The following is a 55464-nucleotide window of genomic DNA, read 5'->3' as shown; positions in this document are numbered from 1 at the left end:
GGCCTGCTCGGGAAGGCCCTCATGCTCGCGGCGGCGGTCTTCGGCGCGCTCGGGAGCGTGACGATCCGCCGGGCGGACTCCTCGCTTTCGAGCACCGTCAGAACGGCCTGGGCGCTCCCGGTCGGGGCGCTGGTCTGTCACGGCCTCAGCCTCGCCGCCGGCGAGAGTTTCGCGGCGATCGAGTGGACCCTGCCCGGGATCGCGGCGCTCGGCTACGTCGGGGTTTTCTCGGGCGCGCTGGCGTTCATCGCCTACTTCGGCCTCCTCGACGAGGTCGGCGCGATCCAGGGCAACCTGATATTCTACCTCTCGCCCGTGGTGGCGACCCTCGGCGGCTGGGTGCTCCTCGGCGAGTCCGTCTCGGCCACGACGCTCGTCGGGTTCGTCGTCATCTTCTGCGGCTTCGCGGTGTTCGGCCGCGACTCGCTCGCCACCGAACTCGCTCGCCTCCGCCGGATGGTCCGCGACCGGACCGACGCCGACGCCCGGACCGTACGGGACGCGGTGCACGACTCCGCCTGGGGCGACCAAGACTGAGGAGAACTGTCCAAAATCGACCGGGATTCGACCCGTCCGATAATCCTCACGCTTCGTTCGCGGTGTTTCCTTCCCCGGATGGTTCGACATGTGAAACGAGCGGTTTCCCTCACTTCGTCATCGAACCCACTCTAGGCTGATGGCGATGGTCTCGAAGGCACAACGTAGGAAAAGGGCGACCGTGTAGATATGGACACACGATGGAGAGACGTGATTACGCGATCCTCACGGTGCTCGCGGTCCTCGCGGTCGCCGTCGGGGCGGTCACGACCCGGGAGCCCCTCGGCTCGTTTCTCGTCGGCGGGGCCGTCGAGACCGCGACGACGGCGGTCACGATGGGCTGGATAACGTGGTGGGCGCTGGTGGTCGGCTTCGCGATCGCCGGCGGCGTGGAGGCGTGGGTCCCGAGCGAGAAGGTCTCGGACCTCCTCGACGGCGACGGCCCGCGCGAACTCGCCTACGGCACCTTCTTCGGGTTCGTCTCGTCGAGCTGTTCGTACTCGGCGACCGCCACCGCGAAGAACTTCTTCAAGAAGGGCGCGTCGGCGGCCGCCGCGCTCGGCGCGTTCATGTTCGCCTCGACCAACCTCGTGATCGAGATCGGCGCGGTGATCTGGATCCTCCTGGGCTGGCAGTTCCTCGCCGCCGACTTCCTCGGCGGGCTGCTCCTGATCGGCCTGATGGCGCTCGGCTTCCGGTATCTCGTCCCCGACGACGTGATCGAGCGCGCCCGCGAGAACGCCACGTCCGACGACGAACCCACCGCGCGCGACCCGGTTTGCGGGATGGAGGTCGACCCGGAGGAGACGGAGTACTCCACCGAGCACGACGGCACGACCTACTACTTCTGCTCGGAAAGCTGCATGGAGAGCTTCGACCCCTCCGACGCGAACGACTCGATCCGCGAGCGCGCCACCTCGATCGACGGCTGGCGCGCGCTGGCCGACAAACAGTGGAAGGAGTGGGGGATGCTCTGGGAGGACATCCTCGTGGGATTCGTCTTCGCCGGCGTCCTCTCGGGGTTCGTGCCCGACTCGGTCTGGACCGGCCTGTTCGCCGGCGAGGTCCTCGGGCTGCCGGCGTTCGTGGTCTGGACTACGTTCCTCGGGGCGGTGATCGGTATCGTGACGTTCGTCTGTTCGGTCGGGAACGTCCCGTTCGCCACGATCCTCTGGACGGAGGGCCTCTCGTTCGGCGGCGTCCTGAGCTACATCTACGCCGACCTCATCATCCCGCCGTTGCTGGACGCCTACCGGGGCTACTACGGGACGCAGTTCGCGGCGGTCCTCTCTGGGATGATCTTCGTCTGTGCGGTCGTCACGGGACTGGTGGTCCACGCGGTCTTCGCCGGGTTCGGGCTCATCCCGGCGCGGGCGGGCACCCAGGTCGCCGAGACCTCGATACAGCTCGACTACAAGGCCGTCCTCAACGTGCTCGCCACCCTCCTGTTCGGCGCGCTCTACTACCTCCACCGCGACTCGTCGATGACGGACGACGCCCACGGCGGTGCGGGCTCGGCGGCGGACTGAGGCTCAGTCGAACGGGTCTTCGAGGTCCCCGGCGATCGCCTCGAACGCGTCGGTCGTCGTCACGAGCCCGACCACGCGGCTCTCTTCGCTCTTCCCGCCGGCTTCTCCGCCCTCGACGACCAGCGCGAGCTCCTGGCTCTCGGCCTGAAACCGGTCGATGAGTTCGCTGACCGGGAGGTCGTCGGGCACGGTCATCGGCGGGGTGGCGACGGCCTCCAGCGTGCGGCCCCCGTCGCGGAGCGCGTCGATGTTCGCGAGCACCACCGGCGCGTAGACGACCCCGACGAACTCGTCGAGCGAGTCGCCGACGAGTGGGAGTCGCGTGTGCTGGCGTTTTCGCATGACTTCGAGGTTGTCGACCGTCGGATCGCCCGTCGAGAGCGCCACCACCGCCTCGCGGGGGACCATCACGTCCGCGACGGGCGTCTCGCCGATCTCGAGCGCGTTGAGCACCTCCTCCTCGCGCTCGTCGGGGATCTCCCCACCCAGGATCGACCCCATCCGGCTCTTGATCTCGCCGCGCGAGGCCGGCCGGTCGTCGTCGTCCTCCTCCATCTCCTCGTCGGCCCACGACCGGGTGATCTCGATCCCGACGAGGCCGAGCAACCCCTTCGCCACCCAGTCGGCGAAACGGATCACCGGGCCGAGCAGCGTCGTCCACCAGTAGAGAACCGGCGCGCCGTAACGCGCCGCGAGCTTCGTGCGTTCGATCCCGAGGTAGGTCGGGGCCTGCTCGCCGACGATCACGTGGAGGAGGTTGACGCTGACGAGCGCGAGCCCCACCGCGAGCGCGGTGTGGCCCTCCGAGCCGCCGAGCACGCCGGCCAGACCCACCGCCCGGACCGCCGGGTCGAGCACCGCCACGAGCGCCGGTTCGGCCACGATCCCCAGCCCGACGCTCGATATCGTTATCCCGAGCTGACAGCCCGAGAGGTAGATCTCGAGCTCCTCGGTCATCTCCCAGGCGCGTTCGAGCCCGCTCCCGCCGCGGAACTCGCTCTCCGAGAACTGTCTGACCCGCGTCAGCGCGAACTCCGTGACGACGAAGAAGCCGTTCGAGAACAGCAGTGTGAGGCCGCCGAGCAACTGGACTCCCGTCGCGAACGTCGCCATTGCCCGTCCCTTTCCGGGCCGGAACCGTGAACGCGTTGACTCGCTCGCGGGCGGTCAGTCGTCGCGACCCAGCAGCGTCCGCGCCGCGCCGACCGCGACCGCGCCGACCGCCGCGAGCACGCCGAAGCCCGGACCCGAGCCCTCGGTGGTCCCCTCCGAACTCCCGTTCTCGGTCCCGCCGGCGGAGCCGCCCGTTCCGGCGGAGCCGCCCTCCGGCCCGGCCGCCGTGCCGGCGGTTCCCGCCGCGCTCGTTTCGGTCCCCGTCTGAGTACCGCTCGTTCCGGTTCCCGCTTGAGTGCCGCTCGTTCCGGTTCCGGACGGGGTCGAGCTTCCGTTCGCGGCCACCGTGGCGTTGCCGGCGGTCCCGGTGGACGCGTTCGTCGCGTTGCCGGTCGCCGTGGTCGCGTTGCCGGCCGTGGTCGATTCCTGGTTCTCGGGCGGTCGGATCCGTCGGACCCGCCCGGTCTCGTCGCCGCCGGTGTTGTCGGTCGTCAGGACGTAGAGCTCGCCGTCGTTGTCCCGTCCGAGGGCGAGGACGTAGCCGCCAACGTAGCCGTTCTCGGTGTTCTCGACCTGGAGGTCTTTGAGGTCCCAGAGACCGTCGCCGTCCGCGGGGGTGGCGGCGAACAGCGACCCCGTCGGGGTCTCGGTCTCCTGCGTCTTCCGGAAGTCCCCGAAGACGTACTTCCCCTGGAGGGCGGGGATCGCGTCGTTCTCGTAGATGTAGCCCCCGATCGACGCCGACCCGACGCCGATCCCCTCGTGGGTGTGGGGGTACTCGATGACCGGGTCGACGAGGGGCTCGCCGCCCCGGACGTCCTCGGGGGTGTGGGTCGGACACGACTCCGGCGGGTTCCGGCTCCCCTCGGGACCGGGTTCGAAACAGTGGGTCCCCTCGCGGACGTTCCAGCCGTAGTTGGTCCCCTTCTCGATCAGGTCGACCTCCTCGAACATGTTCTGGCCGACGTCCGAGGCGTAGAGATCCCCCTTGGAAAAGCCCATCCGCCACGGGTTACGGAGGCCCCACGCGTAGTACTCGTCGAGGCCTGCCTGACCCACGAGCGGGTTGTCGTCGGGGATGCCGTAGGCCTTCTCGCCGTCCCGGCTGTCGACGTCGATCCGGTGGATGCCCCCCAGCAGGTTCTCGGAGACGTTCTGGCCGTTGCCTCCCTCGTTCGCCTCGTACCAATCGGAGACGTGGCCGAGGTCGGTGTCGTGTGCCCCGCCGCCGTCGCCCATCCCCACGTAGAGGTAGCCGTCCTCGGGCCCGAAGACGATCGCGCCGGAGTTGTGCGTGGTGTACGGCGAGGGGATCTCCATGACCGTGCGCTCGGAGTCGGGGTCGGCGCTGGTGCCGTCGTCGTTCGCCGTGAACTCGGCGAGCACCTCGGTGTGGTCGAACTCCTCGGGCGTCCCCTCCCGGGTCGGAGCGCTGTAACGCAGGTAGAACTTTCTGTTCTCCTGGTACTCGGGGTGGAACGCGAGCCCCAGCAGCCCCATCTCGCCGGTGATCTCCACGAGCTTGTCGCTCACGTCGATGAACGGTTCGTCGCGGAGGCCGTCCGAATCCCGGAGGTAGACCTGGCCGAACCGGTCGACGATGTACATCCCCGGCCCGCCCGGCGGGGTCTCGAAGTCGAGCGGCGCGACGAGGCCACCGTCGGCGACGGTTTCGAGCCGTACCGACGCGCCCTCCGGAACGTACGGTTCCGCGCCCGTGTTCTCCGGCGTCGCGGTCTCCTCGCCGAACAGTATCTCCCCGCGCATCGAGACGGGATGGACGTCGCAGATGTAGGCCGCCATCTCCTCGGTCGCGGTGAACTCGTAGCTCTGGGTCGCGCCCTGTTCCGAGACGATCTCGCTGCGTTCGATCGTGTCGTCGTCGTCGTCGAGGAAGGCGACGTTGTGGGGCTGACCGTCGGTGTTCTCCCACTCGAACACGTAGGTCGTGCCGGCTTCGAGCCGGAGCGGGGGGTTGGTCTCGTCGGCGACCGAATCCGGCGAGCGCCCGATCCAGCCCCCGACCTCGCCACCGAAACTGAACGTCTCGGGGTCGGACTGTGCGCCGGCGAGCCCCCCGATACCGGCGAGCGCGCCGACCGCGGCCGCCGTCCGGAGGAATCGTCTGCGGGTCGTTCCGTTCGGTGCGAGCCGTTCCGTCGAGGTAGTATCGAAGTTCATTGTCAACTCTCACGCTCCGGCGAGTGGTCCCGTCCGTGTCGTCGTCCGGCCCGGACGGGCGATCCGGCGTCGGTCATTCGTCCCCGCCCCGGGACACCAGTCGGGCGGCGATGCCGACGAGGCCTGCCAGCCCCGCGAGCACGCCGAACCCGGGACCGCTCCCCGGGACGAACCGGCCGACCCCGCCGTCCTCGGTTTCGTTCGACGCGTTCGTGGTCGTCCCGGTGTCGGCCGTGGTCGGTGTCGGTTCCTCGGTCGCGGTGGCCGTCTCGGTCGCGGTCGGGGTGGGTTCGGCGGTCGCGGTCGCGGTCGGTGGTTGACCCGGCGTCTCGGTGTCGGCCGCCGTCGTCCCTTCGGTCGCGGGCGGCCGGAGGCGGTGGACGGCCCCGGTCTCGCCCGTCGGCCCGAGCTCGTCGGTCGTCAGCGCGTAGAGTTCGCCGTCGTTGTCGCGACCGACACACAGCAAGAATCCGTTCAGATGACCGTTGTCGGTGTCGGCGAGCGTTATCTCCTCGGTCGACCACTGGCCCTCGTCGGTCGGCGTGGCCGCGAACAGCGACCCCGTCGGTTCGGCCTTCCCCTTCGAGTAGTCGCCGAAGACGTACCGGCCTTCGAGCGCCGGGATGGTCGCGTTCTCGTAGAAGTAGCCGCCGATCACGGAGATGCCCGCGCCGGGGCCGTCCTCGACGTTCGGGTGGGGATACTCGACGACGGGGTCGATGAGCGGCTCGCCGCCGCGCACCGAGTCGGGGGTGCGGCTCGGACACGCTGCCCGCGTGTCGCCCGGGGTGCCGGTCGCGGCGAAACAGTGGGTGCCCTCCTTGACGTTCCAGCCGTAGTTGCCGCCCTTCTCGACGACGTCGACCTCCTCGTAGCGCGCCTGCCCGACGTCGGCGGCCATCAGCCGGCCGCCGGAAAAGCCCATCCGCCAGGGGTTGCGAAAGCCCCAGGCGTAGTGCTCGTCGAGGCCCGCGTCGTCGACCAGCGGGTTGTCGTCGGGGATGCCGTAGGCTTTCTCACCGTCTTGGGTATCGACGTCGATCCGGAGGATGCTCCCCAGGAGGTTGTGGCCGACGTCCTGGCCGTTGCCGCCCCGGTTCGGGGCGTACCAGTCGTCGACCTGCTTTTCGGACTTCAGCGCGCCGCCGCCGTTGCCGATGCTGACGTAGAGGTAGCCGTCGTCGGGGCCGAACGCGAGCGCGCCGCCGTTGTGGGTGTAGTACGGCGACGGCATTTCGAGCAGCGGGCGTTGGGTTCCGGGCAGCGCTCTCGTGCCCTCCTCGTTGGCCTCGTACTCCTCGACCACCTGGGTGTGGGTGTAGTTCGACGGCGTGCCCTCGCGCCGTGGGGCGCTGTAGGCCACGTAGAACTTGCGGTTCTCGGCGAAGTTCGGGTGGAACGCCAGCCCGAGCAAGCCACGCTCGTCGATCACCTTCTCGTTCGGGAGGCTCCCGAAGTCGATGAGCTGGTCGCCGAGGTCGAAGAAGGTCTCGCGCTCGCCGGAGCCGGTGTCGTAGACGTAGATCTGGCCCACCTGGTCCACGACGAAAAAGCGGCCGCGCTCGCCCGGCGGCATCGCGAGGTCCAGCGGTGCGGTGAGACCCTCGTCGGCGACCGTCTCGGTGCGGATGCTCGGCCCCATCTCGAAGTACGAGTCGTTCACCTCGACCCCGCTCGTCGTGGTCTCGGTCGCCGGCTCGAAACTGACGTCGCCGACCATCGTGGTCGGGTGGACCTCACAGAGGTAGGTCGCCATCTCCTCGGTCGCGGTGAACTCGAGGGTCTGGGTCTTCCCCTCCCCGGAGATGACCGCCGTCCGTTCGAGGACGGTGCCGTCGGTGTCGTGTATCTCGATGTTGTGTGGCGCGCCGTCGGTGTTCGTCCAGGTGATCCGGTAGTCGGTACCGGCTTCGAGGTGGAGGGTCGGGTTGGTCGCGCCGTCGATCCGGTCGGGAGACCGACCGACCCAGCCGGCGGTCGTGCCACCGAGTTCGATGGTTTCGGGCTGTGACTGGGCGGCGGCTCCCGTGAGCCCGCCGACGCCGGCGAGCGTGCCGGCCGCGGCCACAGTCAGAAACCGTCGGCGCGAGGGCAGACCGGACGAACCGGAGGACGCTCCCGTATCTGGTCCCTGTGTCATGTTCTTTGATGAAGACCGATCCCGGTGCCGGGAGTCGGTTTTAGCTATCTCGAAAGCGGTGCGGGATTCACTTAGCGGTTGTGATACCAGCATCACCGAGCGGTTCGTCGGAGAGAGCTTACTCGAACCCTGTGGGCCGCGGACCGGCCGGCTCAGTCGTGGCGGAAGGCGCGCTGACCGGTGTGGGCCATCGCGAGACCGAGGTCGTCGGCCGCCGCGACGACCTCGTCGTCCCGCATGGAGCCGCCGGGCTGGACCACCGCCTCGACGCCGGCCGTGGCCGCCGCCTCGATCCCGTCGGGGAACGGGAAGAACGCGTCCGACGCCAACACCGACCCTTCGGGATCCTTGCCCTCGGCGTGTTCGTCGGCCTTCATCGCCGCCAGCCGCACCGCGTCGACCCGCGAGACCTGCCCCATTCCGACCCCGACGGTCTCGGTGCCGTCGGCGAGCAGGATGGCGTTCGACTTGACGTGCTTGATGACCTGCCACGCGAAGCACATCGTCTCTAGTTGATCCTCGGTGGGCTCGCGCTCGGTGACGACTTCGAGGTCGTCCGGTGTGATGACCTGTGCGTCGCGCTCTTGAACCAGCCGACCACCCGCGAGTGGCTTCTCACGGAAGCGCGCCTGTTCCCCGAACGTGCCCACGTCGAGCACCCGGAGGTTCTCCTTCTCCCGGAAGGTCGAGAGCGCGTCGTCGGTGTAGCCCGGCGCGACCACGACCTCCTTGTAGGAGTCGACGACCTGCTCTGCGGTCGCGGCGTCACACTCACGGTTGAGCGCGACGATGCCGCCGAAGGCGCTCATCGGGTCGGTGGCGAGCGCGCGCTCGTAGGCCGTCGCGAGGTCGTCGGCGACCGCACAGCCCGCGGGGTTGGTGTGTTTGATCACCGCGGCGGCCGGCTCGTCGAACTCCTCGATCAGCCCGAGCGCGCCGTCGGCGTCGTTGTAGTTGTTGTACGAGAGCGCCTTCGCCTCGGGGTTCAACTGGTCGGCGTCGACCACGCTCGTCGCCTCGCTCGTCGGGTCGGCGTAGACCGCCGCGGCTTGGTGTGGGTTCTCGCCGTACCGGAGCTGTGCCCTGCGCTCCTCGTTTGTCATCCGTCGGCTCGGGAAGTCGTCGGTCGCGTCACGCTCGACTCGCACCTCGCGGTCGTCACCCTCGCCTTCGATCTCGATCGCGCCCTCGGCGAACCACCGGACGGCGCGTGGGTAGGCCGCGAACTCGGCTCGCTGGAGCACCCTGGTCTTCAGCGAGTCGGCGTCGTCGTTGGCGTAGACCGGTACCGCCTCCTGGGTCACGATCGGTCCGCCGTCCACCTCCTCCGTCGCGATATGTACCGTGCAGCCCGTGATGCCCACACCCGAATCGAGGACCTGCTCGTGGGCGTCGGCCCCCGGGAAGGCGGGCAGCAGCGACGGATGGACGTTGAACGTGGGTGGCGCGTCGTCGAGGTACTCGTCGGTGAGCACGCGCATGTAGCCGTCGAGACAGACGAGGTCGACGTCGTAGCCGTCGAGCGCGTCGAGTAGGCGACGGTCGTGGGCCTCGCGCGAATCGTCGCTCCGTTCGACGACTTCGGTGGGGATCCCGCGCTCGGTCGCGCCCTCGAGCACCGGCGCGTCGGGGTCGTCGGTGAGGACGACCGCGAGTTCCGCTCCGCCGGGCTCCCGCTCGGCGATCCGCAGCAGGTTCCGGCCCCGGTTCCCCGCCAGCCCCGCGATCCTGGTCATACTCGTGGTGGGGACGCCAGCCACTTTGTGCGTTCCCATTCGGTACCCGCTCGCCGCGCTCGCGACCGGGTCGGGCTACTCCCGGCGTTCGTCGAGCCACTCGCCGAACGACGCCAGCGCCCGTCCACGGTGGGAGACCGCGTTCTTCTCCTCCGTACCCATCTCCGCGAACGTGGTGCCGTCGTGCTCGAAGATCGGGTCGTAGCCGAACCCGCCGTCGCCGCGCGCCGGGACGATGCGGCCCCGAACCACGCCCTCGAAGAGCTTCACCGGCAGACCCTCGCTCGACTCGTCGCCCGCCGCGGCCGCGAGCGCGCGGTCGTCCCGGTCGACCGGGTCCGGGCTCGCGTCGAACGACCCGCCGTCGCAGTAGGCCAGCACGCACCGGAAGGCCGCCCGGTTGTCCTCGCCGGATCCGTCCTCGTCCTCCTGGTTCGTTGCGAGTCGTCGAACCCGCTCGACGCCGAGGGTGTCCTCGACGTACGCGGAGTACGGGCCCGGGAACCCATCGAGCGAATCGACGAACAGCCCCGCGTCGTCGACGATCACGGGTTCGTCCGCGTGGGTGTAAGCCTCGCGCGCGCCGTGAGCCGCGATCGTCCCGAGGTCGGGGGCCTGAACCTCGGTGTAGTCGTAGTCGAGGGGGTCGCAGTCGATGTACGCCCGCGCCTCGCGGACCTTCCCCTCGTTGGTCGTCACGTACCTGAGCATGCCAGGTATGGGTAACTCGCCGAAAAGTAGGCGTCGATCAGTCGACGATGACTTCGACCGGCTCCTCGTTCTCCTCGTACTCGCTCGTCTCCTCGCCCTTGCTCTCCTGGGCGACCAGCAGGGCGGCGACGCCGAGGACGATCCACGACCGCCAGTTGGCGAGGTTCAGGGTGTAGCCGACGCCGAACGGCTTCTTCACCAGCATCTCCTCGCCGGGCTGCCAGTACGCCGACAGCATCCGACCGAGGCTCGGGCGGTTGAAGTTGTACGGGACGCCGAAGATCTCGCCGGACGGTGGTCGTTCGTCTGCCATGCCCCTCCATTGGGCCGCCCCCGTTAAGTGATTTACTGGTCCCGCGCTACTGGTATCGCCCGCGACCCTCGATCTCCCGGAGGCGGTCGAGCACCTCGTGCTCGCCACGTTCGGCGTAGCGTGCCTCGAAGGCCTCACGAAGCCGGTCGGGCTCCGTGGCCGTTCCCGAGAGCGACTGTTCGAGGACGTGACAGTCCATCGCGTGGTCCTCGACCGCGTCGGTGTAGTAGCCGAGCCCGAAGTCGATGAGGTAGGTCCGGTTACTTCCATCGCTCACCCGGACGTTCCGCGTCGTCGGGTCGCCGTGGACGATCCCCGAGCCGTGGAGCCTCGCGAGGTGGTCGGCGACCGCGCGGACCCGGTCCGTGCTCGTCCCCGCATCCGCCTCCAGCCGGTCGCGGAGGTCGGCGTCGCCCACGCGTTCGAGGACCAACTGCGTCTCGTGGGTGTCGACGTCGTGGACCACCGGGGTCGGCACCCCGAGCCGGCGGGCGGCGCTCGTGAGACGGGCTTCCTCGACGACGCGCTCTCGCCGGAGCCGTTCGTCGAGCGCGGGATGGCGGTAGGACTTGGGGAGCCGGCGCTTGACCACCCGGTCGCCGTCGAACTCGACCACCGCCTCCGCACCCTGGCGGTCGGCTTCGGGGTCGCGGGTCCGCCGTCGGGGGTCGGGGTCGCGCCAGGTCACCGCGACCTGGTCGGGCCGGAACCCCGAATCGATCCGCGAGGACTCGACCGGGATGGTCTCTCCGGCCTCGGCCATCCTCGCGCCCAGCACCGCTATCATGCCGGCGTTGTCCTGCAGGAAGCGCGCCTCGGGCGCGAAGAACTCGGCCCCGCGCGCCGCGCACATCTCCCCGAGCATCGCCTGGAGCCGCGCGTTCTGGCCCACGCCGCCGCCGAGCACGAGTTCGGTCTCTCCGGTGAGCGCGAGCGCGCGTTCGGCCACCTCCGTGAGCATCGCGAAGGTGGTCTCCTGGAGCGAAAAGCAGACGTCCTCGACGGGGACCCCGTCGTCGACGGCCTCCTTCGCGGCGCTCATGATCCCCGAGAAGGAGAAGTCCATCCCGGTGACGACGTACGGCAGGCCGGTGTAGCTCCCCTCGCGCGCGGCACGTTCGACCTTCGGGCCGCCGGGATGCGACCAGTCGAGGTGGCGGGTGAACTTATCGAGCGCGTTGCCGATCCCGGTGTCCATCGTCTCGCCCAGGATCCGATATCGGTCGTCGAGGAACCCGAGGACGTGGGCGTTCGCGCCGCTGGTGTTGAGACAGATGGGCGCGTCGAAATTCGACCGGTGGCGACCGATCTCGGCGTGGGCGAGCATGTGGTTCACTCCGACGAGCGGCACGTCGAGCGAGAGCGCGAGCGCGCGGGCGGCGGTGCCCGCGATCCGGAGGCACGGACCGAGCCCCGGGCCGCGCGAGAACGCCACCGCGTCGACACCCTCCGCCCCCGCCTCGTCGAGCACCGTCTCGACCACGGCCGGGATCGCCGTGCGCATGTGTTCGGCGGCCTCGCGCGGGTGGATCCCGCCGCTCTCGGGCTGGTAGGCGTCGCTCTCGATGGTGATCTCGTCCGTTTCGGGATCGAACAGCGCCGCGCTCGCCGCCCACGCGGTGCCCTCGATACCGAGAACGCGCATCCGCCCGCTCACGCCCCCGTTCTCGTTCGTCCGTTCACGATGCCGCCCGCGCCGGCCCGACACATCGCCTCAGTTCCACTCGGTGTAGCCACACCGACCGCAGTGCGAGCGGTCGCCGTGGTCGGCGAGGAACGCGTCGCCACACCGGGGACACTGCTCGCGGTCGGTGGTGCCGTCGTCGTTGTAGAGGTCCGAACGGGACATTAGGCCTCCTCCGCTTCGACGTCGTCCCCGTCGCCCGCGATCTTGTTGCGTTCGAGCATGTAGGCCTGCTCGACTTCGAGGGCGTCCGCCGAGGACTCGTAGACCTTGGCGTAGCCGAGGGTTCGGCGCATCCCGAACTTGGTGTCGAGTTCGTGGATCACGACCTCGCCGGCGTCCTTGTTGAGCCGCGCGGCGAGGCTGTCGCGCACGGAGAGCCGCGACGGCGTCTCCTGGTCGTGGATGAGTTCGAACCGCACGTCGGTGCGGTGGAGCATCGGGTTCTCCTCCTCCGCGGTGATCTCTATTTCCATTACCCCACCTTCTCCCTGAAACGGCAAAAAGGATTTCGTGTTGGCCGCCCGGGTCTCACGGCGTTCAGCGAACTATTCGACGAACAGCCGGACGTCGTTCAGCACGTCGTTGTCCGGGTCGTCCGGAAGGGCGAGGTTCGCGGTGTCGCGCCACGCGGCGGTCCAGTCGTGGTCGGCATCCGCGCTCCTCCCGTCGCTTTCCGGACTCCCGGCGAACACCACGTCGTGGCCCGTCGTCTCCGCACCCATCCCCGAGCGGTAGGTGTGGTGTCGAACCCGAACCGGTTCGCCGATGGTGACCTCGACGCCGGTCCACGTCGCGACTGCCTCGCGAGCGGCCGCGACCCACTCCTCGTCGTGACCGACCTCGGCCTAGGGGAGCAGCGGTATTCCGTGCTGGTCGTGTTCGAGCACGAGTAATCGACCCCGGTCGTCGGTGACGCCCGCGACTACCACTCCCGCGATGGATTCGTACCGTTCGAAGTGGTCCTCGTGCTCCGCCGGCGGGGCGTCGACGAACTCGACGTCGTCGCGGTCACGCAGGGTTTCGGGCTCGGTGAGCCCGTCCATTCCGACGGACTACCACCGCTGGTGGACGTGCTCGGCGATCCGACCGTCGTAGACGTCCCGCGTTGCCCCGTGGCGCTCGTGGCTCAACTGGTCGGCGTCGCTCGCCGCGACGTTGTCGGCGATGTGCTCGGGGCTGGTCGAGCCCGGGATCACCGTAGAGACCGCCTCGAAGTCGAGGATCCAGCGGAGCGCGAACTGCGCGAGCGTGAGCTCCTCGGGAACGACTCGCTGAAGGTCCTCGACGGCCGCGACGCCCTCTTCTAATGGTACGCCCGCGAAGGTCTCGCCGACGTCGAACGCCTCGCCCTCGCGGTTGAAGTTGCGGTGGTCGTTCTCCTCGAAGTCGGTGTCCGCGTCGATGGCCCCGGTGAGGAGGCCCGAGGCGAGCGGGACGCGTACGACGATCCCGACGTCCTCGCGGTCGGCCGCCGCGAGCAGTTCCTCGGCGGGGCGCTGCCGGAACGGGTTGAAGATGACCTGCACCGTCTCGACGCCGGGATACTCGATGGCCTTCAGCCCCTCCTCGATCCGTTCGACGCTGACGCCGTAGTGGGCGATCCGGTCCTCCTCGACGAGGATGTCGAGCGCCTCGAACGTCTCGGGCTGGTAGTAGGCCTCGGTCGGCGGGCAGTGGAGCTGGAGCAGGTCGAGGGTCTCCTGACCGAGGTTCTCGCGGCTCCGGTCGACGAACCCACGGAGGTGTTCGAGGTCGTAGTCCTCGGCCTCGTGGGGGTCGAGCCGCCGACCGGCCTTCGTCGCCACCGTCGGTTCCTCGTCCCGCTCGTCGAGCACCTCCCGAATGAGGCGTTCGCTCCGGCCGTCGCCGTAGACGTCGGCGGTGTCGAGGAACGTCACCCCTTCGTCGAGCGCCGCCTCGATGGCCGCGTGGCCCTCCTCGTCGGTCACGTCGCCCCAGCTTCCCCCGATGTTCCAGGTGCCGTACCCGACTTCCGAGACGTCGTGACCGGTCGAACCGAGTGGTCGATGATCCATCACGGACCCTCCGGTCGTGCGGGGTGTAGGTGTGTCGGTCGTCGGGGTTCGGTGACGGACGGCGGGGGGCCGGTTCGTCTACGCGGTCGAACGCTGTCCTCTGACGAACACGACGTCGACGGCGACCGACCGACCGGTTTCGTTCGTCAACCGGTCGTCGATCCCCTGGGCGACGCCGGGTGGGATCCGTGTGTTGGGTCCGTGTTCGGCGACGACGTTCACCGACGCCGGGGTGCCGAGGAACACGTCCGCGATGGTGTACTCGACGCTCGCCGACCCGAACTGGAGTTCGTCGAACCGGCCGTCGTCGAACATCGCTTCGACCTCGTCGTTCGTCGTGTACTCGACGGTTCCGATCTCGAAGGAGGCCCACGTGACGAGCCCGAGCACGACCGAGAGCACCGCGATCCCGAACACGACGGCCGCGACGTGCGTCCGGACCCGACGGCGGGTTTGGGCCGCGTACGTCCCGAGCTCCGGGCGGTAGCCGGCGAGCCAGAACAGCACGAGCGCCGCGAGGTTGACCGCGAGCAGGTTCACCAGCACGAGCACGCCCGCGGCGACCGTGACCCCCGGATAGCCCCACGCGAGCCCGAGCCCCGCGGTGGCGGCCGGCGGGATGAGCGCCACCGCGATCGCGACGCCGACGAGCGCCGACCCGGCCCCCCGAATGAGGCTCACGGCACCTGCGATGCCCGATCCGAGTGCCAAGAACAGCGAGAGGAAGTTCGGCGAAGTCCGTTCGGCGACCTGCGGGATGGTACGGATGTCGACCGGCGGGAGGAGGACGGTCTCCTTCAGTAGGAGTCCGAAGAGCGCACCCGTCGCGACCGCGGCCGCCAGCCCGGTCGTTTGGAGCATCAGCCCGCGCGAGGCCATGTCGTCCCTCGCGAGCACCGTCCCGACGCTCGCCGAGATCGCCGGTCCCATCAGCGGCGCTATCACCATCGCGCCGATGATGGTCGCCGTCGAGTCGAGCAGGAGCCCCGCCGTCGCGATGAGCGTGCTCACCACGAGAAAGATGAAGAACGTCGAGGTCTCCGGCGCGAGCTCGGCGGCCCGTGCGACGAGTTCGTCGCGCGAGATGCGGAGATCGGTGTACCGCTCGCGGAGGTCGTCGATCCGGCGCGAGACGACCGTTTCGGTGGATTGAACGATCGTGTAAGCGTTCTCTTCGAGCCCCTCGTCACGGAGGCGCGAGAGAACCGGCTCGACGCCGCCGGTCGGCACCGGAAAGGAGATCACGGCCTCGAAGTCGCCCCGCCCGGTCTCCTCCCACATCGCGTAGTCGATCCCCTCGTCGTCGAGCGAGTCCACGATCGACTCGCGCGCCCCCTCGGGGACCAGTATCTGAACGAGCCTCATACTCCACAGTGATCGTTCGTGAAGATAACTGCGCCGCGTGTTCGTACCCCGTCCCGAACTCGTGGGCGCTATTCGAGGCCGAGCGCGCGCCGCGCCCGGTCGTGGTCGCCGTCCATCCGCGAGAGGAGGCCGCGCGCGTGCTCGCGGATCTCGGCGTCGATCTCGACGTGAACCATGCCCTCACCCGGTTGGCCGTAGACCACGCTCGCTCCCTCGGGTGCGATGGCGAACGCCGGCAGCGCCGCGAGGTCCTCCTCGCCGTCGACCACGACGACGGCCGTCTCGTCGTGCCCGATCCCGTTACGGAGCGCGTGGAGCAGGTCCTCGGCCAGTCCCGCCGCCGGGTTCTCGAGGTCGATTCGACGCTCGTAGCCCTCGATATCCGGCTGTTCGTCGTCCGGGAGCGTCTCGCGTTCGGTGACCCAATCCACGACCGCGAGGTCGGGCCGAACACCCGCCCGTGTGAGGTGACGGGTCACGACGTCGCCGACGACGATGACTGGTTCGCCGAGTGCCGCCACGAGTCGCTCGTCGTCGGTGAAGACCGGCCCGAACGGCTCTTTGAACGCGCCGCGGAGTTCGTCGGGAAGGGTGAGAACCACGCCCGATTCGTCGGTGTCGATATCCTCGTTCGTGCCGTGGTCGGTCACGTCAGCGGACCTTCAGCGCGTAGCGACCGGGTTCGGTGACCTGCATCTCGGCGGCGATCTCGCTGGTCTCGGGGTGGGCGATCACCACGTAGCCCGCCCAGTCCTCGGTGAGGCTCGACGAGCCGCAGGCGGGACAGGTCTGCTGGTCGGGCGAGTCGAGCACCCGGTGGCACTCGCGGCAGACGCGTCTGGTCGCCACGCTCACTCACCCGCCGCGGCGGCCTCGCGCTCCTCGCGGAGCCAGCCGTGTTTGCCGAGTCCCACTTGTTTCGCGGTCAACCCGATCTTCGAGTCGCGTGGGTTGCGCTCGTCGATGCTCTTGGTGACGATCCGCGCGCGCACCGCGTCGCCCACCCCGAGGGTCTGGTTCGACTCGCGCGAGGCGAGCATCTGGCCCTCCTCGTCGTAGGCGAGATACTCGTCGCTGATCTGTGAGACGTGGAGCAGACCGTCGATGGGACCGATCCCGACGAACGCGCCGAAACTCACGATCTCGACCACTTCGCCGTCGATGACCTCCTGCATCTGGGGGTCGAAGGTGATCGCGTCGAAGTCGGCCTCGTAGTAGACCGACCCTTCGTGACCCCGGCGACCCGGCAGCACGCGCCCGTCGCCGATGTCGTGGACCTCGGTGACGCTCACGATGCTCCCGACCTCCTCGTCGAGGCGGCCCTCGAGCTTGTCCTGGAGGAGGTGTTTCACCATGGTCGACGAGACGTCGGCGAGCAGGTGTGGCGGTACTTCGATCGTGTCGGTGAGTCTGACTCGTTTGTACATTTATGACTCCGTGATCGTGAGGGTGTTGCCCCGGGCTCCGATGACCGGGACGCCGGTTTCCAGCAGGCGGTCGCGCAGCGGGCGGTCGTTGGTGCAGACGAGGTCGCACCGACGGTCGGTCGCGAGCTCAACGCAGGCGTCGTCGGCGTACTCCTCTTGATGATCGAGCGGCGAGCACCGTTCGGCGAGGTCGCGACCGACGCTCGCCGCGACGGCCTCCTCGCCGTGTGAGCCCGCGAGCTCGTCGAGTTCGTCGAGCACGGCGCGCGGGACGAGGAGTTCGGGGTTCGTCAGGAGCCGTTCGAGCTCGTCGAACACCCGAACGTCGCATTCGATCGGCATCATCAGCGCGTTGGTGTCCATCAGGACCCTCATCCCGTGAGCGTTCCGATGCCGATGAGCCGCCACCGCGCGCCGACCCGGCGGTTGATGGCGATCTGGGTGCCCTCGGCCGCACAGACCGGCCGCTTCAGCGAGACCTCACACTCGTCCTCGCGCGCGCTCGTCACCGCCCCCACCGTGGTCGCGGTACCGACGGTGAGCATCAGGGGCTCGCCCGTCGAGACGGGTTCGATCGCCTCGTCCTCGCCGACGATCCGGTCGAGCAGCGAGACGTCCATCGTGAAGTCCTCGCGGGTCGGCGGGAGCGACCCCGGCGGCCCGGCGATCTGTCCCGCCAGCCCGTCGCCCTTCGTGAGGCTCGGGTCGAGCCCCGTCCCGACGCCGAGCAGCCCGCCCGGTGTCACGGTCTCCGCCGACTCGCCGCCGGCCTGGAGCGACCGGATGTCGGTGGCGATCGGCTGCCACTCGGTCTCGCCACCGTGTTCGACCTCCCGTCCCGGCCGGAGTTCGAGCTCGTCGCCGACGTTCATCTCGCCCGCGACGAGGCTGCCGCCGAGCACCCCACCCAGCAGTTCGTCGGCGTGGGTTCCCGGCCTGTTGATGTCGAAGCTCCGGGCGACGTGGAGGCGGGCGTCGGAATCCGGGTCGCGTTCCGGCGTGGGGATCTCCTCTTCGATCGCCTGGATCAGGATGTCGAGGTTCGCCTCCTGGCCCGCGCTCACCGGAACCACCGGCGCGCCCTCGGCCACGGTGCCGGAGACGAACTCCTGGATCTCCTCGTAGTTCCGGCGCGCGCGGTCGGCATCGACGAGGTCGACCTTGTTCTGGGCGATCACGATGTTGTCGATCCCGATCGAATCCAGCGCCATCAGGTGTTCCTGGGTCTGGGCCTGGGGGACGGTTTCGGTGGCGCTCACGACGAGCACTGCGCCGTCCATCAGCGACGCGCCCGACAGCATCGTCGCCATCAGGGTCTCGTGGCCCGGGGCGTCGACGAACGACACCGTCCTGAGGGGTTCGCTCTCGACGCCGTTCTCGTCGGTCTCGGCCACCGTGTAGCACTCGGGGGCGTCGCGGTCCGGGAAGCGCCGAAAGGTCGCGTCGGCGTAGCCGAGTCTGATGGAGATACCGCGCTTCATCTCCTCGGAGTGCTGGTCGGTCCACGAGCCCGAGAGGGCCTCGACGAGGGTCGTCTTGCCGTGGTCGACGTGGCCGACCAGCCCGATGTTCACCTCCGGTTGTTGGTGGTTCCGTGTCATCTCGAAAGGAATAGGATGGGTACGCCCGAACCGTTGATAAATCTGCTGTTCCTCGCGCGACGGCCACGAACCGGCGTCCTACGGGGTGAAAGCGCCGGTCATCGACGGGGAACCGACTATGATCCACCCCTGACACTCCGGGGCATGGCGGAGCCGCCGGCAGTCCTGATGCTCGATACGACCGCCAATCCAGGGCGGTGCGGTTACGGTGGCGGCGGTGCGGTTGTGGTGGTTGCTGTTGGCGCGCGCTCGCGGTCGTGTGCGAACGGCGAGGTTCGAGCCACGCGAGAACCTCGATGCGAACGGGGAGCGGGGCGTGGCCGACCACCGGGAGGTGGTTCGAAAATCTCCGATTTTCGTCACTGAGCGGAGCGAAGCTCCGCGAGGTCCAAAAGAGTCNCCGGGAGGTGGTTCGAAAATCTCCGATTTTCGTCACTGAGCGGAGCGAAGCTCCGCGAGGTCCAAAAGAGTCGGAGACTCTTTTGACGATCACCAGAGAGCTTTGCTCTCTCGAACGACCACGACGCGAACGGCGACCGCAGGAAGCCGTGAGCGGAGCGACCCGTGAGCTACAGTGAGCGCGCGACCGCGGACACTGTGCGAGGTCCGCGCGAGCAACGCGAGCGCGGGCTTGGCAGAGCAAAGCTCTGCCAGTGGATGAGCACCGCAGAGAGCGACCATCGGGAGCGAACGAGGAGCGCAGTCGGCTGGGGAGGTATGTGGCTGATGCGGGGCAGTAGCGGTTCTCAGTTGCGTCGGGAATAGTAATCGTGCTCGTTTCGCTGGCTGGACAAACATTCCATAAAGACGCGCTTTCGCTTTCTTGACAATCAAAATACAAAAACGTGGTTCAGGCAACGGCTTTGTCAGCCGAGTCCGTACATCGTGGTATGAGCGAACGAACGATCCTGGCGTGCGAGGACTGCCTCCCGCCGGCGGAGGCGTTCTCGGTGGTCGCCAACGAGTCACGGCTGGCGATCCTCGAAGCGCTCTGGCGCGCGCCGGAGGCCCCGGTGAGTTTCTCGGCGCTCCGGCGGGCGGTCGGGATGGACGACAGCGCGCAGTTCAACTACCACCTGGGACAGCTCACGGGCCAGTTCGTCCGGAAGGTCGAGGGCGGCTACGAGTTCCGCCACGCCGGCCAGAAGGTCGTCCGGGCGATCCTCGAGGGTTCGTTCACCGAGGACCCCCGCATCGAGTCGTTCGCGGTGGACGGGACCTGCGTCGCCTGCGGGGGCGACATCCGGGCGCGTTACGCCGACGAGCGCCTCACGGTGGCGTGTCCCGACTGCGGGACGCGCCACGGTCACGCACCGTTCCCGCCGGGCGGGCTGAACGACCGCACCCGCGAGGAGGTCCTGGCGGCGTTCGACCAGCGGGTGCGCCACCTCCACTGTCTCGCGGCCGACGGGGTGTGTCCCGAGTGCGGCGGCCGGATGGAGACCGGGTTCGAGCGCGACGACGACCGCCTCACCGGCGTCGTCCACGAGTGTCGTCAGTGTCACCACGCCATCCCCTCGACCGTGGGGCTCCGGCTGCTCGACCACTCGGCGGTGGTCGCCTTCCACCACGACCACGGGGTCGAGCTCTGTACGACGCCGTTCTGGCACCACGCGTGGTGCGTGAGTCACGACGTCGTGACGGTCCGATCGGCCGACCCGTGGGAACTCGACGTCTCGATTCGACTCGACGGCGAGGCGCTCCGGGTGACGCTCGACGGCAACCTCGGGGTCGTCGAAACCGAGCGCGGCTGTGATCCCATCGGCGGGGAGCGAGCCACCGGGGCCTTGGGCTCGCGGGCGGGCATGTCCGGCGAGGGTTGAAACGCCGCGACCCACTGGATCGGGCATGACCTTCGACCCCGACCCGGTGACGACGGTGACCTTCGACTCCTACGGCACGCTCGTCGACGTCGAGGCGGTCGAGCGTGCGCTCGCCGACCACGTCGCCGAGCCCGAACCCGTCTCGACCCTCTGGCGCTCGCGCTCGCTCGCCTACACCTACGTCGCGAACCACGTCGACGCCTACAAGCCGTTCTACGACATCAACCGCGACGCGCTCGAATACGCGCTCGCCGCCCACGACGTCGACCTCGACGAGTCGGCGCGCGAGACGATCCTCGAACAGTACCACGACCTCGACGTCTTCGACGACGTCCGCGACGGCATCGAGCGCCTCCGCGACGGCGGCTACGACTGCTACGTGCTCTCGAACGGGAACCCCGCTATGCTCGACTCGCTCGTGGAGGCCGCGGAGATCGGCGACGTCATCGAGGACACCATCAGCGCCGACGAGATATCCACCTTCAAACCCGATTCGGCGGTCTACCGTCACGCCGCCGCCCGAACCGGGACGCCGGTCGAGGAGACAGCCCACGTCGCCGCCGGCTGGTTCGACGTTCTGGGCTCGATGCACGCCGGCAACCAGGCCGTGTGGGTCGATAGGAAGGGCTCGCCGTGGGACGGTTTCGCCGGCGACCCCGACCTCACGATCGAAACCCTCGACGAGCTCGCCGAGGCGCTCGGCGTCTGAGTTCGACGCGTCGCTTTTGTCGTCCGGGGTCGTGGATCCGGTGTGCGCGAGTTCGCGTTCGAGCTGGCGGTCTGTGCCCACCTCGAAGCCGACTTCGACGGGGTCGTGAGCCGACAGCTCGGGGCCAGCCTCGCGGGGACGCGCGTGATGGATGTCGTCCGCGTCGAGCCCGGTCCGGAGTTCGAGGATCGAACCCGGCTCACGGCCGGAACGGTCCCCGACGCCGCCATCGAGAGTCGGGTGGGTGTGGGCGAGGCGCGCTACTGGAAGGACTGCTTCGACTGTCATCCCGAGCGCGCCCGCGAGGCCACCGACCGTGCCGTCGAGACCGGCTTCTTCGAGTCCGAACGCCGTCACGGCCGGGAGTACGTCCGGCGGGCGGTGCGCTATCCCGAGCACTGGTTCGGGGAGCTGGTGGGCATCGAGAACAAACCCGACCTCGGCAACCCAGGGGACCTCGAACGGCAGCTCCGGACCGACGTGAGCCTCGGCGCGTTCGACGCGGTCGTGCTCGCGACCGCCTCCCACGTCACCGGGGCCCACCTGCATCGGATCCCGGACGAGGTCGGGGTCTGGCGGTTCGATCAGGAGAACGGGATCGACGAGGTGGTCCGCGAGCCGACCCCGCTCGCGCCCGACGAACCGGGGGTCGAGCCGGTCGGTCGGGAACCGACCCGGACCGAGATCCGGACCGCGAGCCCCGTCGAGAAGGCACGGCTCCGGCGACGGATCGCCGAACGGGCCTACGGCAAGGGCTGGCGGACCTACGACGCCCCGGCGTGTGCGAACGCCGCGGCGGGCGAGTACGCGGGCGCGCGTGACCTCCCCTTCTGCGAGTGGAAGGGTCGATTCGTCCACCCGGCCGCCGAGTGCGGCGTCGACTGTCCCGGCCACGCGGCCGCCGACCCGCTCGACCTCGACCTCGACGCCGAGCGCGACCGCCGAACCCCGTGGGTTCGCGACCCGGCGGGCTACCGACGCCGGCAGGCGGGTCTCGACCGATTTTGAATATATAAGTCCGGTCTGTGGGTGGGTATCATGCCCACTACCGCGGCCACGTGGAGCGATCCGCACGGACGCTTCCGTTACTTTTATGTAGAACTCCATTCAATCGGTAGGTGACTATGGCTCAGCAGATGGGCAACCAGCCCCTTATCGTACTCTCGGACGACTCGCAGCGAACGTCCGGCAAGGACGCACAGTCGATGAACATCACGGCGGGTCAGGCGGTCGCGGAGGCCGTCCGTACCACGCTCGGCCCGAAAGGGATGGACAAGATGCTCGTCTCCGACGCGGGCGACGTCGTCGTCACGAACGACGGCGTGACCATCCTCTCGGAGATGGACATCGAGCACCCCGCGGCGAACATGATAGTGGAGGTCGCCGAGACCCAGGAGGACGAGGTCGGCGACGGCACCACGACCGCCGTCGTCGAGGCCGGCGAGCTCCTCGAAGAGGCCGAGGACCTCCTCGACCAGGACATCCACGCCACCACGCTGGCCCAGGGCTACCGGGAGGCAGCCGAAGAGGCCAAGAACATCCTCGAGGAGACCGCGATCGAGGTCGACGAGGACGACACCGAGACCCTCGAACACATCGCCGCGACCGCGATGACGGGCAAGGGCGCAGAGAGCGCCCGCGACCTGCTCTCGGAGCTCGTCGTCGAGGCCGTCACCGCCGTGGTCGACGAGGACGGCGTCGACACCGACAACGTCTCGATCGAGAAGACCGTCGGCGGCAGCGTCGACGAGTCCGAGCTCGTCGAGGGCGTCATCGTGGACAAGGAGCGCGTCCACGACAACATGCCCTACTTCGTCGAGGACGCGAACGTCGCGCTGCTCGACTCCGCGATGGAGGTCAAGGAGACCGAGATCGACGCCGAGGTCAACGTCACCGACCCCGACCAGCTCCAGCAGTTCATGGACCAAGAAGAGGAGCAGCTGAAGGGCATGGTCGACCAGCTCGTCGACGTCGGCGCTGACGTCGTCTTCTGCCAGCAGGGCATCGACGACATGGCCCAGCACTACCTCGCCCAGGAGGGCATCCTCGCCGTCCGCCGCGCGAAATCCAGCGACATCACCCGGCTCGCGCGCTCGACCGGCGGACGCGTCGTCTCGAACCTCGACGACATCACCGAAGAGGATCTGGGCTACGCCGGCAACGTCGCCGAACGCGACATCGCGGGCGACCAGCGGATCTTCGTCGAGGACGTCGAGGACGCCAAAGCAGTGACCCTCATCCTCCGCGGCGGCACCGAGCACGTCGTCGACGAGGTCGAACGCGCCATCGAGGACTCCCTGGGTGTCGTGCGCGTCACGCTCGAGGACGGCAAGGTCCTCCCCGGCGGCGGCGCGCCCGAGACCGAACTCTCGCTGGGTCTCCGTGACTACGCCGACTCCGTTGGGGGCCGCGAGCAGCTCGCCGTCGAGGCGTTCGCGGACGCCATCGACATCATCCCCCGGACGCTCGCCGAGAACGCAGGTCTCGACCCGATCGACTCCCTGGTGGACCTCCGGAGCCAGCACGACGCCGGCAACACCACCACGGGCCTCGACGCCTACACGGGCGAGGTCGTCGACATGGAGGCCGACGGCGTCGTCGAGCCCCTCCGCGTCAAGACCCAGGCCATCGAGAGCGCGACCGAGGCCGCCGTGATGATCCTCCGCATCGACGACGTCATCGCTGCGGGCGACCTCAAGGGCGGCCAGACCGGCGACGACGACGACGGCGGCCCGCCCGCGGGCGGCGCACCCGGCGGCATGGGTGGCATGGGCGGTATGGGCGGCATGGGCGGTATGGGTGGCATGGGCGGCATGATGTAGACGTCGGGAACTGCCACACACCCCCAACACCGCTGACCGAATCGCGCCACGACCGACCGAATTTTTCCAGCCTCGATTCGCCAGCGACGGCTTCGTCACTTCGTCGGTTCCCGACCTCGCCGCCGCGTTCTCTGTCGTCCGAAGCGGCCGCTCGGTGTGTGGTGAAACCGTGAAAAGGGTGTTTCGACGGTTCGGTCGGGACGCGAACGGCAGTCGACCTTACTCTTCGAGGTCGAGTTCGAACTGCTCGTGTTCGCTCACGGCGTTCAGGACAACGCTGGTGTTCGACTCCTTGACGTCGGGTTCGGTGATGAGGCTCTTGATCTGGTCGTTCATGTCGTCGGTGTCCTTGAACTTCCCGACGGCGACGACGTCGTGGTCGCCGGTGACCTCGTAGACCGAGATCATCTGGTGGTGGTCGCGGAGGCGGTCGGTGACCTCGGGGAGCGAACTCCCCTCGACCTTGAGCTGGATCACGGCGGTGACGTCGTAGCCGAGCGCGTCGTAGTCGATCTCGGGCGAGTAATCCCGGATCACGCCCTCGGATTCGAGGTCCGCGAGGTGGTTCGAGACCGTGGTGACCGAGACGTCGAGCTGGTTGGCGAGGCTCCGGAGGCTCGCGCGGCCGTCGCCCAGCAGTGCGTTGATGAGTTCGGTGTCGAGGTTCTCGTACGTCATATCTACCCGTGATAGGTGTGGATAGTAAAACTTTACGAATATCCAATTCTGAGCCGCGTCTCAATATTTGCGAAGAACAGCAATCCTTTTACTCCGGCCGGTATCCCACCGAGTAGGCACGAAGTATGACAAACGAAACCTCTGTCACCGACGGTGGCCTCTCGGCGGAAGCCCAACACGTTCTCGACCAGATCGACGAACAGAACGTCGACTTCCTCCGGCTCCAGTTCACCGACATCCTCGGCACGGTGAAGAACGTCTCTATCCCCGCCTCGCAGGCCGAGAAGGCCTTCGAGGAGGGGATCTATTTCGACGGCTCCAGTATCGAAGGGTTCGTCCGGATCCAGGAATCCGACATGCGGCTCAAACCCGACCCCTCGACCTTCGCCGTCCTCCCGTGGCGGCACACCGAGGAGAGCGCGGCCGCGCGCCTCATCTGTGACGTGATGGATACGTCCACCGGCGAACCCTTCGAGGGCGACCCGCGCGGCGTCCTGAAGCGCGCGGTCGACCGCGCCGAGGGGATGGGCTACGACGTGAACTTCGCCCCCGAACCCGAGTTCTTCCTCTTCGAGGAGGACGAGGACGGGCGGGCGACGACGAAGACGAACGACGTGGGTGGCTACTTCGACCTCGCGCCGAAGGACCTCGCCCAGGACGTCCGCCGGGACATCATCTTCGGGCTCGAGAGCATGGGCTTCGAGATCGAGGCCTCCCACCACGAGGTCGCCCGCGGCCAGCACGAGATCAACTTCACCTACGACGACGCGGTCTCGACGGCCGACAACGTCGCCACCTTCCGGTCGGTCGTTCGCGCCATCGCGGCCGAACACGAACTCCACGCGACGTTCATGCCCAAACCCATCGCGGGGATCAACGGCTCGGGGATGCACACCCACATGTCGCTGTTCGAGGACGGCGAGAACGCCTTCCACGACGAGGACGACGAGTTCAGCCTGAGCGGCACGGCGAAGGAGTTCCTCGCGGGCGTCCTCGAACACGCACCCGCCATCACGGCGGTCTCGAACCCGACGGTCAACAGCTACAAGCGGCTCGTGCCGGGCTACGAGGCCCCCGTCTACGTCGCGTGGTCCGACCGTAACCGCTCCGCGCTCATCCGCAAACCGGCCGCACGCACCCCGGCCGCGAGCCGCATCGAGGCCCGCTTCCCCGACCCCTCGTGTAACCCGTATCTCGCCTTCGCCGCGCTCATCCACGCCGGTCTCGACGGGATCGACGAGGGCTACGAAGCCCCCGACCCGGTTCGTGAGAACATCTACGACTTCGACGAGGAGAAACGCGAGGAGTACGGCATCGAGACCCTGCCGACCACGCTCGAATCCGCCGTCGAGAAACTCGAAGGCGACGACGTCGTCCTCGACGCGCTCGGCGACCACATCTCGGAGTCGTTCCTCGAAGCCAAGAAGGCCGAGATCACGGACTACCACGTCTCGGTGAGCGAGTGGGAGAAGGAGCGCTACCTCGAAACGTTCTGACTCGGCCAGCCACCCTTTTTATCGCGGCGACGGCGTGAAGCGCCCGGCGACCACCGGGAGCGAGAGCATTCCGCCGAAGACGGCGGCGGCCGCGACCCCTGTCACGACGAGCGGGGGTTCGAGCACGTAGACCGCACCGAAGACGCCGCCGAGAACGGCGATCCCGACCGCCAGCCCGAGAACCGAGGCGGACGGAAGCCGGTTCGGGACGCGGGGGCCAAGGAGTTCCCACGCGCCGAGCGCGCCGAGCGCGCCCCCGAGGATCAACACGTCGTCGAACGTCACCGGACCGGCGAGCACGCAGACGACGGCGGGAACCGCGGCGATCCGGAAGGCCGCTCGGGTGCGGCCGCCCGCCAATCCGACCACGACCCCGAGATACACCAGCCCGATCGTGACCCCGACGGCGACGTCGACCGCGTAGTGGACCCCGAGGACGAGCCGTGCGAGACAGATCACCGCCACGACGACGCCCGCGACCGTCGCGCGGGTCCGCCGACTGCCGACGGTGAGCGCGCTCGCGAGCCCGCCCCAGAAGACCGTCGAGAGGAGGGCGTGGCCGCTCGGGAAGCCGTAGCCGGTCGCGGTCGCCGCCTCGACGTACGCGCCCTGGAGGAGCTCCGGCACGTAGCTCAGACCGGGAACCGAGGCGGGTGCCGGCGGTCGGGGGAAACCGAAGATCGCCTTCAGCGCGGTCGTGAGGGCGATCCCGCCGAGCACGAGCCCGAGCACGAACGCGACCCGCTCTCGCGGTGCGCCGAGGGCCGGGAGGCGCTCGCCCGCCACGTAGAGCACGACGAGCGTGAGGAAGACGAACCAGACGTCGCCGAGCTGTGTGAGGAGCGCGAACACCGGCGCGAGAACGTCCGGTAGCCGCTGGAGGGCCTCGGTGATGCCGACGCCGCGCATCTACGAGCGGAAGTCCCGAACCCGGTCGGCGAGCCGGCCGGGCGCGTCGAGCGCCGCGCTCGCGAAGCCGACCAGCACCATCAGGGCGTAGAGCCCCAGCGTCGAGAGCCAGACCACGAGCATGGCGAGGATCGCCCACCCGCCTTCGAGGTAGAAGAAGGCCCCGATGGTCATCGCGGTGCCGTAGAGCAACACGAGATACGGCCCCCAGCCGCGGGCGTGGCCGCTGCGCTGCCGGGTGCGGACGTAGCCCTTGAGTTCGCTTTCGAGGTCGTTGCGCTTGACGATCCGGTCTTCGACCTCCTCGGCGAACGCCACCACGTCGCTCCGGAGGGTCTCGACGTCGTCGACGGTCGCGGTCCGGTCGCGGCTCGTCGACGCGTCGGCCCCCTCCCGAACGGGGTCGCCGACGTCGGTCTCGTCCGGCTCCTCGGTCTCGCGCTCGGTTCGGGCTTCGTCGTTCGCTTCGGATTCTCGGCTCATTGTCGACCACCTGTCTTCAACCGCGCCGCGAGTCCATCGTCGTTCGACACATCGAAACCGGCCGCTCGCCCCGCGAGGACCGCGTTCAACACCACGCCGAGCAACACCACCATCCCCGCGAAGTAGAGCACCGTCACGAGCAACAACACCGCACCCAGCACGCCGTAGGCCTCGTAGCTCCCCGCGTTGGCCGCGTAGATCCGGAAGACGACCTGGAGAACCGTGAGCCCGACGGCGGCGAACGCCGCCCCCGGTATCGCCTCGCGGACCGTCACGTCGTCGCCCGGGAGGAAGTAGTACAGCGGCAACAGCACGACCGCGAGCGCGAGCAGCGTCGCGAGCGTTCCGACGACCGCGACCGCGGAGACCCCGGCGACCACGACCTCGACCGGCCAGAACGAGACCGCCGCGCCGATGCCGACCGCCACCACCGCACCGAGGATCACCGCGAGCAGCGTGACGACTCCGTTCTTCACCTGGCCGACGATCCCAGCGGACTCACGGCCGTAGGCCCGCGAGAACGCGGTATCGAGCCCGCGGAACAGCTTGAGGGCGCTCCAGAGCAACACGAGCACGCTCGCGATCGTCGCGCCGCCGGCCCCGCTCTGCCCGCCGACCGCGCTCTGGACGAGGCTCTGTGCGCTCGCCGGGAGCGAACTCGTCGCCGAGGTCACGATCTGGTTCGCGGTCGCCGGGTTCACGGCGACCGAGATCGTGACCAGCAAGAGCAACAAGAGGGGTATCAGCGAGACGAACGCGTAGTACGCGGTGCTCGCGGCGATGAACGTGATCTCCTTGTCCTGTACCTCCCCGACGAACGTCCGACCGAAGGAGGTCACGCGTGCGCTGGTACTCACGAACCCGGTTTCGGCCGACGACCATATAAATCAGCGGGAACCCGCTCACCGTGTTCACGACTCCGTCGCTACTCGCTCCCGGGGATCCACCCGTCGTCGGGGTCGACCCGGTCGGCGAGCACCGCGTTGAGCGCCGCGCCCACCAACAGGACGAACCCGCCGACGTAGAGCCAGACCATGATCAGGAGAAAGGCGCTCGCCGCGCCGTAGAGTCGCGTCAGCCCGGACACCTGGGTGTAGTAGCCGAACAGCCACTGAAGCACGGTCCACGCCCCGGCCGCGAACAGGGTGCCGGGGAGGGTCTCCCTGAACCCGACGTCGACGTCCGGGAGGACGTAGTAGAGCGGCCCGAACACCATGGCGAGCACGACGAACACCACCAGCGGACCGACGGTCTGCCAGAGCCGCGTCTGAACGAACGCCGACAGTCCGACGCCGCCGAGCACCAGCGCCACCACGGTGGCGACGATGATGACGAACACGAGCACGATATCGAGCAGCGTCGAGAGCATCGAGGGCTCGCCGTGGGTGCCGTAGATCCCCGCGAAGGCGGTGTTGAGCGACCTGAAGGTCAACAGTGACCCCCAGAAGAGGACCGCGACGCCGATGACGGTCGCCCGGTCGCGGTCGGCCGCACTGAAGACGATCTCGCGAAGCAGGTCCGCGCTCTCGGGCGTCAGTGTGGTGGTCGCCCGGCTCACCGCGCTCATCGCGAGCGCGTCGCCCCCGAGCGCCGTCACCGCCACCACGAGCAACAACAGCAGCGGGACCATCGAGATGAACGCGAAATACGCGAGGCTCGCCGCCGTCAGCACCATCCGCTCGCGCCGCCCGAGCGCGACGATGGCGGCGACGACCTCGACGACCCTGTCGGCGTTCGACACGCCGGGTCTGGGGTGCGTAAACGTAAGTACACCGTCGTTCGTGGCCGGCGTTTCCGATGGTCCGTCGACTCCGCCGGTTTCGGGATCGAACCCTCAGAGGTACGTATCCGGGACCCACTCGGCGTCGGGGTCGACCCGGTCGGCGAGCACGGCGTTGAGCGCCGCGCCGACGAGGAGCGCGAGCCCGCCGACGTAGAGCCAGGTCAGCACGAGCAACACGCCGCCGGCGACGCCGTAGAGGTGGACGCTGCTCGACGTCGTGGCGTAGAGGCGCACCACGACCGCCGAGGCCGTCCAGACCGCAGCCGCGAGCAACGTTCCGGGGAGGACCTCGGCGACCGAGACCCCCTCGACCTCCGGGAGGACGTAGTAGAGCGGCGCGAAGACGACCACGAGCGCGACCAGCAAGAAGAACGGACTCACGACCCTGAGGAGGAGTCGGTCACCGAACACGCTCGCGAGCACGACCCCGACCACCGCGAACGCGACGACCGCGAGCGCCACCGCCACGAACACCACCGCCGCGTCGACGACCTTCCCGGCGAACGAGACCGCCTCGCGCTCGTCGTAGACCGCGGCGAACGCCCCGTCGACCGCCCCGAACGTCCGGAGCGCGCTCCAGACCAGGATGACCGCCCCGAGCGCCCCCGCCCGGAGCCGACCGCTGGAGTTGGCGAGGAACTGGTCGGGGATCGAGACCCCGCTCGGGAGCACGGTCCCCGAGGCGGCCTGCATCACCGACGCGAGGCTGCCGTTGCCGAGCATCGAGAGCGCGATCACCGAGAACAGGAGCAACGGGAGGAGCGCCGAGAACAGGTAGTACGCGAGGCTCGCCGCCATCAGCGTGACCTGACGCTGGTGGGCCACCGCGACGACGGTCCTCGCCACCGACGTCAGCCGTTCGGTTCTCGGTTCGCCGGCCTCGACCTGCACACCCCGGATTCAGAGCCCGAGGGTATGAACGGTCCGCTCTCGCGGTCCGTCCCCGACCGTCGTCTACGCCCCGTCGGTCGCGGCCTCGATCGCCTCGACCGTGGCGTCGGTCTTGAACGTCGTGCCGCCGTACTGTGCGCGCGAGGCCCGGTAGCCCGCCTCGCGGAGCGAACCGAGGAACTCGTCCATCGCGTTCGCGGACCGGCTCCAGCGCCGACAGAGGCGGTGCTGGTCGTAGTGGGTGGGGAGGTGGAGTTCGTCGTCGAGCGTCGAGAGCAGGTCGAACGCTCGCGAGGCGGTTCCCAGCTCGCCGGTGACCTGCTTTCTGACCCGATCGACGAACCCGGTGTCGTGGGTCCGTCCGAGCCAGACCGGGCCGGCGGTGGCGACCGACTCACCACAGACCGGACAGGCGTCGGGCGGATGGGCGATCAGCCCCGTCTCCGACTCGCGGTGGAGGCACGAGAAGCAGTGGTGGATGTGGCCGAGTTCGTCGATGGCGGCGTTCGCGTCGGTCGCGCGTCGGGAGACCGAGAGGTAGGTCCGGACGTAGTGGTTCGTGACGTGGCTCAACACCGGCGTCGCGGCGACGTCGTAGCGCGCGGCGGTACGGACCAGCGCGCCGAGGAGGACTCTGAGCCCCATCTCGGCGTGGTACTCGGTGTTCTGCGGCAGCGCGCTGTACGACCGGACCCCGCTCTCGCGGTGGGCCCCACACAGCGGCGCGGTGTCGGTCGCCGTCACGCAGACCAGGTCCGCGGCGCTCCGGAAGGCCGCGTCGGCGAACGGAACGGGCGTTCCGAAGGGATCGAGGTCAACGACGTCGAAGCGCTCCTCGTGCATGAGCGCGTTCGCGTTCCGCTCTTTCACCTGGGCGTCGAGGTCGTTGCGCGCGAGGTTCTCCCGACAGAGCGTCGCGGCGTCGGGGTCGTGGTCGCAGAGCGTGGCGTCGTAGCCCGCGTTCGCGGCTCGAACCCCGCGAGCCCCGGTGGCGGCGTTGGCGTCGAGATACGACGGCCGGTCGCGGTCGGCCGCGGCCTCGTGGGCCCGGAGCACGGCGACCGTGAGGTCGCGGTTGAACTCCTGGACGGGGTTGAAGAACACCGCGTCGCCGACGCCCGACTCGGGCTGTTCGGGGACCACGAGCTCGACGTCGCCCTCCGTGACGTGCATGGCGGCGCTCGGAGGTCGAACGCGAAAAGCGACGCGTCCTGGGGCGACGACCCGTCGCGTCGGGATGGGAACTCTCGGTTCGCCACTCGAACGAACACAACGCACTTAATGACACCCGTCGGACGTGGCACGCATGAGGGAGTTCGTATGCGTGTAGTGATCGTCGGGGCCGGCGACGTCGGAACCCATATCGCGGAAGACCTCGCGGACGTCCACGACATCGCGGTGGTCGATCGGGACGAGGAGGACATCGAGCGCCTGGAGGCCGACTTCGGCGTCACCGGGGTCACGGGCGACGGCCGGTCGCTCGATACGCTCGAGGAGGCCGGTATCCGCGACGCCGAGGTCGTGATCGCGAGCACCGACGACGACGCGGTCAACGTCATGGTCTGTGGCACCGCCCGGAACGTCACCGAGGCGCACACGATCGCCCGGGCGAAATCGCCCGACCTCTACGAGACCTGGCAGCACTTCGAGAGCGGTCTCGGGGTCGACATGATGCTCTCGGTCGACCGACTCACCGCCGAGTCGCTCGTCAGGACGGTCGCGTTGCCGGGCGCGCTCGCGGCCAACACGTTCGTCGACGGCCAGGTCGAGATGGCGGAGTTCGAGGTCGAGGAGGGGGCCCCGATCGCCGGGAAGACCGTCGAGGACGCCGACGAGTACCCCTCGTTGACGTTCGCGGGCGTGCTCCGCGACGACGACATCGTGATCCCGAGCGGCGAGACCGTCATCGAGGCGGGCGACCGCGTCGTCGTGATCGGCAGCCCGTCGAGCACCAAGCGGTTCGCCCACGCGCTCACGTCGAGCGACTCGCTCGAAACCGACGACGACGTCGTGATCGTCGGCGGCGGCGAGGTCGGCACACAGGTCGCCGAGGCGTTCGAGCGCGAGGGATACGCGCCGCGGCTGATCGAACACGACCCCGACCGCGTCGCGGCACTCGAAGAGCGCTTCGAACGGACCACCGTGGTCGAGGGCGACGTGCGGTCGTTCTCGTTCCTCGCCGACTCCGACATGGGCGACGCCGACCTCCTGGTCGGCACGCTCGACGACGAGACCAACTACGTGCTGGCGCTGCTCGCGCGCGACATGGGCGTCGAGTACACCGCGGCGGTGGTCGACGAGGCGGAGTACGGCGACCTCTTCGAGACCGCTGGCGTCGACGTCGTGGTCCAACCCCACACCGTGGTGGCGCGCCAGACCACCCGCGTGACGCGGGGCTACACCGACGAGGCCGCGGTGCTCGAACAGGACAGCGCCGAGGTCCTCGAGATCACCGTCGAGTCCGGGAGCGCGCTCGCCGGCGACTCGCTCAGCGACGTCGCACTCGACCTCCCCGACGGGTTCGTGATCGGCGCGGTGGTGCGCAACGGCACCCTCCGGACGCCCCGCGGCGGCACCGTGATCCAGACCGGCGACCACGTCGTGGCCTTCGTCGACACCGACGACCTCGACGAGGTCGCGGCGGCGCTCTGATTCGGCGGATGCGGCCGGCCCACCCAACCGAACGCGCGGTCGGCATCGCCCACTACGTCAGCGACGCCGACGGGGTCGGCGGGACCCTCCGCACGGAACCCGCCGACTTCCGGGTGCGCGAACTCGAAACCACGGGCTTCGAACCCCTCGACGCCGACCCCGGCCCCTATCCACACGTCGTCGTTCGTGCCACGCTCGAAAACTGGGACACCAACGACTTCGCGCGGGCGCTCTCGAATCGGCTGGGGATCAGCCGCGAGCGGGTCGACTGGGCGGGGACGAAGGACAAACGCGCGGTGACCACCCAGCTCTTCTCGGTGCGCGACGGCGACCCCGAAACCCTCGCCGACGTCGACTTCGACGGGGTGACGATCGAGCTGGTCGGCCGGGCGGGCCGCGGGCTCCAGTTCGGCGACCTCTCGGGCAACGCCTTCGAGGTCGCCGTTCGCGACGCCGACACCGACCCCGTCGCGGCGATCACCGAGGACCTCCGGGAGTTCGGGGGGGAAGAGGGCGAAACGGTCGGCCTCCCCAACTACTTCGGGGGCCAGCGCTTCGGGAGCCTCCGGCCGGTGACCCACGAGGTGGGGCTCGCGGTCGCCCGCGACGACTGGAAGGGGGCGGTGGTGGCGTATCTCGGGGGTCCGGACGACGCCGAACCCCCCGGCACCCGCGAGGCCCGCGGGTTCGTGGACGACGAAGTGGCGGCGGCGGGCGACGAGGACTGGGCCGCCGCGCTCGACCGGTTCCCCCGACGACTGGGGTTCGAGCGGGCGATGCTCCATCGACTCGTCGAGGACGGGGCTGGCGGCCCCGAAGACTACCGGGCGGCGCTCGAAACCGCCCCCACCAACCTCCAGCGGCTGTTCGTCAACGCCGCGCAGTCGTACGTCTTCAACCGGATCCTCTCGGCGCGGCTCGACGCCGGACTGCCGTTCGACGCGGCGGTGGCGGGCGACGTGGTGTGTTTCACGGGCGAGGGCGGGCGGGACGACCTCGCGGTGCCCGATCCACATCGAGACCAGCGCGTCACGTCGAACCGGGTCGGTACCGTGAACCGCCACACGGCGCGTGGACGGGCGTTCGTCACCGCGCCGCTGGTGGGGACCGAGACCGACCTCGCGGACGGCGACCCCGGCGAGATCGAACGTCGGGTGCTCGACGAGGTCGGGATCGAACCCGCGGACTTCGACCGCCCGGGGGAGTTCCACTCGACGGGCACCCGGCGGGCGATACTGGTCCGCACGGACCTCGCGGTCGAGCGCGACCCGCTCACGTTCGGCTTTCGTCTGCCGAAGGGGTCGTACGCCACGGTGGTGCTCCGTGAGTTCCTCAAGACGGACCCGCGGGACCTGGGCTGAAGCGACCGGGTTATCAGTGGCCGTGGGTACGTTCGGGCATGGAGTGTCGTCGGTGTGGAGGGTCGCTCGACCGTGCCGGCGATTTCTGTCTCGCGTGTGACACCGCCAACGCCGACTGCGTGGTCTGCGAGGTCGGCCGCGAGCGCGCGACCGTCACCAGCCTGCTCGACGGCGAGCGCGTCGGGACGTGGACGGTGACCACCGTCGAGGAATCCGGCGAGAACGAAAAGCGCGAGCGCCGGAACTTCGCGGGTCGGCTCGCCGACGAGGTCCACCGGAAACGACCCGAGGAGGTCTACGCGACCGGCGACCGTGACGTATTGGGGGTCCTGCGCGCCCAGTTGCACTACGACCTCCGGCGGGTGGCCGACCCCGACGGGGACCCGGTGCGGGCGGTGGTCGAGCGGAGCGGCGAGGTCCCGCTCGAAGTGGTCGAGACCCCGCCGCGCGAGAAGGTCGGCGGGAGCCACTCGACGCTGGTCGGCGGCCGGGAGGGCAAGCGGATCGTGCGCCTCGCCGCGGACCACCCCCACGTCAAGAAGGTCATTCCGGGACCGATCGACGCCGGCGGTCGCGGGTCGCGCACGGGCGTTCGGGCGAAGGCGACCCGGGCGGACGGGACGGGCAACGTTCGGCTGCTGGTTCGGGACGGCTCCAGCGTCCAGGAGGTCCGGGTGGTGACGACCGCCGCCGACCGCGCCCAGGGCGAGCGGGTTCGCGGGGACCTGAACGCGGGGCTCGACGAGGCGGGCTTTCGGGCGGCGTGAGACCGGCCACCGCGACGAACACGAAGGGTTTTAGCCGCGCGCCGGTCTACCGGGATCCACTATGGTCAACAAGAAAGCCGGAAGTGCGGGTCGGTTCGGCGCGCGGTACGGCCGCGTCTCGCGGCGACGCGTCGCCGAGATCGAGGCGGGCATGGAGGACGCGACGGTCGACGGCGACGACGTGACCCGCGTCGGGACGGGCGTCTGGAAGAACGAGGAGACCGGTGAGACGTTCACCGGCGGGGCCTACCGCCCCGAGACGCCCGGTGGCCGCACCGTCAAGCGCTCGATCCGGGCGGCGCTCGCCGAGGAGAACGACGAGTGAGCTACAAGTGTTCGCGGTGCAAGCGCGACGTCGAACTCGACGACTACGGCGGCGTTCGATGTCCCTACTGCGGACACCGCGTCCTGTTGAAGGAGCGCGCCCGCGACGTCAAGGAAGTCGACGTCGAGTAGCGTGCGCCACGAGACGGTTCTGACCCTCGACTACGACGCCGCGAGCGACGCGGCCCTCGTCGAGCGAAGCCTCGAACCCGAGATCGGCGACATCGAGGGCGACCGGACGACGGCGACGCTCGCCCGCGACGGCGACGAGATCCGGATGACCATCGACGCGGCGGACCTCGTGGCGCTCCGGGCGGGCCAGAACACGTGGCTCTCGTTGGTCGGTGTCGCGGAGCGGTGTGCGGCGGCCGGAGCGGACGGATCGGAGCCTCGCTGAACGCCTCCGTTTCGCCTGGACGCCGCCGTTCCTCCGGAACGCAGGTCGATGGTTACTCCCTTTTCCGGATCCGACTGCTGTCCCTGGTCTGACACCAGGCGATGCCAGCGACGACGCATCCGGCGACGAGACTCGCTCCCCCGACCCCGTAGGTCAGAAGCGACGCGCGAATCAAGTCGTTGGCGACGGAAAGCTGGATCCCGGCCGCGAGGAAGATCAGTCCGAAGCCGGCGAGTCGCTTGCCGCTCGCCGTCCGGATACGCTCACCGGTGAGACCGAGGGCGATGTTCGAGATACTGAGCGCGAACAGGATGACCACTGCTACGACGAAGGGTAGATCCGGACTCACGACGATTATCCGGTGTTCAACGGATGCCCGGCGGTATATACTTCGGTGGTTCGCTTCGGGCGCGAGCCCACTCTCGTGATGCGGCGTGGTCCCGAAAGCAGGGGTTTTTCCCTCCGGGCGGCCACGAAGGCTGTATGCAGGGTAACCTTCCGCCGGAAGCACAGGAGAAGATCGAGCAGCTCCAGGACCTCCAGGACAGCGCTCAGCAGGTCGCAGCCCAGAAACAGCAGGCCGAGAGCACGCTGACCTCCTCACAGACCGCGCTCGACGAGCTCGACGACCTCGAGGGTGACGCCACGATGTACCGCGAGGTCGGCGAGCTCCTGATCGAGACCGAGTACGACGAGGCGAAGGACGACCTCGAGGACAAGGTATCGAGCCTCGAAGTCCGCGTCGAGACGCTCCAGAAGCAGGAGGACCGCGTCCGCGAGCAGTTCGAGGACCTCCAGAGCGAGCTTCAGGAGATGCTGAGCGGCGGTGGCGGTCCGGGTGCGGGCGGCCCCGGCGGCCCGGGCGGGATGGGCCCCGGCCCGAGCGCCGGCGGATAGATGCCGACCGACGAGGCCGTCGCCGAGACGGCCAGCGATGCCGCCGAGGGACTGGTTCTGTCGCGGTACAAACAATCGGCGATCCGCGACCTCGACGTCACGGTACGCTTCGAGGACGGCGTTCTCGACGTCGACGTCTACCTCGACGCGCCCGCGGACCCGGACCCCGAGATGGTCGCCGAGGAGGCGGTGCTCGCGGCGGAGTCGGCGGTCGACGACCTCTTCGAGAACGAGTGACGGCTACTCGCCGACTGGAAAAATCCGTTACTTGAGCCGCTCTTGGAGGAAGGAGGGATGGGCGGCGGTGACACCCTCGACCGAGAGGATCTTATCGGAGATAACCCGCCCCACGGCGTCGCCGTCGGGGGCGCGGATCTCGGCCATCAGCATGTGGTCGCCGCTGGATGAGTAGAGGGACTCGATCTCCTCGAGCGCCTCGATGGCGCGAACCGCCTCGACGTACCGCCCGCTCTCGACCTCGATGCCGACCAGCGCGATCGAGCGCCCCGAGAGTTTCTTCGGGTCGATATCGGCGGAGTAGCCCGTGATCACCCCGTCGGTCTCGAGCTTGTCGATGTACTTTCGAACCGTGGGTTTCGAGACCCCCGCCCGGTCCGCGATGGCCGCATAGGAGGCCTGCGCATCCTCTTCGAGAACGGAGAGGATGCGGTCCTCGGTTGAGTCGACGCTCATGAGTAGTAATTGGCGTCGGTGAAAAAATATCTTCCGAATCGGAAACCCGTCTTTCGGCCGGAACACACCCCTCGGGCTCCCGATCTCGCGGTCGCGTCGCCGGACGGCCGTTCGTTACCGACTTCTCGGAACCCCCGATGGTCGAAGTTCGTCGGGTGGTGTTCGGACCGGTTCACTCGGCCGCCGTGGCCTCGAAGCGGTCCAGGTCCATCTCGTAGAGCCGGGAGCCGCACTCCGTACACGAGAAGGTGAGCACCTGAAAGGAGCGACAGCACGAGGAGACGTGTCCCTCGCTGGTGTCGATCGCTCCCTCACAGGTCGGACACCGGTCGAGGAAGATGCGGAGCGCGGCCAGGACGTCCGCCCGTCGGGCGGGTTCGAACCGCTCCCATCCCGACAGCCGCTCGTCGAGTACGTCCGCGGCGGTCACATCGGCGAGCGCCGCCGTCCGGGACGGCCACTGTGCGATCAGGGTGGTCGCGGTGGTGGCGACGAAGGCGTCGCCGTCGGGCATGACACGGGTCTCGGCGTTCTCGGGGATGCCGAGTGCGTTCGCGAGGTGGCTCTCGTCGATGGCCGTCGAGCGCCGCGTCCCGATGCGCTCGTGCCACGCGTCTCGGAACGCCCCAGTGAGACGGAGGTCGGAACCGTCCTCGCGGGGTTCGAGCGCGTCGGCGGCGACCAGCAGTCGTTCGACGTCGACTCCGTCACCGTCGTTCCCGGCGGCGGATGCCGGGGTCGTCGGTGTTTTGTCGAACGATCGAAGTACGCTGTCGGGGAGATACCGCTTCGTGAGTTCCGGCGTACCCGGAACCAGGTAGCCACGGAAGTGGATAACGGCGATCGAGACCACGAGGCCGGCCATCGGGACGAGTACCCCGCCGACGACGAGCACCAATCCGGTCGAGAGCACGAGGGCGACCCCGAGGTTGACGGTGGTGCAGGGAAAGCATCGGTTCTCGCCGACGTACGCCGGCTGGTACAGGCGGTCGAGCGCGCTCATGAATACCGATCCTCGGCGTCCGAGATAACCCCTCGGGACCGCCGACCCCACCGCTCCGCAGGAGTATCGCAATCATTCACCGACGCGGTCGCCGCGCCCTCGGCACGGTATCCCTGTCGAATCGAGGGACAGTGATGGGACGGGTCGGTGCGGCTGAGTCGAAGCGGAAAAATTCGAACGTTCGGCGCGGCGTTATCTGTGGGCGTCGAGCAGGTCGTAGCTGCGCTCCCACTCGTAGTCCTCGTCGAAGTAGCGTTCGGCGAGCGGCTCCTCGGGCATCTCGCCCGTCGAGCGCTTCTCCTGGCCGTACGAGTGCCGGTTCTCGTCGACGTAGAATCGCCCGGTGAGGACCTCGCCCTCGTGGAGCTTGTCCTCGGTCTCGTGCATTATCTCGGCCGCCTCGCGGCGGTCGGTGACGTCGAAGTCGTAGTCCTCGGACTGCTGGACGTCGGTGTAGGGCACGTACTGCTTCGCGTCCTTGTTCCAGGTCGGACACTGGGTCAGGAAGTCGATGTGGGCGAAGCCGTCGTGTTCGATGGCTTCGGTGATGATCTCGGTCGCCTGGCGGGGGTTGACCGCCGCGGTGCGGGCGATGTAGGAGGCACCGGCCGACAGCGACATCGAGAGCGGTCGCACGGGGTCCTTCGCCGAGCCGTGGGGCTGGGTCTTGGACTTGTGACCCTTCGGGCTCGTCGGTGAGGTCTGGCCCTTCGTGAGACCGAAGATCTCGTTGTTGAACACGATGTAGGTCATGTCGTGGTTCTCGCGGGCGGTGTGCATGAAGTGGTTCCCGCCGATCCCATAGCCGTCACCGTCACCGCCCGCCGCGATGACTTCGAGGTCGGGGTTCGCGAGCTTCGCCGCGCGCGCGACCGGGAGCGAGCGGCCGTGGATCGAGTGCATCCCGTAGGAGTCGAAGTAGCTCGAGAGCTTGCCCGAACAGCCGATGCCGGTCACGAGCAGCGTCTCGTCCGGCGACCGGCCGACCTCCGGCATCGCGCCCTTGAGTGCCTTGAGCACCCCGAAGTCGCCACAACCGGGACACCACGTCGGCTGGGGCTCGATGCCCGGTGTGAACGCGTCGCGGTCGATCTCCTCGTCCTGTTCCCCGCTGCCGATGGCGCTGAATGCACTCATGTTAGTCACCTGCTGCGGGTTCGATGCGCACCTGTGCGTTCGGTGGCTCGTCCCCGCCGTTGATCTGGATCTCGAACCCTTCGACGACCTCGGCGGGTTCGAACGGATTGCCGTTGTACTTCAGGAGGCTCGACATCTTCTCGCCGAACCGCCCCAGCTCCTTCTGCGTGAGGCCGCGGAACTGCGCCGTGATGTTCATCTCGACGACGAGACACTCGTCGACGGATTCGAGGAACTCGGTCACCTCCTCCTTCGGGTACGGCATCAGGTCGCTGACGCCGAGCGATTTCACCGACTCCCCCTGGTCGTTGAGGCGGTCGACGGCCTCCTCGACGGTTCCCTGCTGACTGCCCCAGACGAGGATGCCGTGGTCGGCGTCCTCGGGTCCGTAGGGGGTCTGCTGGGACGTCTCCTTCCCGTCGAGGTCGTCACGGATGGCTTCGAGTTTGCGGGTCCGGCGGTCGACCTGCGCCACGCGGTTGTCGGGGTCCTCCTCGATGTGGCCCTGCGGGGTGTGCTCGTTCCCCGACGCGAGGAAGCGGCCACCCGACTGGCCCGGGATCGTCCGCGGGCTGACGCCGTTCTCGGGGTCGTGCTGGAAGCGGTTGTACTTCCCCGACTCGTGGTGGGCCGCCTCGCTGATCTCCTCTTCGGTGAGGACGCTGCCGAGGTCCGGGTTGGGTTCGCGGTCGAAGACGCTCGCGGGCACGCTCACGAGTTCGCCCGCAAGCTTCTGGTCGATGGCGATGATGGTCGGAATCTGGTACTCGTAGGCGATCCGGAAGGCCTCGCGCGACTGTTCGTAGCACTCCTCGACCGTGCCGGGGGCGAACACGACGCGGTTCGAGTCGCCCTGGCTGGTGTAGAGAACGTGTTCGAGGTCGCCCTGCTCGGGCTTGGTCGGCATCCCGGTCGAGGGACCCGCCCGCATCGCCTCGACGAGCACGAGCGGCGTCTCGGTCATCTCCGCCAGCCCGAGGGGTTCGCTCATCAACGCGAATCCCCCGCCCGAGGAACCGCTCATCGCCTTCACGCCAGCGTGGGAGGCCCCGATGGCGAGCGCCGCGGCGGCGATCTCGTCCTCGACCTGCTCGGAGATCCCCCCGAACTCGGGGAGGTGCTGGCTCATCGTGGTGAAGACGTCGGTCCACGGGGTCATCGGGTAGCCCGCGATGAACCGACAGCCCTCGTCGAGCGCGCCGTAGGCGACCCCGTGGCTGCCGTTGACCAGGACCTGCTCCTCGTCGTGGCTGCCCGTCGGCACCTCGATGTCGTGTGAGAAGTCCTTCGAATCGACCTCTTCGTAGGCCTCTTCGAGGACGGTGATGTTGGTTTCGAGGATGTCGCCGCTCATCCGGTCGTTCATCAGCTCCTCGAACGGGTCGGTCTCCATCCCGATGAGGGCGGCGGTGGCGGCTACGCCCGCGGTGTTGCGCATGATCTCGCGACCGTGTTCGCGCGCCAGCCCACGGAGATCGAGCGGGTAGACGTGCCAGTCGTTCTCCTCGACGCGCTCGTCGAAGTCCTCGATCTCGTCGGCGTCGAGCAGCCCCTCGTCGTAGACGATCACGCCCCCCTCTCGCAACTCGTCGAGGTTCTCGGAGAGCGGCTTGGCCTCCTCGTTCCCGTAGTAGGCCTCGCCGCTGGCCTGTGGGTTGCGGGCGAAACTGTCGCCCAGCGCGAGCAGGAAGTCGTAGCCATCACCCCGGGATTTCACCGGATGGTCGGCGGCACGCACCTCGACGTAGGTGTGTCCACCCCGGATCCGGGAGGGATAGTGTCTGTGTGTGAATACATGCAGTCCGGCACGCATCAGCGCCTTCGTAAAGTTCTGGCTGGTCGAGTCGATCCCGTCACCGGAACCGCCCGCGATCCGCCAGATGAGTTCTGATCCAGTCATGGCTGTCCTCGATACTCCGTGGAAATAGGGTTGTCTCGGGAGTGTAATATGGGTTCCGATAAATCAGTATTGGTCTATCATGTAGGTTTGATATATATTGGCACTATCGCGGGACGCTCGTACGGATCCCCGACTCGGGTCGTTTCGAGTCGAAGGCGCTGTCGGACGATTCGAGGCTTCAGACCCGTGTGACCTGCACCAGGTCGGTGACGACCTGCCAGACCTGTCGGATAACGATCTGGAGGTCGAACCAGAACGACTGTTCGTTGATGTATTTGATGTCGTATCGGAACTTCGCCTGGGGGTCGGTGCTCGAGACCCGGTTGATCTGGGCCAGCCCCGTGAGGCCGGGTTTGACGAACCAGCGCTTTCGCCAGGTCCGGATCTCGGCTTCGAGTTTCGGTTCCTCGTCGACCCAGACCGCCCGCGGTCCGACCACGCTCATGTCGCCGACGAGGATCGAGACCAGTTGTGGGATCTCGTCGAAGTGGGTGCGTCGGAGCAGACGTCCGACACGGGTGATCCGCGTGTTCTCGCGGTCGTCTATCGGGGTCGCGTCCTCGCTGTCCGGCACCATGCTCCGGAACTTGAGCACCTGAAACGTCTCGCCGAACTCCGCGGTGCGTTCTTGGGCGTAGAACAGCGGGCCGCCGTCGTCGAGTTTGATCCCGACCGCGATGACGATGATGATGGGGAGGAGCGCGACGAGCCCGACGAACGCGAAGCAGACGTCGAAGGCGCGTTTGACCGCGCGGTCCTGTGGGTCCCAGGGTTCGAGGTTGGTGTCGATGAGCGTCTCCCCGCTCGCCTCGCTCGTGAGGACGCTGTCGGCGTGCTTGCGGTGGACCTTCGCGACCACGCCGTGGGTGTAACACGTCGCGAGCGCACCGAAGAACTCGGTCCGGTCGGAGCGTTCGAACGCGAGCACGGCGGTGTCGATGTTGTGCTCGACCAGCACGTCGTCGAGGTTCGAGAGGCCCCCCAGACACTCGATCCCGTCGAGGCGCGTCCCGATCCGGGTGCCGCCGTCGGCGAGTTCGATCGTCGCTCGACCGGGCCCGGTCTCGTAACGCATTGCGGGCGCGATGTAGCCGATCACCGGGAAGTCGGCGGCTCGGAGCACCTCGTCCATCGCGTCGGGGTCGTCGCCGATGAGGAGCACGCGGTCGGTCGTCGTCTCGGGCCGGCGGCGAATGGCGACGAACCACGCCGGCAGACCGAGACACAACAGGGCCGTCGAGAGAAGCAGGGTCGTCCGCGGCAACCGATAGCTGTAATCGAAGTAGCCGATCGCCGCGAGCGCGAACGCGGCGGTCAGTACCCGCCGGAGCGTGACCGAGACCGTATCCAGGATCCGGCGTGGTTGGGGTTTGAAGAGGGTGACCACGGCGACCAGAACGACCGGAAGCGCCGTCGTGATCGCTAACAGCAGGCTCCGACTCCCGAGCACCGTCGGTGTGAGTCGGTCGAACGGCGGGATCGCCGTCATCGCCGATTGGACGAACGGGTGGTTCGCGACGACGACCGAGAGGACGACGAGGACGCACGTACCGACGCTGCTCGCGATGCGGTACCGCCATCCGGTGTTGTATCCCATGCTGATCCTGACGAATCGAATGAACGAGGGACGGGCGTGGAGATAAGTTTTGTGAACTCCGCTATCGTCCGGACGAACCCCCGAAACGCCCGTCTATCCTGGTTTCGAGCGATGTCGAAGGAGCCTCCTACCGACGAACCATGCGCCAGCCGGGAGTCGAACCCGGACCAGCGGTCACAGCTCGTACTCATCGGCCCATCGAATACCGGGGTGGTCGACCGATGATTCGAATCGGAGAACGACGTTCGCAGCCGGTGCGTCGTCGAAATCGATCCAGTACAGTGTCTCCTTTTCGGGACAGAAAATGAGATATGCATCGACCTCGTTCGCCCCATAGTAGCTATCGTTCGTCCCGGTTGCGTTCGGATTCGAACGTTTCAACGAGCACCGGAGCATTCGCTCGTCGTCGCGGAGCGTCGCGTGTTTGACCTGTATCTTCAGCAGCTCGTCATCGGTATCGAGAACGAGGTCGTATGGACAGTGGCCGGATGTGGGAACCGAGACCCGATAACCCAGCTCCACCAGTTCTGCAATTGCTCGCGTTTCGGCGATGTCCCCTTTCTGCCCGGTGTTCATCGTCGTACCCCTCTCCACCGTCGATTTACTGCGCAATCGCACTTAGTCCTACGGAGACGACAGCGGTCTCCGAAGTGGAACGGTACTGCGCCGGCCGGGAGTCGAACCCGGGCTAATGGCTTGGAAGGCCATTGTCCTACCGCTAGACCACCGGCGCTTATCACGTTCGCACCGTGTCTCGACGGACGGTATCCGCCTCACCACTGGCGCTCCCAACGCCCTTTCCCACCGCGGTCACTAAGTCGGTTTCCCTTCGGCGCGCCCCGCGACGACTCCATAGCAGTTCCCGCGCTCCTCGAACGTCCGCTCGACGTCGAGCCGGCTTCGCTCCAGGTCGGCCGCGAACTCCGCGGGGTCGTAGATGTGGTAGTAGCGGGCCACCGTCTCGCCGCCGGGAAGCGTCCAGTCGACGGTGGTATCGAACCCCTCCTCCCGGTCGAACCGGTCGTGGGTCGTGCTCCACGCGCTGACGAGCGCGCGCCCGTCCGGCGTGAGCACCCGCGCGAGTTCGTCGAGGCTCGCGAGACGCGCATCCCGTGTCGGGAGGTGGTGGACCGCGGCGATGTAGACCGCGAGCCCGACGCTCCGAGTGGCGAGCGGGAGGGCCGTCGCGTCGGCCTGACAGAGCTCGACCGCGAACCCGTGCTCCCGGCGGCGTTCGCGGGCGGCGTCGAGTACGCTGCGGCTCAGGTCGACCCCGACGACCCGCTCGGCGCGACCCGCCATCACCTCGGCGTGGCGCGCGTTGCCACAGCCGAGGTCGAGCCCGGTACCGACACGGTCCGCTCGCTCGATGAACCGCTCGACCGCCGGCCACGGGTGCTCGCGCGTGCGCGAGAAGTGCCCGCCGATACGGTCGTAGGTCTCGCGAACGTCGCGTCGGCTCGGTTCGTCTCGCATCTCGTCCCGCGCTTCGACGTCGGCGGGGTTAACCCATCGGAAACGAGCACCCGATCCGGACCACGGTGTTCGAGCGGGAAACGGCCGTGCCAATCGACGAATCCCCGTCGCCTCGTCCACGCGGGGGAGACGAACAGGGCGTATTCGGTGCAGTCGCTTCACGGTTGCCGAAACCGCTCCCACGCACTACCGAATACTATATAGAAATATAATTACTACATATCCGTGACTCGCCCGGAAGCGAAACGACCGATTCACGAAACGAACGATATTGAAAGTCGGGTAGAGCGGACTAGACGTCACTTTTTGCGCCCACTCGTCTCTGTAGCGAACGATCCGTATAGATCCGAAAGGATCGGGACATAGCGATATGGAGACGAATATACTGGAACGGACCACAATATATATAGAATTCGAAAACACTATATTGTTATCGCGGCCATCATCTGGCGATGACGCGAGAATTCACACGGCGGGATGCCATCGCCACGATCGGAGCCGGGGGCGCCGTCGCGCTCGCGGGGTGTACCGGGGGTTCGGACGGGGGTAACGGGAGTAACGGCAGCGGCGGCGGCAACCAGAGCGGCAACGGCTCGCAGGGCGGGGGCAACTCCTCCGGCGGGAGCAGCGGCCAGCAGGCGAGCCAGCCGCTGACCGCCGACGGTTCCTCGACGGTCTACCCGATCACCAGCAACGGCGCGTCGGTCTGGAACTCGAACCCACCGGCGGGCGACGAGGACTACTGGATGCCGAGCGACTACGGCATCGAGACCGACCTGCCGATGGCGAGCTACTTCGCGAGCGCGTACGGTCTCGACGGGGGCGACAACCAGGGTCAGCCGCCGTACCTCGTCAACGTCGGTCTGAGCCACTCGGGCACCGGTATCGAGAAGCTGATGGACGGCCAGGTTGACATCGGCGACGCGAGCGCGACGGCGAAGGAGGAGCTCCCGGACGCCGACCAGTCGACGCTCGACAAGTTCGTCGACCACGTCGTCGGCGTCGACGGCCAGCCGATCATGGTCAGCCAGGCGGTCTACGACGCCGGTGTCGATACGATCACCGGACCGGAGCTCAAGGGGATCTACAAGGGCGACATCCAGCAGTGGAGCGAGATCGGTGCCTACAGCGGCCCCGAAAAGGAGATACAGGCGATTTGTCGCTCGGAGGGGTCGGGGACCGACACCTCGTTCCGCTCGAACCTCTTCGGGAGCGCGGACGCACCGATCGACGGCTGTGACGCCCGGATCGGCCAGAACCAGCAGGTTCGAACCACGGTCCTCAACTCCGACAACGCCATCGCCTACGCCGCGCTCGCGTTCGTCGGCGGCCAGGCACCCGCGGTCTCGCTCGAAATCGACGGGACGACCTACACGCCGGGCGAGAACCTCGGTGAGCGGGGCTACCCGCTCGCCCGTGACCTGCACTGCTACACCTGGCAGGACACCTCACAGAAGGAAGCCGCCTTCCTTCGGATGCTCCTCAGCCCGTACGGCCAGGAGAACTTCGTCGAGGCGAACGATTACTTCATGCTGCCGGACTCCCGGATACAGGAGGAACTCGGGAAGCTTCCGGAGCCGACCGGCGACTTCAATCTCGGCAGTGCAGCCAACTCCAGTAGCTCGAACGGTTCCAGCGGTTCGAACGGCTCGGCCAGCACGACCGGCATGCCCGGCACGACCAGCGGCTAAGCGGTTCCATACCGACTCAATGTTTTTCATGAACGGAGCAAAATGTCGACGATAGACGAACTCAGACGGTCCCTCGGCTCGGCCGGGACCGACGAGTCGGCCGACTGGAGCGCCCTCGTCGCCGGCGGTATCGGTCTTGTCTGCCTGCTCGGCGCGTTCGGGAGCTTCCTCCTCAACACGGGACTCACCGCGGTGTTCCTGCTCGGATTGGTCCTGGTCGTCGCCTACGGCTGGTACGCCCACCAGGCCGAGACCGCGAAGAGCCTCACGTTCGTCGCGACCGCCTCGACGATCGTGACGATGGGGCTGATCGTCGTGTTCATCTTCCGGGAGGCGCTGCCGATGATCCAACAGGAGGGGGTGAGCCTCGTCACGGACACGTCCCCGCCGCTGTGGGACACCAGCGACGCGGTGTACTCGCTCACCCCGCTGATGTGGGGGACCTTCGTCACGACGGTCATCGCGATGGCGATCGCCGGCCCGCTCGGCGTCGCCGGCGCGCTCTTCATCTCGGAGATCGCGCCGGGCTGGCTCCGGGAGGTCGTCAAGCCCGGCATCGAGATCCTCGCCGGGATCCCGTCGATCGTCTACGGCTTCCTCGGGCTCACGGTCATCAACACCTACTTCGCCGACAGCGACGTCCTCGGTCTGGCGGGGCTCGGGAGCCTCTTCGCCGTCGGCCTGATGATCGGGCTGATGGCGCTTCCTACCGTGGTCTCGGTCGCCGAGGACGCGCTCGCGAGCGTCCCCGAGTCGATGAAGAGCGGCTCGCTCGCGCTCGGCTCGACCGACTGGCAGACGATGACCGACATCACGATCCCGGCGGCCTTCTCGGGGATCTCGGCTGCGGTCCTGCTGGGCGTCGGCCGGGCGATCGGCGAGACGATGGCCGCGACGGTGATGCTCGGCAACATCGTCGAGTTCCCCGACCCGATCTACGACGTCTTCGGGAACTCGATCACGCTCACGAGCGCGATCGCGAGCCAGTACGGTGACGCCGGCGAGGTGCAGCTCACGGCGCTGTTCGCGGCCGGCGTCGTGCTGTTCGTGACCGTGCTCGCCATCTCGGTCGGCTCGCAGGTCATCGAGGCACGGATGGAACACGAACTCGGGGGCCAACGATGAGTGACGCCTACGACCGGCAGCTCGTCAGCGAGGATACAACCGCGTTCGAGCGGTTCTGCGGTGGTATCGTCGGAATCAGCTTTCTGCTGTTCGTCTTCGGGCTGACCACCCTGTTTCAGGTCGCGAGCCTCGATACGCAGATCCTCGGGCTCGAACTGATCCAGTTCTTCGGCCTCGGGCTGACGGTCGTCGGTGTCGCGGTGCTCGGGGTGGGCGCAGCGTCCCGGACCGACACCGTCGACACCATGCCGGGGGATACGTCGGGTATCGGCGTCGCGGTCGGCTTCGGGCTGATCGGGGTCGTCGTCGGCGGTCTCACCGCCTCCCAGACCTTTGGACTGGGACCTTTCGGCTGGCTGCTCGCCGGCGTCGTCCTCGGCGGGGCGATGGCCGCGGTCGCGCTGTTCACCCGCGAGGACGTCGGCTCGACGGTGCTCCCCGGCGGCGTCGCCATCGCGACCGGGCTCGTCCTCCTCTTCGAGGTTATCGGTCCGGAGTGGTCGTGGGCCCCCGGTGACTTCTCGGCGACGTTCAACGCCCTCGTCGTCGTCGCCGTGCTGGTCTCGTTTTCGAGCCTGCTCCTCACCTGGACCGGCGCGAAGGCGTACGCCGGCTTCGGGAGTCGCGGCCGGCAGAACGGGGCGTACCTCCTGATCGGGCTGAACGCGATCACGATGATCGCCGTTCTCCTGTTGCTCGTGGTCTTCGTCTTCTCGAAAGGCTGGCCGGCGCTCACCCGCGGGCTGCAGGTCGGCCCCGGACTCAACCTCGACATCCCGTTCATCATGAACGTCTCGCAGGGGATCTACATCGAGGTTCCCGGCGTGCTCCCGGCGATCATGGGGACCGTGTGGATCATCGTCGGCGCGTCGCTGTTCGCCATCCCGCTCGGGGTCGGTGCGGCGGTCTTCCTCACCGAGTACGCCGAACAGGGCAACTTCACGCGACTCGTCGAGATCACGACCAACGGGCTCTGGAGCACCCCGAGCGTCGTCTTCGGCCTGTTCGGCTACGCCTTCCTGGTGCCCCGCTTCGGGAACAACCAGTCCCTCCTCATCGCGATGTTGGTGCTCGGCTTCATGCTGTTGCCCCTCGTGGTGATCACGAGCCGCGAAGCGCTCAAGAGCGTCCCCGGCGAGTACCGCGACGCGAGCGCGGCGCTCGGGGTGAGCCAGTGGCAGACGATCCGAAGCGTCGTGCTCCCCGCCGCGCTGCCGGGCGTCATCACCGGCGTGATCCTCGGTATCGGCCGGATCGCGGGCGAGACCGCCCCGCTCATCCTCGTGCTCGGGGGAACCCCGTTCCCGAGCACGGTCCCACGGGTGATCGAGGGCTTCGAGTTCACGGCGGCACCGCCGTTCGTCTCGAACGACGTGTTGCTCCAATCGACGAGCGCGCTGCCCTACCAGATATACGCGAGCATCACCGCTGGCGTCGGGACGCAGGACGCACAGGCCTTCGGCTGGGGGACGGCGCTCGTCCTCCTGCTGGTCGTGCTCTCGTTCTACCTCGTGGGGATCCTCGCGCGAAAATACTTCAGCAGGAAACTACGGAGCGACTGACAATGAGCAAGACAACCGAAGAACGCGACGAGACGGCGGAGCAGGTCGAACAGCAACCCGATTCGACGCCGACATCGGGGTCGGGAACCCCGCGGGAATCGACCACCGGAAGTCAGGGGTCGACGTCCCGCACGACGGTCTCGGGCGAGACCGAAGAGGAGACCAGGGAGGAGTGGGTCACCTACGAGTTCGACGGCGCGGCGAAGGTCACGACGACGGACCTCAACGTCCACTACGGCGACGACCACGCCATCAAGAACATCTCGATGGAGATCCCCGAAAAGAGCGTCACGGCCTTCATCGGGCCGTCGGGCTGTGGGAAGTCGACGTTCCTGCGGTGTCTCAACAGGATGAACGACCGGATCCGGGCCGCGAGCGTCGACGGCTCCGTGACGCTCGACGGCAAGGAGATCTACCAGGACGGGGCCAACCTCGTCGAGCTTCGAAAGCGAGTGGGGATGGTGTTCCAGCAGCCGAACCCGTTCCCGAAGTCGATCCGCGACAACGTGGCCTACGGCCCGCGAAAACACNAGTGGGGATGGTGTTCCAGCAGCCGAACCCGTTCCCGAAGTCGATCCGCGACAACGTGGCCTACGGCCCGCGAAAACACGGCGACATCAAGACCGGCCTCCTCGCTCGACTGCTCGACAACGACTCGAAGGCGAAGGAGGACGAGCTGGTCGAGCGCTCGCTCCGGCAGGCGGCGATCTGGGACGAGGTGAAGGACCGGCTCGACGACAACGCGCTCGGGNGAAGGAGGACGAGCTGGTCGAGCGCTCGCTCCGGCAGGCGGCGATCTGGGACGAGGTGAAGGACCGGCTCGACGACAACGCGCTCGGGCTCTCGGGCGGCCAGCAACAACGCCTCTGCATCGCCCGGTGTCTCGCGACCGACCCCGAGGTCATCCTGATGGACGAGCCGGCGTCGGCGCTCGACCCGATCGCCACCTCGAAGATCGAGGACCTGATCGACGACCTCGCCGAGGAGTACACCGTGGTGATCGTGACCCACAACATGCAGCAAGCGGCTCGGATCTCGGACCAGACGGCGGTCTTCCTGACCGGCGGGGAGCTCGTCGAGTACGGCGACACCGACGCGATCTTCGAGAACCCCGAGAGCCAGCGCGTCGAGGACTACATCTCCGGAAAGTTCGGGTGATGGCGCGCGAACGCTATCGGGACCAGCTCGATACGCTCCGCGGCGACGTGCTGTCGATGGCGGAACTGGTCACCGACCGGCTCGAAACGGCGCTCGACGCGCTCGAATCCAGCGACCACGACCGCGCTCGCGAGCTCGTCGGGAGCGACGACGCGGTCAACGAGCGCTACCTCGACATCGAGCGCGAGTGCATCGACCTCTTCGCGCTCCAACAGCCCGTCGCCACCGACCTCCGGTTCGTCGCGGCCTCGTTCAAGATCTGCACCGACCTCGAACGCGTCGCCGACCTCGCGGTGAACCTCGCCGAGTACACGCTGGTGGCCGACCACGCCGAGTTCCCGGGGGTCGACCTTCGGGAGACCGGCGGGGTCGCGGCCGAACTCCTCGACGACGCCGTCACGGCGTACGCCGAGGAGAACGCCTGGGCGTGCCACGAGGTCGCCGACACCGACGACGAACTCGACGCGCTGTGTGAACGGGCCGGGCGGGCGGTGCTCCATGACCTCGTCGAGACCGAGGCCACGACGACGAGGGCGACCGACCGGCTGGTCGAGACCGTCTTCAGCGTCGCGCTCGCGCTCCGCGACATCGAACGCATCGGCGACCACGCCGTCAACATCGCGGCACGAACGCTCTACATGCTCGAAAGCGACGACTCCCTCATCTGAACCAGCAACCATGGAAACACGCAAAGTCCAACTCACGGGCGGTTCGACCTACACGATATCGCTCCCGAAGCGGTGGGCCGACGAACACGGGATCGAGGCGGGCCGGGAGCTCTCGCTCGAACCCAACGGCGACGCTTCGCTCGTCGTCCGGGCTACCGCCCCGCGGAACGACCGCCGGGCCACCGCCCGGATCGGGGTCGACGGCTACACCCACCCGAACCTCCAGCGGACCGTCGAGGCGCTCTACACCGTCGGCTTCGACGAGTTCACCCTCAGTTCGTCGGGTGGCTTCTCGACCGCCGAACGCCGGGCGGTCACCGCCGCGACTGCGAAGCTCGTCGGCCTCGAAGTCCTCGAAGAGACCGACGCCCGGATCGTCCTGACGAACATGCTCGGCAACGACGGCGAGTCGGTCCGCCAGTCGGTGCTCCAGCTCGAATACGTCACGGTCTGGATGCACCGCAACGCCGTGACCGCGGTCGCGAACGCCGACGCCGACCGCGCCGCACAGGTCATCGAGCGCGACGACGAGGCGGACCGGCTGTTCGGGCTGGTGAACCGCCAGTTCCACCGCGCGCTCCGGAGCATGCAGGCCGTCGAGCAGCTGGGCTTCGACCGCCCGACGCTGTTCGCCTACTACACCACCGCCCGCCAGCTCGAACGCGTCGCCGACCACGCCGAACGCACCGCGAGCGTGGCCCGGCGGCTCGAAGACCCGACGGCCGTCGGTTCGCTCGACGACCTCGCGACGGCCGCCCACGAGTCCCGCGAGGTGGTGACCGACGCCGCGAGCGTGCTGTTGGGCGGTGGGTCGGTCGACCAGGCCTACGACGCCTTCACCGCCCGCGACCGACTGCTCGACGACCTCGACCCGCTCGACCGCGCGCTCCACGACGGTTCGGCCCCGGACACCTACCTCCTCGGGCTCGTGCTCGACAGCGCGCGCCGAACCGCCGAGTACGGCGGGAACATCGCCGAGGCGATGGTCCAGCTCTCGGTGCAAGCACAGAACGACTGATCCCACGATATCGACGGTTACGTATCGCCGACGAGCGCCGCCACCGGCTCCAGGTCGGCGAGGTCGGCGTGGTCGGTGAGCTCGGCGGCCTCCTCCCGATAGCTCGTGTAGACCGACTCGGCCCACTCGCGTGCGGCGGGGGCGTCGGTATCGACGTACGTACGGAGGAGTCCCGTCTCGTCGCCGTAGACCCCGACCCCGACCCGGTCGTCGCAGAGGGTCAGCCCGAACGGGAGGTCGTCGTGGACCCGAAGCGAGAGGTTCCCGCTCGCGAAGGCGTGTTCCGCCCGCTCGGGGTTGGTTTCGAGGAGCTCCTCGACCACTTCGGGTGGAAAGACGGCGTCCGTCCGCATCCCGTCGACGATACGCTCGTAGATCTCGTCGAGGTGGAGCGGGTTGATCGAGGCGGGGTCGAGCCCGCGGAGCGTTTCGGTTTCGGCCACCAGCGACATGAACCGGCTCACCGGGCGATACGGGTTGCCGGGTTCGGCGGTCGTCACCGTCGCGTCGGCGAAGGCCGCGATATCGAGACGGACGTCGTGGGCGTCGGCGGCCTCCAGCACCGGCGCGACCGCCCACGCCGTCTCGATGGTCGTCTCGAACTCGACGAGCGTCTCGGTGCTCACCTCGCCCAGCGGGGTGAGCACGAACTCGCCCGCGGACCGCTCGACCAGCCCCTCCTCGCGGAGCGCTCGGGCGAACCGATGGACCGTGGACTTCGACACCCCGAGGTGACGTTCGAGTTCTCGCCGGTCCATCCCCCCGGTCGACCGGAGGGCTTCGAGCACCGGCGCTCGCCTGACGAGGTCGATGAGCCGTTCGGTCTCCATCCTCGACAGTGAATCTCTGTCACAGCATCTTAACTGTTGCTTCAACGAACGTTCGCCATCGAGGGAAGACGGGTCGTGACCGACCGGTGTTCGCCGCTCGGTTCGACGGCCCGACGATGCCCGAACCCGGTGACCGTTTCACGACCTGAAACCGTCCCGTCGACTGAAACCGTGCCGCTCGGAGCCTATAACTGGGATCCGAACCACTCCTCACTCGACGGCGGTCGAGCGGCGGTCGCACGACCGGCCCGGCCGCCACCGGAGCAGACCAATGGCAAGCAGTACCAAAGAATTCGACGGGGAGACCGAGACCACGACCACGGCGGTCGAGAACGAATCCGGACTGGACAGCAACGTCGCCGGGGCGCTCTCGTACGTCTTCGGCTTCGTCTCCGGGCTGATATTCTACCTCATCGAGAAGGAAGACGAGTTCGTTCGGTGGCACGCCGCCCAGAGCATCGCGCTGTCGGCCGTCGTCGTGGCCGTCTCCATCGGGCTGAGTTTCGTCGGCACGGCCATCTCCGTGGCGACGTTCAGCGGGAGTTCCGGGCTGTTCCTCGTCGGGAGCCTCCTCTCGCTCGTCCTCGGGCTGGTCTGGCTCGCGGTCACCGTCGGAGCCGTCGCCGTGTGGCTCTACCTCATCCTCAGGGCCTACCAGGGACGGACGGTCCGTCTCCCGATCGTGGCGACCCTCGCCGACCGGCTGGTGTGAGCGGGCGATGAAAGCGACCGCGCTCGAACCGTTCCTCCCGGCGGCGCTCACCCCGGCCGGGACGACCGCGGACGAGCGATTTCGAACACCCACCACCGTCGAAACCGACGGCGGGTCGAGCGACGAGCCCGAGTTCGCCGTCTACACCGACGACCGGTACGGCTACCGACTCGCGTACCCGGCCGACTGGTCGGTCGAATCCGACCTCTCTGGCGTCGTCCTCGAAAGCCGCCGGAGCGGTGCCGGGGCGGCGGTGTTCGTCGAGACGACCCGGTTCGACCCTGCGGCGTGTGCCGCGACGTTCCTGACCGAACTCGCCGACGACGACCACGTCCACTCGCTCGAACTCCGTAGCCACCGCGAACGGAAGCCGGGGGACGACCACCAGGGCGTCGTCGTCGACTGTACCTACGTCGGGGACTCCGGCGAGCGATGGTGGCTCTCGTACCTCTTCGCTCGGGACGACCGCACCGGCTACACCCTCGGGGTGGACTGGAACGACACGACCGGGTTCGAGGCGACCGCCGAGCGGATCGTCGCCTCGTTCGCGTTCGAACCGCTCGACCGATCACGGAACCCCACTCGATGAGACGACACGCAGTTCAAACGATATTCGTCTGCCTCGTCGTCGTCCTCGCGGGCTGTACCGGCCTCGGCGGCCTCGGCGGCTCGGGGGACGATGGAACACCCACGGCCTCGAACGCCGGATCCGGCGGCGACGGCGGTTCCGAACCCGCCACGAGCGGGGGCGGGAACGCCACGGCCGCCGATTCGGGTTCGTCAAGCGGCTCGGGGACCGATTCGTCCGGCGATGCCGACACCGCTGCGGCCAGTGGTAGTAGTGGTAGTAGCAGTAGTTCGAACGCCGGTGGCGAGAGCGACTCGTCCGGCGATTCGGAGAGCGGCCCGTCGAACGACGGCTCGCTCGACGCCGAGGAGGAGTGGTTCAACCTCTCGAAGCCCGGTCGGTACGTCTTCGAGATCGAATCGGCCGAGGAGGGCACCGGGCGGATGGCCTTCGAGGTCACGGACGTCGAGAACGGCCGGGCGACGGTGACGACCAGCTACAAGCTCGGCGGCGACTCGGCCGAATCGACCGTCACGGGACCGGTCGGCGAGGTCGAATCCCAGCTCGTGACGTCGCCGATCTACGGCTACCTCGTCGCGATCCAGCTCGGCGGCATCGGGGCCGGTGCCGTCGGCGGCGAGGACCTCGCGGTCGGCGACCGGTTCTCCCAGCAGTCGGCCGAGGGGTCGATGGAGATCGAGGTCACCGGCACCGAATCGTACGCCGGCGTCGACTGCTACGTGGTCGAGACGCGGATCAACGGCACCCTCACCCAGGAGGTCTGCACCCAGCAAGCCTTCTCCAGCGCGCCCTACGTCGCCATCTACGACGAGAACGGCTCGCTCGACCAGCGGGTCGAACTCGTCGAGTACGAGCGGGACTGACCACGGGTCCTCCGCTGCCCTCGGAACGGGTGGTCGAACCTTCGAGTAAGGAGAATATTGATGCTCCGTGACGACGAAAACGAGTACGAGATGAGTGTCCACGAGGCGACCGTCACGAGCAAGGGGCAGATAACCATCCCGAAGGCGGTCCGCGACCGGCTGGACCTCGAACGGGGCGAGAGAGTCTCCTTCGAGGTCGCGGAGGACGGCACGGTTCGACTCCGGAAGGAGGACGCGCCGCTCGACGAACTCCGGGAACTCCGTGACGAGGTCGAGTTCACCGAGACCGACATCGAAGCCATGCAACGCGAATCGAAGCGGCGCTGGAGCAGCGTCGAGTGATATTCGTCGACTCGTGGGTCTGGATCGAGTTCTTCGCCGCGGACGACCGCTGGCGCGACGCCGAGGCGGTGCTCGAACGGATCCCCGAACGGGGTGGAGTGGTCGCGACGACGGTTCTGATGGAGGTCCGCTACCGTATCGGCGAGAAGTTCGATGCGGAACGCGCCGAACGAGTGGTCGGAACCATCCAGCGATTCGAGGAGCTGGAGGTGGTGCCGATCACCGCCGACGCCGCGCTGACCGCCGCACGGCTCCGCGAGAAGTACTACCAGCGCGGCGAGCGCGAGCTATCCTACGCCGATGCGATCCATCTCGCGCTTGCGATGATGACCGGCTGTGAAACGCTGTTTTCGGGCGATCCCGATTTCGAGGGACTGGACGAGATCGAGACGGAGGTCATCTGAACAACACCGATCGCTTTCGACCTCGGTCACTCTTCTAATCGGACGCGCTCCGAGAACGGGTCGTATGCCGAGTCGCTCGAAAGGATCGCGTCGTCGCCGGCGGACACGAGATGGAGCGCATCGAGCGGCGTGAGTCCGTGTTCCTCGACGTGGCTCGCCGCCGCGAGGATGGTTTCGACGTCGCCACGAACGTCGACCAGCCGACTCGCGTTCACGACGACCCGTTCGACGTTTCTGTCCTCGCGGTAGGCGACCAGCATGAGTTCGAGCAGGGCGTACTGCGAGGTCCATAGCTCCTCGCGATGTTTCTCGTAAAGTGTCGCGGCCC

The 55464-nt window shown here is 68.0% G+C and carries 60 protein-coding genes, 1 tRNA gene and 1 pseudogene (2 of these 62 running past the window's edge); 26 read left to right on the top strand and 36 right to left on the bottom strand.

Annotated elements, in window-relative coordinates:
- Together C447_RS16650 and C447_RS16645 are read left to right on the top strand one after the other, a co-directional pair.
- Positions 1-537, top strand: partial view of a DMT family transporter gene (locus C447_RS16650; protein ID WP_007695986.1) — the 3' portion only. The gene continues 459 nt to the left of window position 1, outside the view; 537 of the gene's 996 nt are visible here — the last part of the coding sequence; its start codon lies off the left edge, out of view; it ends in the stop codon at positions 535-537.
- Between the two features lie 200 nt (positions 538-737).
- On the top strand, positions 738-2066 hold the full coding sequence (locus C447_RS16645; protein ID WP_007695984.1) for a permease: 1329 nt from the start codon (positions 738-740) through the stop codon (positions 2064-2066).
- 3 nt (positions 2067-2069) lie between these two features.
- Here the strand turns inward: C447_RS16645 and C447_RS16640 are convergent, their stop codons facing one another.
- The 18 genes from C447_RS16640 to C447_RS16560 form a co-directional block, all read right to left on the bottom strand.
- On the bottom strand, positions 2070-3179 hold the full coding sequence (locus tag C447_RS16640) for a CNNM domain-containing protein (RefSeq protein WP_007695983.1): 1110 nt from the start codon (positions 3177-3179) through the stop codon (positions 2070-2072).
- 54 nt (positions 3180-3233) lie between these two features.
- Positions 3234-5360 carry a PQQ-dependent sugar dehydrogenase gene (locus tag C447_RS16635; RefSeq protein ID WP_007695982.1) on the bottom strand — a complete coding sequence of 709 codons (2127 nt, stop codon included), beginning with the start codon at positions 5358-5360 and terminating at the stop codon, positions 3234-3236.
- 73 nt (positions 5361-5433) lie between these two features.
- A complete protein-coding gene (locus tag C447_RS16630) occupies positions 5434-7428 on the bottom strand; it encodes a PQQ-dependent sugar dehydrogenase (protein WP_007695981.1) in 1995 nt (664 codons plus the stop codon).
- Positions 7429-7652: 224 nt separating this feature from the next.
- Entirely contained in the window at positions 7653-9236 is a 1584-nt protein-coding gene (gene purH, locus C447_RS16625; protein WP_007695980.1) for a bifunctional phosphoribosylaminoimidazolecarboxamide formyltransferase/IMP cyclohydrolase, read from the bottom strand.
- 75 nt (positions 9237-9311) lie between these two features.
- Entirely contained in the window at positions 9312-9947 is a 636-nt protein-coding gene (locus C447_RS16620; RefSeq protein ID WP_007695979.1) for a non-canonical purine NTP pyrophosphatase, read from the bottom strand.
- A gap of 37 nt (positions 9948-9984) precedes the next feature.
- Positions 9985-10260 carry a DUF5808 domain-containing protein gene (locus C447_RS16615; protein WP_007695978.1) on the bottom strand — a complete coding sequence of 92 codons (276 nt, stop codon included), beginning with the start codon at positions 10258-10260 and terminating at the stop codon, positions 9985-9987.
- A 46-nt stretch (positions 10261-10306) separates the two neighbouring features.
- Positions 10307-11905, bottom strand: coding sequence for a bifunctional N(6)-L-threonylcarbamoyladenine synthase/serine/threonine protein kinase (locus tag C447_RS16610; protein WP_007695976.1), 1599 nt, complete (start codon positions 11903-11905; stop codon positions 10307-10309).
- 69 nt (positions 11906-11974) lie between these two features.
- Complete coding sequence (locus C447_RS16605; protein ID WP_007695974.1) at positions 11975-12109, bottom strand: 30S ribosomal protein S27ae; 135 nt, start codon at positions 12107-12109, stop codon at positions 11975-11977.
- Positions 12109-12420 (bottom strand): 30S ribosomal protein S24e, encoded by a 312-nt coding sequence (locus C447_RS16600; RefSeq protein WP_007695972.1) that lies wholly within the window; start codon positions 12418-12420, stop codon positions 12109-12111. Before C447_RS16600 ends, C447_RS16605 begins: the two co-directional genes overlap by 1 nt.
- Before the next feature lie 72 nt (positions 12421-12492).
- Positions 12493-12669, bottom strand: coding sequence for a hypothetical protein (locus C447_RS18000; RefSeq protein WP_153300671.1), 177 nt, complete (start codon positions 12667-12669; stop codon positions 12493-12495).
- A gap of 123 nt (positions 12670-12792) precedes the next feature.
- Positions 12793-12990: a hypothetical protein gene (locus C447_RS16595; RefSeq protein WP_007695970.1), complete on the bottom strand. Its 198-nt coding sequence runs from the start codon at positions 12988-12990 to the stop codon at positions 12793-12795.
- 9 nt (positions 12991-12999) lie between these two features.
- A complete protein-coding gene (locus C447_RS16590; RefSeq protein WP_007695969.1) occupies positions 13000-13983 on the bottom strand; it encodes an aldo/keto reductase in 984 nt (327 codons plus the stop codon).
- A gap of 78 nt (positions 13984-14061) precedes the next feature.
- Positions 14062-15348 carry a TIGR00341 family protein gene (locus C447_RS16585; RefSeq protein WP_007695968.1) on the bottom strand — a complete coding sequence of 429 codons (1287 nt, stop codon included), beginning with the start codon at positions 15346-15348 and terminating at the stop codon, positions 14062-14064.
- Between the two features lie 68 nt (positions 15349-15416).
- Positions 15417-15998: a GTP-dependent dephospho-CoA kinase family protein gene (locus C447_RS16580; protein ID WP_007695966.1), complete on the bottom strand. Its 582-nt coding sequence runs from the start codon at positions 15996-15998 to the stop codon at positions 15417-15419.
- A gap of 1 nt (position 15999) precedes the next feature.
- Entirely contained in the window at positions 16000-16197 is a 198-nt protein-coding gene (gene spt4, locus C447_RS16575; protein WP_029601774.1) for a transcription elongation factor subunit Spt4, read from the bottom strand.
- A 2-nt stretch (positions 16198-16199) separates the two neighbouring features.
- Positions 16200-16775, bottom strand: a complete 576-nt coding sequence (locus tag C447_RS16570; RefSeq protein WP_007695962.1) for a DNA-directed RNA polymerase — start codon at positions 16773-16775, stop codon at positions 16200-16202.
- Positions 16776-17138 carry a PIN domain-containing protein gene (locus C447_RS16565; protein WP_029601775.1) on the bottom strand — a complete coding sequence of 121 codons (363 nt, stop codon included), beginning with the start codon at positions 17136-17138 and terminating at the stop codon, positions 16776-16778. It lies immediately after the preceding gene.
- 8 nt (positions 17139-17146) lie between these two features.
- Positions 17147-18376, bottom strand: coding sequence for a translation initiation factor IF-2 subunit gamma (locus tag C447_RS16560; protein ID WP_007695958.1), 1230 nt, complete (start codon positions 18374-18376; stop codon positions 17147-17149).
- A gap of 890 nt (positions 18377-19266) precedes the next feature.
- Here C447_RS16560 and C447_RS16555 point away from each other — a divergent pair.
- The 4 genes from C447_RS16555 (at position 19267) to thsA (ending at position 23730) form a co-directional block, all read left to right on the top strand.
- Positions 19267-20199: a winged helix-turn-helix domain-containing protein gene (locus tag C447_RS16555; protein ID WP_007695955.1), complete on the top strand. Its 933-nt coding sequence runs from the start codon at positions 19267-19269 to the stop codon at positions 20197-20199.
- Positions 20200-20224: 25 nt separating this feature from the next.
- A complete protein-coding gene (locus C447_RS16550; protein ID WP_007695953.1) occupies positions 20225-20908 on the top strand; it encodes a haloacid dehalogenase type II in 684 nt (227 codons plus the stop codon).
- 42 nt (positions 20909-20950) lie between these two features.
- The gene (locus C447_RS16545; RefSeq protein ID WP_007695951.1) at positions 20951-21916 is read left to right on the top strand and encodes a DUF5787 family protein; all 966 of its coding nucleotides are present in this window, start codon (positions 20951-20953) and stop codon (positions 21914-21916) included.
- A gap of 128 nt (positions 21917-22044) precedes the next feature.
- A complete protein-coding gene (gene thsA, locus C447_RS16540) occupies positions 22045-23730 on the top strand; it encodes a thermosome subunit alpha (protein ID WP_007695949.1) in 1686 nt (561 codons plus the stop codon).
- A gap of 219 nt (positions 23731-23949) precedes the next feature.
- On the opposite strand, the gene lrp is transcribed toward thsA, so the two are convergent.
- Positions 23950-24408 (bottom strand): HTH-type transcriptional regulator Lrp, encoded by a 459-nt coding sequence (lrp, locus tag C447_RS16535; protein WP_007695947.1) that lies wholly within the window; start codon positions 24406-24408, stop codon positions 23950-23952.
- Between the two features lie 125 nt (positions 24409-24533).
- On the opposite strand from lrp, the gene glnA reads away from it, so the two are divergent.
- Complete coding sequence (gene glnA, locus C447_RS16530; RefSeq protein ID WP_007695939.1) at positions 24534-25904, top strand: type I glutamate--ammonia ligase; 1371 nt, start codon at positions 24534-24536, stop codon at positions 25902-25904.
- 18 nt (positions 25905-25922) lie between these two features.
- On the opposite strand, the gene C447_RS16525 is transcribed toward glnA, so the two are convergent.
- From C447_RS16525 to C447_RS16500, 6 genes are all read right to left on the bottom strand, one after another.
- Entirely contained in the window at positions 25923-26813 is an 891-nt protein-coding gene (locus C447_RS16525; RefSeq protein WP_007695938.1) for a phosphatase PAP2 family protein, read from the bottom strand.
- Complete coding sequence (locus C447_RS16520) at positions 26814-27296, bottom strand: hypothetical protein (RefSeq protein WP_007695936.1); 483 nt, start codon at positions 27294-27296, stop codon at positions 26814-26816.
- Positions 27293-28153 carry a YihY/virulence factor BrkB family protein gene (locus C447_RS16515; RefSeq protein WP_010612097.1) on the bottom strand — a complete coding sequence of 287 codons (861 nt, stop codon included), beginning with the start codon at positions 28151-28153 and terminating at the stop codon, positions 27293-27295. The genes C447_RS16520 and C447_RS16515 overlap by 4 nt, the downstream gene beginning before the upstream one ends.
- Positions 28154-28221: 68 nt before the next feature.
- On the bottom strand, positions 28222-29037 hold the full coding sequence (locus C447_RS16510; RefSeq protein ID WP_007695928.1) for a YihY/virulence factor BrkB family protein: 816 nt from the start codon (positions 29035-29037) through the stop codon (positions 28222-28224).
- A 93-nt stretch (positions 29038-29130) separates the two neighbouring features.
- Positions 29131-29970: a YihY/virulence factor BrkB family protein gene (locus C447_RS16505; protein WP_007695926.1), complete on the bottom strand. Its 840-nt coding sequence runs from the start codon at positions 29968-29970 to the stop codon at positions 29131-29133.
- Positions 29971-30033: 63 nt separating this feature from the next.
- Positions 30034-31143: a tRNA (guanine(26)-N(2))-dimethyltransferase gene (locus C447_RS16500; RefSeq protein WP_007695925.1), complete on the bottom strand. Its 1110-nt coding sequence runs from the start codon at positions 31141-31143 to the stop codon at positions 30034-30036.
- A gap of 147 nt (positions 31144-31290) precedes the next feature.
- Here C447_RS16500 and trkA point away from each other — a divergent pair, with 147 nt between their 5' ends.
- From trkA to C447_RS16470, 6 genes are all read left to right on the top strand, one after another.
- Positions 31291-32622 (top strand): Trk system potassium transporter TrkA, encoded by a 1332-nt coding sequence (gene trkA, locus C447_RS16495; protein ID WP_029601927.1) that lies wholly within the window; start codon positions 31291-31293, stop codon positions 32620-32622.
- Between the two features lie 8 nt (positions 32623-32630).
- On the top strand, positions 32631-33983 hold the full coding sequence (gene truD / locus C447_RS16490; RefSeq protein WP_007695922.1) for a tRNA pseudouridine(13) synthase TruD: 1353 nt from the start codon (positions 32631-32633) through the stop codon (positions 33981-33983).
- A 38-nt stretch (positions 33984-34021) separates the two neighbouring features.
- Positions 34022-34750: a DUF2103 domain-containing protein gene (locus C447_RS16485; RefSeq protein WP_007695920.1), complete on the top strand. Its 729-nt coding sequence runs from the start codon at positions 34022-34024 to the stop codon at positions 34748-34750.
- Positions 34751-34811: 61 nt separating this feature from the next.
- On the top strand, positions 34812-35075 hold the full coding sequence (locus tag C447_RS16480; RefSeq protein WP_007695918.1) for an eL43 family ribosomal protein: 264 nt from the start codon (positions 34812-34814) through the stop codon (positions 35073-35075).
- Complete coding sequence (locus C447_RS16475) at positions 35072-35206, top strand: DNA-directed RNA polymerase subunit P (protein WP_007695916.1); 135 nt, start codon at positions 35072-35074, stop codon at positions 35204-35206. The genes C447_RS16480 and C447_RS16475 overlap by 4 nt, the downstream gene beginning before the upstream one ends.
- Position 35207: 1 nt before the next feature.
- A complete protein-coding gene (locus C447_RS16470) occupies positions 35208-35471 on the top strand; it encodes a KEOPS complex subunit Pcc1 (protein WP_007695914.1) in 264 nt (87 codons plus the stop codon).
- A gap of 52 nt (positions 35472-35523) precedes the next feature.
- Here C447_RS16470 and C447_RS16465 read toward each other — a convergent pair whose 3' ends face one another.
- Positions 35524-35820 carry a hypothetical protein gene (locus C447_RS16465; RefSeq protein ID WP_237713422.1) on the bottom strand — a complete coding sequence of 99 codons (297 nt, stop codon included), beginning with the start codon at positions 35818-35820 and terminating at the stop codon, positions 35524-35526.
- 134 nt (positions 35821-35954) lie between these two features.
- Here C447_RS16465 and C447_RS16460 point away from each other — a divergent pair, with 134 nt between their 5' ends.
- Together C447_RS16460 and C447_RS16455 are read left to right on the top strand one after the other, a co-directional pair.
- Positions 35955-36368, top strand: a complete 414-nt coding sequence (locus C447_RS16460) for a prefoldin subunit beta (RefSeq protein ID WP_007695910.1) — start codon at positions 35955-35957, stop codon at positions 36366-36368.
- Positions 36369-36605 carry a DUF3194 domain-containing protein gene (locus C447_RS16455; protein WP_007695908.1) on the top strand — a complete coding sequence of 79 codons (237 nt, stop codon included), beginning with the start codon at positions 36369-36371 and terminating at the stop codon, positions 36603-36605.
- Positions 36606-36632: 27 nt separating this feature from the next.
- Here the strand turns inward: C447_RS16455 and lrpA1 are convergent, their stop codons facing one another.
- The 8 genes from lrpA1 to C447_RS16415 form a co-directional block, all read right to left on the bottom strand.
- Entirely contained in the window at positions 36633-37061 is a 429-nt protein-coding gene (gene lrpA1, locus C447_RS16450) for an HTH-type transcriptional regulator LrpA1 (protein ID WP_007695906.1), read from the bottom strand.
- 172 nt (positions 37062-37233) lie between these two features.
- Entirely contained in the window at positions 37234-38064 is an 831-nt protein-coding gene (locus C447_RS16445) for a hypothetical protein (RefSeq protein WP_007695904.1), read from the bottom strand.
- 192 nt (positions 38065-38256) lie between these two features.
- Positions 38257-39201, bottom strand: a complete 945-nt coding sequence (locus C447_RS16440) for a thiamine pyrophosphate-dependent enzyme (RefSeq protein ID WP_007695902.1) — start codon at positions 39199-39201, stop codon at positions 38257-38259.
- A gap of 1 nt (position 39202) precedes the next feature.
- A complete protein-coding gene (locus C447_RS16435; protein ID WP_007695900.1) occupies positions 39203-41101 on the bottom strand; it encodes a 2-oxoacid:acceptor oxidoreductase subunit alpha in 1899 nt (632 codons plus the stop codon).
- A gap of 178 nt (positions 41102-41279) precedes the next feature.
- The gene (locus tag C447_RS16430) at positions 41280-42698 is read right to left on the bottom strand and encodes a sugar transferase (RefSeq protein ID WP_007695898.1); all 1419 of its coding nucleotides are present in this window, start codon (positions 42696-42698) and stop codon (positions 41280-41282) included.
- A gap of 174 nt (positions 42699-42872) precedes the next feature.
- Positions 42873-43292, bottom strand: coding sequence for a group I intron-associated PD-(D/E)XK endonuclease (locus C447_RS16425; RefSeq protein ID WP_237713486.1), 420 nt, complete (start codon positions 43290-43292; stop codon positions 42873-42875).
- 68 nt (positions 43293-43360) lie between these two features.
- Positions 43361-43431 (bottom strand) — tRNA-Gly (locus tag C447_RS16420).
- A gap of 80 nt (positions 43432-43511) precedes the next feature.
- Entirely contained in the window at positions 43512-44174 is a 663-nt protein-coding gene (locus C447_RS16415; protein ID WP_007695895.1) for a class I SAM-dependent methyltransferase, read from the bottom strand.
- Between the two features lie 452 nt (positions 44175-44626).
- On the opposite strand from C447_RS16415, the gene C447_RS16410 reads away from it, so the two are divergent.
- The 6 genes and pseudogenes from C447_RS16410 (at position 44627) to C447_RS16385 (ending at position 51396) form a co-directional block, all read left to right on the top strand.
- Positions 44627-45865, top strand: coding sequence for a PstS family phosphate ABC transporter substrate-binding protein (locus C447_RS16410; protein ID WP_007695893.1), 1239 nt, complete (start codon positions 44627-44629; stop codon positions 45863-45865).
- Positions 45866-45907: 42 nt separating this feature from the next.
- Positions 45908-46990, top strand: coding sequence for a phosphate ABC transporter permease subunit PstC (gene pstC, locus C447_RS16405; RefSeq protein ID WP_007695891.1), 1083 nt, complete (start codon positions 45908-45910; stop codon positions 46988-46990).
- Positions 46987-48552, top strand: coding sequence for a phosphate ABC transporter permease PstA (gene pstA, locus C447_RS16400; RefSeq protein ID WP_007695889.1), 1566 nt, complete (start codon positions 46987-46989; stop codon positions 48550-48552). Before pstC ends, pstA begins: the two co-directional genes overlap by 4 nt.
- 2 nt (positions 48553-48554) lie before the next feature.
- Positions 48555-49710, top strand: a pseudogene (locus C447_RS18900) (phosphate ABC transporter ATP-binding protein).
- The gene (phoU, locus tag C447_RS16390; RefSeq protein WP_007695886.1) at positions 49710-50378 is read left to right on the top strand and encodes a phosphate signaling complex protein PhoU; all 669 of its coding nucleotides are present in this window, start codon (positions 49710-49712) and stop codon (positions 50376-50378) included. The pseudogene C447_RS18900 and the gene phoU overlap by 1 nt, the downstream one beginning before the upstream one ends.
- 10 nt (positions 50379-50388) lie before the next feature.
- Positions 50389-51396 carry a phosphate signaling complex PhoU family protein gene (locus C447_RS16385; RefSeq protein WP_007695884.1) on the top strand — a complete coding sequence of 336 codons (1008 nt, stop codon included), beginning with the start codon at positions 50389-50391 and terminating at the stop codon, positions 51394-51396.
- 17 nt (positions 51397-51413) lie between these two features.
- Here the strand turns inward: C447_RS16385 and C447_RS16380 are convergent, their stop codons facing one another.
- On the bottom strand, positions 51414-52226 hold the full coding sequence (locus tag C447_RS16380; RefSeq protein ID WP_007695882.1) for a helix-turn-helix transcriptional regulator: 813 nt from the start codon (positions 52224-52226) through the stop codon (positions 51414-51416).
- Positions 52227-52497: 271 nt separating this feature from the next.
- Between C447_RS16380 and C447_RS16375 the strand changes: the two genes are divergently transcribed.
- From C447_RS16375 to C447_RS16355, 5 genes are read left to right on the top strand one after another with little or no spacing between them, the layout of a single operon-like run.
- Positions 52498-52938: a DUF4870 domain-containing protein gene (locus C447_RS16375; RefSeq protein ID WP_007695880.1), complete on the top strand. Its 441-nt coding sequence runs from the start codon at positions 52498-52500 to the stop codon at positions 52936-52938.
- Positions 52939-52945: 7 nt separating this feature from the next.
- Positions 52946-53527 carry a hypothetical protein gene (locus C447_RS16370; protein ID WP_007695878.1) on the top strand — a complete coding sequence of 194 codons (582 nt, stop codon included), beginning with the start codon at positions 52946-52948 and terminating at the stop codon, positions 53525-53527.
- Positions 53524-54390, top strand: a complete 867-nt coding sequence (locus C447_RS16365) for a hypothetical protein (RefSeq protein WP_007695875.1) — start codon at positions 53524-53526, stop codon at positions 54388-54390. Before C447_RS16370 ends, C447_RS16365 begins: the two co-directional genes overlap by 4 nt.
- A gap of 60 nt (positions 54391-54450) precedes the next feature.
- The gene (locus tag C447_RS16360) at positions 54451-54732 is read left to right on the top strand and encodes an AbrB/MazE/SpoVT family DNA-binding domain-containing protein (RefSeq protein ID WP_007695874.1); all 282 of its coding nucleotides are present in this window, start codon (positions 54451-54453) and stop codon (positions 54730-54732) included.
- Positions 54729-55136: a type II toxin-antitoxin system VapC family toxin gene (locus C447_RS16355; protein ID WP_007695871.1), complete on the top strand. Its 408-nt coding sequence runs from the start codon at positions 54729-54731 to the stop codon at positions 55134-55136. Before C447_RS16360 ends, C447_RS16355 begins: the two co-directional genes overlap by 4 nt.
- Positions 55137-55162: 26 nt before the next feature.
- Here the strand turns inward: C447_RS16355 and C447_RS16350 are convergent, their stop codons facing one another.
- On the bottom strand, positions 55163-55464 hold the 3' portion of the coding sequence (locus C447_RS16350; protein WP_029602017.1) for a PIN domain-containing protein. 61 nt of this gene lie beyond the right edge of the window; the window shows 302 of its 363 coding nt (coding positions 62-363); its start codon lies beyond the right edge, outside the window; it ends in the stop codon at positions 55163-55165.

The organism is Halococcus hamelinensis 100A6, assembly GCF_000336675.1.
Taxonomy (GTDB): Archaea; Halobacteriota; Halobacteria; order Halobacteriales; family Halococcaceae; genus Halococcus; species Halococcus hamelinensis.
The sequence above is the reverse complement of the archived record's forward strand: the minus strand, read 5'-3'. Positions and strand labels throughout refer to the sequence as shown.

What these genes read in the sequence shown, in the direction of transcription:
- C447_RS16645 (WP_007695984.1), top strand. Translation starts at nt 738, where the DNA reads ATGGAGAGACGTGATTACGCGATCCTCACGGTGCTCGCGGTCCTCGCG.
- C447_RS16640 (WP_007695983.1), bottom strand. Translation starts at nt 3,179, where the DNA reads ATGGCGACGTTCGCGACGGGAGTCCAGTTGCTCGGCGGCCTCACACTG.
- C447_RS16635 (WP_007695982.1), bottom strand. Translation starts at nt 5,360, where the DNA reads ATGAACTTCGATACTACCTCGACGGAACGGCTCGCACCGAACGGAACG.
- purH (WP_007695980.1), bottom strand. Translation starts at nt 9,236, where the DNA reads ATGACCAGGATCGCGGGGCTGGCGGGGAACCGGGGCCGGAACCTGCTG.
- C447_RS16620 (WP_007695979.1), bottom strand. Translation starts at nt 9,947, where the DNA reads ATGCTCAGGTACGTGACGACCAACGAGGGGAAGGTCCGCGAGGCGCGG.
- C447_RS16615 (WP_007695978.1), bottom strand. Translation starts at nt 10,260, where the DNA reads ATGGCAGACGAACGACCACCGTCCGGCGAGATCTTCGGCGTCCCGTAC.
- C447_RS16610 (WP_007695976.1), bottom strand. Translation starts at nt 11,905, where the DNA reads ATGCGCGTTCTCGGTATCGAGGGCACCGCGTGGGCGGCGAGCGCGGCG.
- C447_RS16605 (WP_007695974.1), bottom strand. Translation starts at nt 12,109, where the DNA reads ATGTCCCGTTCGGACCTCTACAACGACGACGGCACCACCGACCGCGAG.
- C447_RS16600 (WP_007695972.1), bottom strand. Translation starts at nt 12,420, where the DNA reads ATGGAAATAGAGATCACCGCGGAGGAGGAGAACCCGATGCTCCACCGC.
- C447_RS18000 (WP_153300671.1), bottom strand. Translation starts at nt 12,669, where the DNA reads ATGGGTGCGGAGACGACGGGCCACGACGTGGTGTTCGCCGGGAGTCCG.
- C447_RS16595 (WP_007695970.1), bottom strand. Translation starts at nt 12,990, where the DNA reads ATGGACGGGCTCACCGAGCCCGAAACCCTGCGTGACCGCGACGACGTC.
- C447_RS16590 (WP_007695969.1), bottom strand. Translation starts at nt 13,983, where the DNA reads ATGGATCATCGACCACTCGGTTCGACCGGTCACGACGTCTCGGAAGTC.
- C447_RS16585 (WP_007695968.1), bottom strand. Translation starts at nt 15,348, where the DNA reads ATGAGGCTCGTTCAGATACTGGTCCCCGAGGGGGCGCGCGAGTCGATC.
- C447_RS16570 (WP_007695962.1), bottom strand. Translation starts at nt 16,775, where the DNA reads ATGTACAAACGAGTCAGACTCACCGACACGATCGAAGTACCGCCACAC.
- C447_RS16565 (WP_029601775.1), bottom strand. Translation starts at nt 17,138, where the DNA reads ATGGACACCAACGCGCTGATGATGCCGATCGAATGCGACGTTCGGGTG.
- C447_RS16560 (WP_007695958.1), bottom strand. Translation starts at nt 18,376, where the DNA reads ATGACACGGAACCACCAACAACCGGAGGTGAACATCGGGCTGGTCGGC.
- C447_RS16555 (WP_007695955.1), top strand. Translation starts at nt 19,267, where the DNA reads ATGAGCGAACGAACGATCCTGGCGTGCGAGGACTGCCTCCCGCCGGCG.
- C447_RS16550 (WP_007695953.1), top strand. Translation starts at nt 20,225, where the DNA reads ATGACCTTCGACCCCGACCCGGTGACGACGGTGACCTTCGACTCCTAC.
- thsA (WP_007695949.1), top strand. Translation starts at nt 22,045, where the DNA reads ATGGGCAACCAGCCCCTTATCGTACTCTCGGACGACTCGCAGCGAACG.
- lrp (WP_007695947.1), bottom strand. Translation starts at nt 24,408, where the DNA reads ATGACGTACGAGAACCTCGACACCGAACTCATCAACGCACTGCTGGGC.
- glnA (WP_007695939.1), top strand. Translation starts at nt 24,534, where the DNA reads ATGACAAACGAAACCTCTGTCACCGACGGTGGCCTCTCGGCGGAAGCC.
- C447_RS16525 (WP_007695938.1), bottom strand. Translation starts at nt 26,813, where the DNA reads ATGCGCGGCGTCGGCATCACCGAGGCCCTCCAGCGGCTACCGGACGTT.
- C447_RS16520 (WP_007695936.1), bottom strand. Translation starts at nt 27,296, where the DNA reads ATGAGCCGAGAATCCGAAGCGAACGACGAAGCCCGAACCGAGCGCGAG.
- C447_RS16500 (WP_007695925.1), bottom strand. Translation starts at nt 31,143, where the DNA reads ATGCACGTCACGGAGGGCGACGTCGAGCTCGTGGTCCCCGAACAGCCC.
- trkA (WP_029601927.1), top strand. Translation starts at nt 31,291, where the DNA reads ATGCGTGTAGTGATCGTCGGGGCCGGCGACGTCGGAACCCATATCGCG.
- truD (WP_007695922.1), top strand. Translation starts at nt 32,631, where the DNA reads ATGCGGCCGGCCCACCCAACCGAACGCGCGGTCGGCATCGCCCACTAC.
- C447_RS16485 (WP_007695920.1), top strand. Translation starts at nt 34,022, where the DNA reads ATGGAGTGTCGTCGGTGTGGAGGGTCGCTCGACCGTGCCGGCGATTTC.
- C447_RS16480 (WP_007695918.1), top strand. Translation starts at nt 34,812, where the DNA reads ATGGTCAACAAGAAAGCCGGAAGTGCGGGTCGGTTCGGCGCGCGGTAC.
- C447_RS16460 (WP_007695910.1), top strand. Translation starts at nt 35,955, where the DNA reads ATGCAGGGTAACCTTCCGCCGGAAGCACAGGAGAAGATCGAGCAGCTC.
- C447_RS16455 (WP_007695908.1), top strand. Translation starts at nt 36,369, where the DNA reads ATGCCGACCGACGAGGCCGTCGCCGAGACGGCCAGCGATGCCGCCGAG.
- lrpA1 (WP_007695906.1), bottom strand. Translation starts at nt 37,061, where the DNA reads ATGAGCGTCGACTCAACCGAGGACCGCATCCTCTCCGTTCTCGAAGAG.
- C447_RS16445 (WP_007695904.1), bottom strand. Translation starts at nt 38,064, where the DNA reads ATGAGCGCGCTCGACCGCCTGTACCAGCCGGCGTACGTCGGCGAGAAC.
- C447_RS16440 (WP_007695902.1), bottom strand. Translation starts at nt 39,201, where the DNA reads ATGAGTGCATTCAGCGCCATCGGCAGCGGGGAACAGGACGAGGAGATC.
- C447_RS16435 (WP_007695900.1), bottom strand. Translation starts at nt 41,101, where the DNA reads ATGACTGGATCAGAACTCATCTGGCGGATCGCGGGCGGTTCCGGTGAC.
- C447_RS16430 (WP_007695898.1), bottom strand. Translation starts at nt 42,698, where the DNA reads ATGGGATACAACACCGGATGGCGGTACCGCATCGCGAGCAGCGTCGGT.
- C447_RS16415 (WP_007695895.1), bottom strand. Translation starts at nt 44,174, where the DNA reads ATGCGAGACGAACCGAGCCGACGCGACGTTCGCGAGACCTACGACCGT.
- C447_RS16410 (WP_007695893.1), top strand. Translation starts at nt 44,627, where the DNA reads ATGACGCGAGAATTCACACGGCGGGATGCCATCGCCACGATCGGAGCC.
- pstC (WP_007695891.1), top strand. Translation starts at nt 45,908, where the DNA reads ATGTCGACGATAGACGAACTCAGACGGTCCCTCGGCTCGGCCGGGACC.
- pstA (WP_007695889.1), top strand. Translation starts at nt 46,987, where the DNA reads ATGAGTGACGCCTACGACCGGCAGCTCGTCAGCGAGGATACAACCGCG.
- phoU (WP_007695886.1), top strand. Translation starts at nt 49,710, where the DNA reads ATGGCGCGCGAACGCTATCGGGACCAGCTCGATACGCTCCGCGGCGAC.
- C447_RS16385 (WP_007695884.1), top strand. Translation starts at nt 50,389, where the DNA reads ATGGAAACACGCAAAGTCCAACTCACGGGCGGTTCGACCTACACGATA.
- C447_RS16380 (WP_007695882.1), bottom strand. Translation starts at nt 52,226, where the DNA reads ATGGAGACCGAACGGCTCATCGACCTCGTCAGGCGAGCGCCGGTGCTC.
- C447_RS16375 (WP_007695880.1), top strand. Translation starts at nt 52,498, where the DNA reads ATGGCAAGCAGTACCAAAGAATTCGACGGGGAGACCGAGACCACGACC.
- C447_RS16370 (WP_007695878.1), top strand. Translation starts at nt 52,946, where the DNA reads ATGAAAGCGACCGCGCTCGAACCGTTCCTCCCGGCGGCGCTCACCCCG.
- C447_RS16365 (WP_007695875.1), top strand. Translation starts at nt 53,524, where the DNA reads ATGAGACGACACGCAGTTCAAACGATATTCGTCTGCCTCGTCGTCGTC.
- C447_RS16360 (WP_007695874.1), top strand. Translation starts at nt 54,451, where the DNA reads ATGCTCCGTGACGACGAAAACGAGTACGAGATGAGTGTCCACGAGGCG.